General features: G+C 41.2%; 45 protein-coding genes (1 of these 45 running past the window's edge). 26 read left to right on the top strand and 19 right to left on the bottom strand.

The window, feature by feature from the left end; genetic code table 11:
• The 3 genes from JMN32_RS16625 to JMN32_RS16615 form a co-directional block, all read left to right on the top strand.
• Positions 1 to 162 carry the 3' end of a GNAT family N-acetyltransferase gene (locus tag JMN32_RS16625; RefSeq protein ID WP_238354515.1) on the top strand. Its footprint begins 378 nt before the window's first position, so only the last 162 of its 540 coding nucleotides appear in the window; its start codon lies off the left edge, out of view; the stop codon is at positions 160 to 162.
• 112 nt (positions 163 to 274) lie between these two features.
• Entirely contained in the window at positions 275 to 727 is a 453-nt protein-coding gene (locus tag JMN32_RS16620) for a VOC family protein (RefSeq protein ID WP_202857487.1), read from the top strand.
• 72 nt (positions 728 to 799) lie between these two features.
• Positions 800 to 1,177 (top strand): nuclear transport factor 2-like protein, encoded by a 378-nt coding sequence (locus JMN32_RS16615; RefSeq protein WP_202857486.1) that lies wholly within the window; start codon positions 800 to 802, stop codon positions 1,175 to 1,177.
• Between the two features lie 68 nt (positions 1,178 to 1,245).
• Here JMN32_RS16615 and JMN32_RS16610 read toward each other — a convergent pair whose 3' ends face one another.
• The 7 genes from JMN32_RS16610 to JMN32_RS16580 all read right to left on the bottom strand — a co-directional run bounded on the left by JMN32_RS16610 (position 1,246) and on the right by JMN32_RS16580 (position 11,438).
• Positions 1,246 to 2,064 carry a VanW family protein gene (locus JMN32_RS16610; protein WP_202857485.1) on the bottom strand — a complete coding sequence of 273 codons (819 nt, stop codon included), beginning with the start codon at positions 2,062 to 2,064 and terminating at the stop codon, positions 1,246 to 1,248.
• A gap of 236 nt (positions 2,065 to 2,300) precedes the next feature.
• Positions 2,301 to 4,502: a glycoside hydrolase family 9 protein gene (locus JMN32_RS16605; RefSeq protein ID WP_202857484.1), complete on the bottom strand. Its 2,202-nt coding sequence runs from the start codon at positions 4,500 to 4,502 to the stop codon at positions 2,301 to 2,303.
• A 146-nt stretch (positions 4,503 to 4,648) separates the two neighbouring features.
• Positions 4,649 to 5,974 carry a glycoside hydrolase 5 family protein gene (locus JMN32_RS16600; RefSeq protein WP_202857483.1) on the bottom strand — a complete coding sequence of 442 codons (1,326 nt, stop codon included), beginning with the start codon at positions 5,972 to 5,974 and terminating at the stop codon, positions 4,649 to 4,651.
• Positions 5,975 to 6,078: 104 nt separating this feature from the next.
• Positions 6,079 to 7,266: an AGE family epimerase/isomerase gene (locus tag JMN32_RS16595; RefSeq protein WP_202857482.1), complete on the bottom strand. Its 1,188-nt coding sequence runs from the start codon at positions 7,264 to 7,266 to the stop codon at positions 6,079 to 6,081.
• Positions 7,266 to 8,447: a glycoside hydrolase family 130 protein gene (locus JMN32_RS16590; protein ID WP_202857481.1), complete on the bottom strand. Its 1,182-nt coding sequence runs from the start codon at positions 8,445 to 8,447 to the stop codon at positions 7,266 to 7,268. Before JMN32_RS16590 ends, JMN32_RS16595 begins: the two co-directional genes overlap by 1 nt.
• A 6-nt stretch (positions 8,448 to 8,453) precedes the next feature.
• Complete coding sequence (locus JMN32_RS16585; RefSeq protein ID WP_202857480.1) at positions 8,454 to 10,286, bottom strand: sodium:solute symporter family protein; 1,833 nt, start codon at positions 10,284 to 10,286, stop codon at positions 8,454 to 8,456.
• Positions 10,287 to 10,289: 3 nt separating this feature from the next.
• The gene (locus tag JMN32_RS16580) at positions 10,290 to 11,438 is read right to left on the bottom strand and encodes a glycoside hydrolase family 26 protein (RefSeq protein WP_202857479.1); all 1,149 of its coding nucleotides are present in this window, start codon (positions 11,436 to 11,438) and stop codon (positions 10,290 to 10,292) included.
• Positions 11,439 to 11,831: 393 nt separating this feature from the next.
• Here JMN32_RS16580 and JMN32_RS16575 point away from each other — a divergent pair, with 393 nt between their 5' ends.
• The 4 genes from JMN32_RS16575 (at position 11,832) to JMN32_RS16560 (ending at position 19,243) form a co-directional block, all read left to right on the top strand.
• Positions 11,832 to 15,011: a SusC/RagA family TonB-linked outer membrane protein gene (locus JMN32_RS16575; RefSeq protein WP_202857478.1), complete on the top strand. Its 3,180-nt coding sequence runs from the start codon at positions 11,832 to 11,834 to the stop codon at positions 15,009 to 15,011.
• A gap of 12 nt (positions 15,012 to 15,023) precedes the next feature.
• The gene (locus tag JMN32_RS16570) at positions 15,024 to 16,631 is read left to right on the top strand and encodes a RagB/SusD family nutrient uptake outer membrane protein (RefSeq protein ID WP_202857477.1); all 1,608 of its coding nucleotides are present in this window, start codon (positions 15,024 to 15,026) and stop codon (positions 16,629 to 16,631) included.
• Positions 16,632 to 16,658: 27 nt separating this feature from the next.
• A complete protein-coding gene (locus JMN32_RS16565) occupies positions 16,659 to 17,714 on the top strand; it encodes an IPT/TIG domain-containing protein (RefSeq protein ID WP_202857476.1) in 1,056 nt (351 codons plus the stop codon).
• A 329-nt stretch (positions 17,715 to 18,043) separates the two neighbouring features.
• The gene (locus tag JMN32_RS16560; protein ID WP_202857475.1) at positions 18,044 to 19,243 is read left to right on the top strand and encodes a glycoside hydrolase family 27 protein; all 1,200 of its coding nucleotides are present in this window, start codon (positions 18,044 to 18,046) and stop codon (positions 19,241 to 19,243) included.
• 96 nt (positions 19,244 to 19,339) lie between these two features.
• Here the strand turns inward: JMN32_RS16560 and JMN32_RS16555 are convergent, their stop codons facing one another.
• The gene (locus JMN32_RS16555) at positions 19,340 to 20,968 is read right to left on the bottom strand and encodes a hypothetical protein (protein WP_202857474.1); all 1,629 of its coding nucleotides are present in this window, start codon (positions 20,966 to 20,968) and stop codon (positions 19,340 to 19,342) included.
• A 220-nt stretch (positions 20,969 to 21,188) separates the two neighbouring features.
• Between JMN32_RS16555 and JMN32_RS16550 the strand changes: the two genes are divergently transcribed.
• The 4 genes from JMN32_RS16550 (at position 21,189) to JMN32_RS16535 (ending at position 23,776) form a co-directional block, all read left to right on the top strand.
• Positions 21,189 to 21,680, top strand: a complete 492-nt coding sequence (locus JMN32_RS16550) for a hypothetical protein (RefSeq protein WP_202857473.1) — start codon at positions 21,189 to 21,191, stop codon at positions 21,678 to 21,680.
• A gap of 110 nt (positions 21,681 to 21,790) precedes the next feature.
• A complete protein-coding gene (locus JMN32_RS16545; protein WP_202857472.1) occupies positions 21,791 to 22,342 on the top strand; it encodes a hypothetical protein in 552 nt (183 codons plus the stop codon).
• Positions 22,339 to 23,142, top strand: a complete 804-nt coding sequence (locus JMN32_RS16540) for a sensor histidine kinase (RefSeq protein WP_202857471.1) — start codon at positions 22,339 to 22,341, stop codon at positions 23,140 to 23,142. The genes JMN32_RS16545 and JMN32_RS16540 overlap by 4 nt, the downstream gene beginning before the upstream one ends.
• Complete coding sequence (locus JMN32_RS16535) at positions 23,126 to 23,776, top strand: response regulator transcription factor (RefSeq protein WP_202857470.1); 651 nt, start codon at positions 23,126 to 23,128, stop codon at positions 23,774 to 23,776. The genes JMN32_RS16540 and JMN32_RS16535 overlap by 17 nt, the downstream gene beginning before the upstream one ends.
• 175 nt (positions 23,777 to 23,951) lie before the next feature.
• On the opposite strand, the gene JMN32_RS16530 is transcribed toward JMN32_RS16535, so the two are convergent.
• From JMN32_RS16530 to JMN32_RS16495, 8 genes are all read right to left on the bottom strand, one after another.
• Entirely contained in the window at positions 23,952 to 24,953 is a 1,002-nt protein-coding gene (locus JMN32_RS16530; RefSeq protein WP_202857469.1) for a glycoside hydrolase family 5 protein, read from the bottom strand.
• 11 nt (positions 24,954 to 24,964) lie between these two features.
• Positions 24,965 to 27,181 (bottom strand): beta-glucosidase BglX, encoded by a 2,217-nt coding sequence (gene bglX, locus JMN32_RS16525; protein ID WP_202857468.1) that lies wholly within the window; start codon positions 27,179 to 27,181, stop codon positions 24,965 to 24,967.
• A 61-nt stretch (positions 27,182 to 27,242) separates the two neighbouring features.
• The gene (locus JMN32_RS16520) at positions 27,243 to 28,625 is read right to left on the bottom strand and encodes a sialate O-acetylesterase (protein ID WP_202857467.1); all 1,383 of its coding nucleotides are present in this window, start codon (positions 28,623 to 28,625) and stop codon (positions 27,243 to 27,245) included.
• Between the two features lie 98 nt (positions 28,626 to 28,723).
• A complete protein-coding gene (locus tag JMN32_RS16515) occupies positions 28,724 to 29,806 on the bottom strand; it encodes an SGNH/GDSL hydrolase family protein (RefSeq protein WP_202857466.1) in 1,083 nt (360 codons plus the stop codon).
• Between the two features lie 113 nt (positions 29,807 to 29,919).
• Positions 29,920 to 30,801 carry a helix-turn-helix domain-containing protein gene (locus tag JMN32_RS16510; protein ID WP_202857465.1) on the bottom strand — a complete coding sequence of 294 codons (882 nt, stop codon included), beginning with the start codon at positions 30,799 to 30,801 and terminating at the stop codon, positions 29,920 to 29,922.
• Between the two features lie 864 nt (positions 30,802 to 31,665).
• Entirely contained in the window at positions 31,666 to 31,929 is a 264-nt protein-coding gene (locus JMN32_RS16505; protein ID WP_202857464.1) for a hypothetical protein, read from the bottom strand.
• Positions 31,930 to 32,420: 491 nt separating this feature from the next.
• Entirely contained in the window at positions 32,421 to 32,684 is a 264-nt protein-coding gene (locus JMN32_RS16500; protein WP_202857463.1) for a hypothetical protein, read from the bottom strand.
• Positions 32,685 to 33,333: 649 nt separating this feature from the next.
• Positions 33,334 to 33,981, bottom strand: coding sequence for a hypothetical protein (locus tag JMN32_RS16495; RefSeq protein ID WP_202857462.1), 648 nt, complete (start codon positions 33,979 to 33,981; stop codon positions 33,334 to 33,336).
• 384 nt (positions 33,982 to 34,365) lie between these two features.
• Here JMN32_RS16495 and JMN32_RS16490 point away from each other — a divergent pair, with 384 nt between their 5' ends.
• The 4 genes from JMN32_RS16490 (at position 34,366) to JMN32_RS16475 (ending at position 38,066) form a co-directional block, all read left to right on the top strand.
• Positions 34,366 to 35,775, top strand: a complete 1,410-nt coding sequence (locus tag JMN32_RS16490) for a neutral/alkaline non-lysosomal ceramidase N-terminal domain-containing protein (protein ID WP_202857461.1) — start codon at positions 34,366 to 34,368, stop codon at positions 35,773 to 35,775.
• Between the two features lie 434 nt (positions 35,776 to 36,209).
• Entirely contained in the window at positions 36,210 to 36,746 is a 537-nt protein-coding gene (locus JMN32_RS16485) for a pyridoxamine 5'-phosphate oxidase family protein (protein WP_202857460.1), read from the top strand.
• Between the two features lie 109 nt (positions 36,747 to 36,855).
• On the top strand, positions 36,856 to 37,302 hold the full coding sequence (locus JMN32_RS16480) for a KTSC domain-containing protein (RefSeq protein WP_202857459.1): 447 nt from the start codon (positions 36,856 to 36,858) through the stop codon (positions 37,300 to 37,302).
• 104 nt (positions 37,303 to 37,406) lie between these two features.
• Positions 37,407 to 38,066, top strand: coding sequence for a hypothetical protein (locus tag JMN32_RS16475; RefSeq protein WP_202857458.1), 660 nt, complete (start codon positions 37,407 to 37,409; stop codon positions 38,064 to 38,066).
• Between the two features lie 110 nt (positions 38,067 to 38,176).
• On the opposite strand, the gene JMN32_RS16470 is transcribed toward JMN32_RS16475, so the two are convergent.
• Together JMN32_RS16470 and JMN32_RS16465 are read right to left on the bottom strand one after the other, a co-directional pair.
• Positions 38,177 to 40,405, bottom strand: coding sequence for a M20/M25/M40 family metallo-hydrolase (locus JMN32_RS16470; protein WP_202857457.1), 2,229 nt, complete (start codon positions 40,403 to 40,405; stop codon positions 38,177 to 38,179).
• Between the two features lie 227 nt (positions 40,406 to 40,632).
• Positions 40,633 to 42,003 (bottom strand): sigma-54-dependent transcriptional regulator, encoded by a 1,371-nt coding sequence (locus JMN32_RS16465; protein ID WP_202857456.1) that lies wholly within the window; start codon positions 42,001 to 42,003, stop codon positions 40,633 to 40,635.
• A 275-nt stretch (positions 42,004 to 42,278) separates the two neighbouring features.
• Here JMN32_RS16465 and JMN32_RS16460 point away from each other — a divergent pair, with 275 nt between their 5' ends.
• The 9 genes from JMN32_RS16460 to JMN32_RS16420 all read left to right on the top strand — a co-directional run bounded on the left by JMN32_RS16460 (position 42,279) and on the right by JMN32_RS16420 (position 54,112).
• On the top strand, positions 42,279 to 44,705 hold the full coding sequence (locus JMN32_RS16460) for an ABC transporter permease (protein WP_202857455.1): 2,427 nt from the start codon (positions 42,279 to 42,281) through the stop codon (positions 44,703 to 44,705).
• 112 nt (positions 44,706 to 44,817) lie between these two features.
• Positions 44,818 to 47,256 carry an ABC transporter permease gene (locus tag JMN32_RS16455; protein WP_202857454.1) on the top strand — a complete coding sequence of 813 codons (2,439 nt, stop codon included), beginning with the start codon at positions 44,818 to 44,820 and terminating at the stop codon, positions 47,254 to 47,256.
• A gap of 94 nt (positions 47,257 to 47,350) precedes the next feature.
• Positions 47,351 to 49,741, top strand: a complete 2,391-nt coding sequence (locus JMN32_RS16450; RefSeq protein WP_202857453.1) for an ABC transporter permease — start codon at positions 47,351 to 47,353, stop codon at positions 49,739 to 49,741.
• A 235-nt stretch (positions 49,742 to 49,976) separates the two neighbouring features.
• Positions 49,977 to 50,558, top strand: coding sequence for a Crp/Fnr family transcriptional regulator (locus tag JMN32_RS16445; protein ID WP_202857452.1), 582 nt, complete (start codon positions 49,977 to 49,979; stop codon positions 50,556 to 50,558).
• 57 nt (positions 50,559 to 50,615) lie between these two features.
• Positions 50,616 to 51,335, top strand: coding sequence for an MBL fold metallo-hydrolase (locus JMN32_RS16440; protein WP_202857451.1), 720 nt, complete (start codon positions 50,616 to 50,618; stop codon positions 51,333 to 51,335).
• Between the two features lie 18 nt (positions 51,336 to 51,353).
• Positions 51,354 to 51,596, top strand: coding sequence for a VF530 family protein (locus tag JMN32_RS16435; RefSeq protein ID WP_202857450.1), 243 nt, complete (start codon positions 51,354 to 51,356; stop codon positions 51,594 to 51,596).
• Positions 51,597 to 51,726: 130 nt separating this feature from the next.
• The gene (locus JMN32_RS16430) at positions 51,727 to 52,869 is read left to right on the top strand and encodes a DEAD/DEAH box helicase (RefSeq protein ID WP_202857449.1); all 1,143 of its coding nucleotides are present in this window, start codon (positions 51,727 to 51,729) and stop codon (positions 52,867 to 52,869) included.
• A 15-nt stretch (positions 52,870 to 52,884) separates the two neighbouring features.
• The gene (locus JMN32_RS16425) at positions 52,885 to 53,316 is read left to right on the top strand and encodes a GNAT family N-acetyltransferase (RefSeq protein ID WP_202857448.1); all 432 of its coding nucleotides are present in this window, start codon (positions 52,885 to 52,887) and stop codon (positions 53,314 to 53,316) included.
• 22 nt (positions 53,317 to 53,338) lie between these two features.
• Positions 53,339 to 54,112: an energy transducer TonB gene (locus JMN32_RS16420; protein WP_202857447.1), complete on the top strand. Its 774-nt coding sequence runs from the start codon at positions 53,339 to 53,341 to the stop codon at positions 54,110 to 54,112.
• Positions 54,113 to 54,152: 40 nt separating this feature from the next.
• Here JMN32_RS16420 and JMN32_RS16415 read toward each other — a convergent pair whose 3' ends face one another.
• Entirely contained in the window at positions 54,153 to 54,917 is a 765-nt protein-coding gene (locus JMN32_RS16415) for a sterol desaturase family protein (protein ID WP_202857446.1), read from the bottom strand.
• 206 nt (positions 54,918 to 55,123) lie between these two features.
• Between JMN32_RS16415 and JMN32_RS16410 the strand changes: the two genes are divergently transcribed.
• Together JMN32_RS16410 and JMN32_RS16405 are read left to right on the top strand one after the other, a co-directional pair.
• Positions 55,124 to 56,773 (top strand): glycoside hydrolase family 13 protein, encoded by a 1,650-nt coding sequence (locus JMN32_RS16410; RefSeq protein WP_202857445.1) that lies wholly within the window; start codon positions 55,124 to 55,126, stop codon positions 56,771 to 56,773.
• Between the two features lie 181 nt (positions 56,774 to 56,954).
• Positions 56,955 to 57,512, top strand: a complete 558-nt coding sequence (locus JMN32_RS16405) for an RNA 2'-phosphotransferase (RefSeq protein WP_202857444.1) — start codon at positions 56,955 to 56,957, stop codon at positions 57,510 to 57,512.
• Positions 57,513 to 57,671: the final 159 nt, after the last annotated feature.

The raw sequence follows: 57,671 nt of genomic DNA, 5'->3' as shown, positions 1-57,671 counted from the left end.
AAAGCCAGGGAAACCAAACGGGAACAAGTGGTGATCCATACCACAAAAGCAATGCAAACGGCTTGGAAGATGTATGAAAAGCTAGGCTTTGAAAGGTCTGATGATTTGGATTTTGAACAGGAAGGTCTGGAGGTTTTTGGCTTTCGGCTGGAGCTTTCTTAACGAGGTGCAGGCTGTACATGAAACTTCGCTATGACGCAATCAGCCCGCTAAATGGTCGCAAAAGCACTTTATATAAGAGGGAATATTTGATCTATTTTGTTATAAAAAACAAATGGCACAATTAAGCACCCAAAAAATCACCCCTTTCCTATGGTTTGAAGCCAATGGTCAGGAAGGAGCGGAATACTATACCAGTATCTTCCCCAACTCAAGAATTATCTCCAAAGCACCGATGGTCACAACCTTTGAATTGTGCGGTCAACGCTTCTCTATTCTGGAGGCTGGTCCGCACGATACTTTCAATGATTCGGTTTCCTTCTATATAGACTGTAAGGATCAGGAAGAGGTAGATTATTACTGGAATACCCTGGTTAATGACGGAGGAAAAGAGTCAATGTGCGGCTGGCTTCAGGATAAGTATGGCGTACGTTGGCAGATAGTGCCGGAAGCCCTGATCACACTGTCAAATGATTCTGATGCTGAAAAAGCGAGGAAGGTGTTCGGAGCTATGATGAAAATGAAAAAGATCATCTTCTCCGAATTGGAAGAGGCCTATAACAGTTAGTTGAAGAGCTAATCAGAGAACACATTTTTTAATGAATAGGCTCGGCATTTATGCAGCCTCGAAAAGTATATTATGACAAAAATTACAATAAAACCCGATTGTGGTAACGCGCCTAAGAAAACATTCATTCGTGATTTTAACGTTGCGTTTGCAGAAGGTAATGCTGCATTTATCCTGGACCATGTTGATGAAAATATCAGATGGTGTATCTATGGAGACTTTGATGTGAGCGGAAAGCAGTCCTTTAAAAAAGGAATTGATAAAATGCTGGCGTATCCATCTCCCAAAGAATTGATAATTGACTCAATTGTTACCCACGGCAGCGAAGCTGCGGCAAATGGATTGATGGTGATGGAGGATACCACATTTGCGTTTTGCGATATTTACAAATTTCGAAGCGCAGGCTCACGAGTATTGCTTGACTTGAAGTCTTTTGTGGTTAAAGTATAAGTGTGAATTTCAAACTAAATGACGGATTAAAGGGGGTATGTATAAATCGGCCATGTAGAAAATTAGCATTAGCGCTTTAACTGATCTTCTGTTGGTGTATACAGCACCTTGCCATAGTTTTCATACATTAATTCAGTTTCCAGAACTTTACCACTTTTAAATTTTGCAATCTTGTTTCGCCAAATTTTATTAGTCCTGAAGTATTGATTTCCCTTTTCTAGGAACTGATGATCTGTTTCGAAAACATGATAGGCAAAATCCAGTTCTTCATTAACCCTTATTTCTCCGTCGATCGTTTTTTCAGTTAGCCACAGGTTCATTTGAAAAGTCCACTCTGTGTTGTTGGTTAATTGAAAATCTAAGTAATTATAAAATATCGCGGAGCCACTTGCCCAAGGCAATACTCTCCCGTCATCAGGAAATGGGTCAATGCTGTGATGATGTCGTTCTGTTATGGTTAATGGTGAGTGTAAAGCTAACCAATGAAGCAGGTTGGTGCTTTGGCAAATGCCACCTCCAATTCCAGCTCTTGCTTTCCCAAATGAAAGCTCAATCCCCTCTTTAAATCCTTTACGTTTAGTTGGACGACCAATAATCTTATAAAAGGAAAATGTCTCTCCGGGTTTTATGATTAAGCCGTTCAAACCTTTTACTACAAGTTTAAGATTGTCCACCTTATTGTATTGCAGTTTCATGTCGGCATCGCCAAGTTTTCGTATAAGCTTGGATTGATGCTTTTTGACCCTGTAAGGAAGCTTTTCTGTTTGTTTGTATTTAGCGTAAATGTTACCGTCAATTTTCCAGATTACCATTCGATATATACGTTTTGTCCAGATGGACAAAAAATAGAGAATGGGATGTCTTTGGGATAAGAGTTTTCTGCTCATTTAACTAAATGTCAATAACAAATATAAAGAAAGCGAGATATACAATTTTAATTCCTTGGTATGAGCGTTAATTGTTCGCACCTCTTGTACTACACTCTTTAATTATCAGGCCAAGTATGGGTACTCACAGCTTAAATAAGCAATGACCATTTTAGAGCTGCGTCAGGAATTACACGTATGGGGGTGTACTTAATACCTTGCTTACCTCCTGTGGCTTATAATATTATCTCGTCTAGCTACCTCTTCACCACTTTGTCACGGTAGATAATTTGCCCATTCTTAAACAGGCATATCTGATAAATGCCATCAGGGAGAGTTCGTATATCTATCTGCTCCTCTGCCATCGCTTTCTGATCAATAACAAGTTCGCCTTGCATATTATATACTTTTACAACTGAGCTTCCCTTGTGCCCGATGATCAGTGTACCGGAGGAAGGGTTGGGGTATATAGCTATATCTTCATAGTTTTTAGGAGCCTGGGCACCAGTGGTAACATTAATCTCACAGCCAGACTGTTCGCTTGTGGAAACAAACTTTGAAAGTAACTGAATATATCCGACCTGATAGCCACAACTGTTTTCCGTAACGGACCATGAGTTCATGGGCCAGCTTGTATTGAAATCGTCGTATGCCTTCTGGCTGGGCTGTCCCACAATTCTAGAACGTTGAGCGGCGTCACACGAGGCTCCCCCACAGCCGGAGGGGCAACAACTATCCCAATCATAGGACGGATTTGCTCCACCTACCAGGTATCCCGGTGCAGGTCCGTACGGGTCTGTACCAACTCTGTCCCAATCTGTACCATCCCCAAACCAGGTATGATAAAATTCGTTAACGCCATTATCAGCACCATAAGCATACATATTTGACAGGTAGCAGAAGCTAAGCGGGTTTACACCGTGTATGTAGTGAAGGTACCTTTCGGCAGCTTTGGCAGCATCATCATATTTTGTGCTGCCATCGGTATAAGTGATATAATCCATAAACATCAGACCTTTCCTGGCTTTAATATGGTTGCTGCCCCAAACATATGTGGCAAGGTGAGCGGTATATGGGTCGACCTCACTGTAAAAGGCACTGAAGTTGTCAGTACCTTCCATGGCGGCCTTATAAGTGTCTTTGATAGATGAGGCTACTTCTGAGGAAACGCCTTGCAGCGATGCATAATGCAATAACATTTGCTGGTTCTCCTCTTCAAATGGAAACGCATAGTTCCACTGCATAAGGTGAATATCCTGATAATTACTTTCAATAAAAGTTTTGTATTTAGAGTCTCCGGTTGTCTGATACAGATGGATTGCAGCGCGCATTTTGTAAGCAAACCTTCCATAATCATCGGTTTCCTGCTGTCCTGCCCCAATACCCACTGAGTTATACTCTGAGCTGTTGTTTTTCCAGATCACATTGGGGTTGGCATCAGCCCAGTTCCACGCCTTTTTTGCACTTTCCAACAGTGTGCTACTGTAGGAGCCCATTCCCAGGTCACTGAAAATCCGGGCGGCATAGGCGTATGCTGCTGCACCGGCCAGTGCTGAAGTGGTATTTACTCCTCCGTAAAGGCTTTGGCCTGTGGCTGAAGAAGGAGGCGAGCCGCCTGCAAGGCTAACAATACTAATCAGAGAACCGTCAGAATCCTGAAGCCTGAGCAGATGGTCAAGACCCCACTTTATTTCATCTATCAGGTCAGGTGTGCCGTTTCCTGAATAGGGTAGGCAATAATTATCCCCCCATATATCAGGGTTACTTTCATAAGCGTTAAGCATTCCTACAATGTAATTAGCTGTCCAGGGAGTGTACTTGTTGTAGTCGCCGGCATCATACCAACCTCCCCTCAGGTCGCGTTCAGTTGATGCGTTGGATTTATCGTCGTAGCGTCTGCAAAACGCATCTTGAAGTGTACCCAAATGACTTGCATTGTCTGCCCAATTTGATCCGGCATATTGAGCAGGCTTGTTGTAGCCGGCTCGCTGATAAAAGAATGTACGAACCGCATGTTTTAATACTTCGGCATAAACATGCTCGTCGATGGTGAATTCATAGGATCGCACGTTGTTGTCAACATCTAGCACGTAGTAATTCCCCGGAGTATCATAGGTTGAAAAATCAAACCACCAGGCCTGATCACCGGATGAGGCATCTTCTTTGCCTCCGTTCCATATCTCTGGTGTGGCGCTGAAAACCTTACTATTGTCACTTGCATTGACCAGTGCGTAGTTATCTCCCGGGCTGAAAGATTCTGCCGCATCAAAACCGGTAATTGGGTTTCTTATTACAGCAATTTTTTCTGAGCTCGGCCTGTACCCAAATTGATCTACTACAATGTATTTGGAAACCGTTTGAGATTCTGCAATACCGGGCAGGCCAGCCATTAAAAATAGGAGGTGCCATGCTACTTGATTACATTTTGATAAGGTACTTCTAAACAAGGAAATCATCATAATAGAATTTAACGGTTTAGTACTCACTGATTAAGGCATTGAGCATGTGTGGTCACTTTAAGGGGATTATTGCCTTATGAATATTTTTACTTATTGAAATTTAGCAATATGCTTGGCTGGTTAAGGGATAATTAACCAGCCTCATTTCACTTCTTTCCTGACAATACGCCGTTAGCTTTTAGGATCAATTCCAGCGTGGTAGAATCAGATGCAAATACAGAGTTAAGACCTTGAGGCTCCTGAGGAGGATCTGCCAGGAAATCGTCACCATGTTGCCATTTGCCTTTATTGGCCTCATCGGCTTTGCCATATCCGGCAAAGCCCCAGAAATTTAATCCGCTCAGTTTGTCTTGTTTATTTTTACTTTCAAGTACACGTTTTATAATAGCACCATAAAATATATTTCTGTTTTCTATGGAAGCTTCGGGGGAGAGGCTCTCTTTTTCTCTCGGGAACCCAAACTCTGACATAACGATAGGTTTATGCAGTTTTTGTGCGATGGCAATATGTTCGTCCAGATAAGCATTCGCTTTTTCGATCGATATCTTAGTGGTCTCTTCTTCATTATTTGTATCATACCATCCCCAGTTTTTGGGCCACATATGCATGGTTAAGTAATCTATGTCGGGATTGGTATGCAAACGTTCATACATGTCGATATCATCAAGATAACTTGCCTTGCCCTCAGCGCCAGTGGATATAAGGTGCATCGAATCCAGTGACTGAATTTGAGCTACAGTGGCTTTCAGCCATTTAGCAAACGCTTTTTCATGGTCTGGACTGAATACTCTGGGTTCATTAGCTACCTGCCATGACATGATCGTGTTGTCTTGTGTATATGGAATCTTGGTATACGAGTTGGTACGTCCTATAATGAAGGCAACATGCTTTGAAAAGGCCTCCATGCAAGGTTCGCAGGTATGAAATTGCTTAGTGTAATTCATGTATTGAGGCCATGTGTAATCCTCTAAAAAAGGATTAGGTACTTCGCCATATCCATTCCATTCCAAGTATTGCGACATCCCGCCAGACCATATCCAGTTGTTATTCATGTATAGGATGGCATACATATTTCTCTTGCGCATTTGCATCAATAAAAAGTCCAACCCATCCAGTAAGTCCTCATTATATACCCCTTGCTTATATTGCAATGCCGGATGAACTCTGGAGTCTTTTCCATCTCCTTCTGCTCCAACCAGAATACGCAGGTTGTCGATCCCTAATTCCTTCATCAGGTCAAGCTCCTTAACAAGCCGGTCACGATTACCAATGTTATTGGCTGCGATTAGAGGTCCATACCAGTAATTAGCTCCTACAAAATAATAAGGGCTGCTTCCCTTATAAAAAATACCGTCTTTAACAGTGATGAGTTCTATTGGTATCTTTCTGGCTACGCGTGAATCATGAGCAACTTTACAAGCGAGCAGGAGTTGTGAGCTGATGAGAATGAGTATAAGTTTGAGTGTCTTCATGATACGATCAAATTAGGGTAAAGAATACATGTCAGGTAAATGCTCAACGAGCCAGGAAGCAGGCTTGTCAGCAAAGTCAATGAAATAATCAGTACAAAAACTTCTCATGTTGCTGATGCTAAAATGATACATGCGCGGGTAGTATGGTAAGGGGCCTTCCACATGCTTACTTTGTATTCCTCGGTATAGGCGTTCCCATTTCGGTCTACTCTAAAGTGCCACTCCCCATTTTGACAATCAATCAAATGTTTTTTTGTGAATTTCCAGATACCGATAGATTTTTCCAGATACCTGTTGTTCCCCGTAAGCATGTGGGCATACTTCATTCCGACCATGGCCTCTACCTGAGGCCACCAATGCCGGTCATCATCCAAAGACCCTGTATCCATGTTCTTTTCATTCATCACAGCGCCTTCAGCGTCAATAGCCTCATTCAAAAATGTATCCGCCACTTTTATGACGGATGTTTCACATGCAGTTTGTAGGTCTTTATCAGGTATGCACTTTGCAGCTTCAAGTACCAGCCAGGCCGATTCTATATCATGGCCATAAGACACTGTGTTACTGAGCAGGTTCCAGTCTCTGTCGAAAAAGAGTTCGTAATGGTTTTTCTTATTGAGAAAATTATTTTGGAAAATATTGACCAAGTGATGCAGGGAGTCCCTCACTTTTTTGCTTTTATGAATTTTAAGCAGGGTGGTATAAGCTTCCAGTATATGAAGGTGCGTATTCATGGTTTTATCTGCATTCATATCCTTGGTGCTTAGGCGTACATCATCCAGTGTGCTCCAGTCCTCACCAAAGGCCTCCATGTAGCCTCCTTTTTCGTCATCTTTGGAATACTTTTCTATACAGTCGAAGATTTCTATGGCCAGGCGTTTGGCTTCCTCATTTTGTGAGTGGATGTAGTATTCTGAAAAGGCATAGATGCAGAATGCCTGTGCATAGACTTGCTTCCTTTTATTAATTGGGTTGCCCTTATGATCTACTTCCCAAAATACACCTTTATGCCGGGTGTCATAAAAGTGATTCTTGATATAGTCAAAAGCTCTGTGGCATATAGAAGTATACTTCTGCGTTTTTAAATGATTGGAAGCCGCAGAGAAAGCCCATAATATTCTGCTGTTTAATATGATGCCTTTGGAGGCATTTGGAATTATCTGATTATAGTGATCGATCATTCCGGAAAATCCGCCATTAGCCTCATCTAATGTGTTTAGTACCCAATAGTTTAAAATACGAAGTAACTCAGCATCAAGCTCTGATCTTAATTCTATGTATGGCTCACACATCAATATAGTCCCTGATTTTTTTCAATAAGGTCCAAAATTGTTTCTACTGATTTGGCCGATGAATACCTGTCTTTTGGTGTGTTCATTACATATTCAAGCAATTTGTCTATAGATGAGACTGCTACATGCATGCGTGTATCAGAAGAAGCGTAGTAAATAAATACAGTGCCATCCTCATCTGCAACCCACCCATTGCAAAACAATACATTAGAAACATCCCCAACTCTTTCCCCGTTGATAGGAGCCATGAAATGTCCTCCCGGCTGATAGGTTACTTTGGAGATGTCATTTAAGTCAGTCATGAACATATACAAAGTATAGCGTAGGCCGGCCGCGGTGTTGCGAACACCATGGGCCAGGTGTAGCCAACCCTTGCTTGTTTTTATAGGGGCTGGCCCCAATCCATTTTTAAGTTCATAGACCGTATGGTATACCTTGTTGTTGATGACCCTTTCATCTTCCAAAATTGGATTGCATATGTCGGTAATGAAGCCTAAACCTATTCCCCCTCCGCTTCCTACTTCAATAAATCCATCCTGTGGACGTGTGTAAATAGCATATTTGCCATTGATAAATTCGGGGTGAAGCACCACATTACGCTGCTGTGATGACTTGGAGATAAGGTCTGGCAACCTTTCCCAGTTGATTAGGTCTTTAGTTCTTACAATGCCAGCATTTGCCGTTGCAGTACTGGTATCCCCTGCCGGGGCATTGGGGTCTTTTCGTTCTGTGCAAAACACCCCATAGATCCATCCGTCTTCATGGGCTGTCAATCGCATGTCGTATACATTGGTGTCCGGATTCTCCGGTATTTCAGGTATAACACACGGTTTATCCCAAAAAGTAAAGTTGTCAACGCCATTAGGGCTTTCAGCCATGGCAAAGAAAGACTTTCTGTCATTGCCTTCTACCCGAAGGCATAGCACATATTTATCTTCCCACTTAATGGCGCCGGCATTAAATGTACCATTGATACCTATTCGCTCTAAGGCATGAGGATTTGTTTCGGGATTCAAATCATACCTCCAGTGAAGTGGTGTATGATTAGCAGTTACGATTGGGTATTCATACCGGTTAAAAATACCATTAGATTCCTTTACGGGTTTGTTTTCACGGGTAATTAAACAGGCATGTTGTTTTTTGATTTCTCTGAATTGATTTTCTGTATCAGTGTTTTTCATAAGTTTTTAGTCAAGGTCAATTTTTAATTTATTCCACCAGAATTTTTTCAATAGGATTATACTAAGAGCTAGTATGGCAACAAGAATATAGATAGGGAATAGCTGCCGGAAAACGATGTACATGGGTAATAGCACCAAGGTGGTTTGAGCTATAATACCTACCGCAACATTGAACATATCTAAACCAAAATCAGCATTCTTTTTGAAGTTGCCTTTTTCCTGAACCAGCTTGCTATAAACGGGTTTCCAAAATCCCCATGGCCTTACATTAGTGTAAAAAGATTTTAAAACTGCTTCTTCTGTTGGCGGAGCAGTGTAGGTACCTCCCACACAACCAATGATCGATGTTACTAATAAGATAGGGAAGTAGTAAAGGTCGAGTGTGGCAGAGAATACGAGTGGTAAAATAAGCGCGGGGATCATACCTGCAACCATGCCCCAGAAAAAACCCTCTCCATTAAATCTCCACCAGTGCCATTTTAGTACATTGGCTACCACGTAGCTACCAAAAAGTGCGGAGACTAACCATTGTAGTACCGAGTTTACATCTTGAACGAAAAAGCCCAGAATAATACTTACACTTACCACAATGATCCCCGAACCATAATTCATCCATTTGATCTGACGATGTGTGACTTTTCCTTTTTTATGTTTCAGGTAAATATCATTGATAAGATAAGCCTGGGCGGCATTGAGCGTACCAGCAAACGTTGACATAAATGCTGCCAAAAGCCCTGCTAGTAAAAGTCCCAGCAGGCCAACTGGAGCAAATTCTTTTATGGCAGCTGGCAGGATCAATTCGAAATCTATTGTGCCTGAAGCTGTAAGCAGGTCCAATTTATCGTAAAATATCAGAGCCAGCGCAGCAAACCCTGCAATCATCAGGTAGCGGATGGGCATTAAGACCACCGAGACAAACCCACTCATTTTAGAAGCTTCCTGAGGAGATTTGGTAGAAAGAATTTTCTGCATGTCATAGTTGGGTGCTGGCCCTGCCAAACTGACCAAAACACCTTTAAATACCATCATCATGAAAAAGGCCGTGAACAGCCCATAACCATCTGATGTGATTTTTTCATTCACTGCTGGAATAATAGCGCTCCAGTCCAAATCCAGTTCCCAACCGAAAAATGGGCTCATCCACCCATCTGGAATATTGACCAAGTGGTCACCAACAGCGACGAAACCTAAATATCCGATTACCAGCGCAGCAATGGTCATTATCGAGAACTGAACGACGTCGGCCCATACAATGCCGGACATGCCCCCAAGGAGAGAATAGAACACAGCAAACAGTGTAAAAATAATACCATAAAAATGGGGTACGTAGGCAGGAGGGACATGGAAAGGCAGGTAGCCGGATACCATCTCCCAGGGTATAAAAATTTCAACAAATTTTCCCAGGCCAATAAATCCATAGGCCAAAAAGCCTAAACAACTTAACAGCGCAAATACAACAATAATGGTTTGTGAGAGTTTGCCTCCTTTCCCGGCACCGAATCGTGTATGTATCCACTCAGCACCTGTGGTTACGTTTGATCTCCTTAGCCATTTGGAAAGATAGACCATTAAAAATATCTGGTTAAAGACCGGCCATAACCAGGGTATCCAAGCGCTTTTTATTCCATAGACAAACATCAGCGTTACCAGCCAGATGGTACCTGAAATATCAAACATGCCTGATGCGTTGGAAAGCCCCAACAGATACCACGGGATGGACTTCCCACCCATTAAATAGTCTCCGGTACTTTTTTGGGCTTTCTTTCTGGCGGCCAGACCAATAATAATTGTAATAAGCAGGTAGGCTCCTATGATACCTACATCTAACAGATGAAGCATAGATCAGTAGTTGAGTTTAGAGATGTCTTTTAAGAACATGGTTTTGGGCATTGCTTCGAATCTTTTGAAATCAGTTTCGTTCATGTGTCCCTTGTAGGGCAGGTAATGGTGAGACTTTTTACTATTTCTCCAAAACAATACCCAGGCAATACCTGAATTTTCCACCACGGGGTACAAAACACTTGTAAACCAATCGGGCGTTTGTACTTTTTCAAGCCCGGTTTCTGTAAAAGCAAATAGTTTGTTTTTTTCTTCAGCGATACTCTTTACCAGTGCCAGGTCTTTGGCAACGGCAGTTTTATAATCTTCGGCATTATTAAAATCATAGATGTCTACACCAAGGATGTCCACATAATCATCTCCCGGATAGTATTTCAGGTAGTCATCACTTGGGGCAAGCTTGTTGGGAGAGTATGCATAAAGGATATTATGTAACTTGTATTTATCTCTAAGCAAGACGACCGTCTTTCTCCATAACTTAATATAATCTGAAGTAGAACAGTTGGTTTCTCCCCACCAAAACCACGAGCCATTCATTTCGTGATATGGTCTGAATATAATGGGTATGGGCCTACCTCTGTAACGTAAGGTTTTTATGAATCCTGCCAAACGCTCTACCCACAGTTCAAACTTTTCAGTGGTTTTACCTCCAGCAAGTATTTCTGCAACTGCCGGAGTTTTATCCCACGAGTCACCATCCGAAACAGGGTTGTCTGTATGCCAGCTTATGGTAATGATACCGCCTTTTTTATAAGCATCGATAATGAGCTCTCGCATAATATTAAAAGGTACGCCATCCAGGTTATGCTCAGCATTATGTTCAATGTCTCCCAGGTCAAACCCGCTAACGGCCGTAAAATCTCCAGTGATCTCGTTTGCATCGCTTCTGATCCTATCTGGATTTTCCCAATGCTTCCAGCCTATGCCATAGCTGGTGGCATCTTGTTGTCCAACAGCAAACCCTTCTTTTGAGACATAAAAAAGGGCTTTGTGTAACTTCTGTATGCTTCTGGCAGGTTTTGTGTCTACTAAATCAGGTTTTGGATACTCAGTATTGTAAAGCGATTTGCATGAACTTGATATAGCAGCCATTAAAAAGAACCATCCTATCCATGGCTTTATATAAAAATTATTAGGCTTGAGCTTCCGCATTATAATTGTATTTGAAACACTTATGTCAAAGCTAAGCATCCAGAAGGCTGACTATTAATATGATTTTATCAAAGTATTGACAAATAACTGCAAGTTTCAAAATATGGTAACGTTTTCTGTCTTTTTGTAGGGAGTGACCTCGGAAGAAAGGCTCCTGATTATCTATTATTAAAAATGTTTCGGGTTTGTTCGATAAAATCCGGTAATCTTCATTTTATCGATATTGAAGCGGGGTATACCTCTGTAAATATGCGCTGGTTAGATTAAATATATTATTGGCAATTGACAAAATAGCATTAACTAAAGGCTGATCTTTCCATTACCTTTGATAGCACTAAATAATCATTTTGCGGGCAAATAACTAAATAACCTTACCTTATAAACCGGAAGAATATGTTGAATCATTATTTAAGAAAACTAAGCAAAAGACGCATTATGCTGGTAGCGTTGTTTTGCTTTTATGGTCAGATAGTCCTGGCACAAAACCAGGTCTCGGGTACTGTGCTGGACAATAATAAGGAGCCTATGCCAGGGGTTACGGTCCTTGAAAAAGGAACCACCAATGGTACAGCCTCTGATACAGACGGGAAATTCCAGTTAACCGTTTCAGACAATGCTACATTGCTTTTTAGCTTCATTGGGTTTAGCCCTCAGGAAGTGCCTGTTAATGGACAGTCAACAATCGATATTGTGCTGGAAGAAGACATCAGCATGTTGGGGGAAGTTGTTGTTATAGGTTATGGATCAATTGAGAAATCAAATGTAACAACATCAATATCATCTCTCGACCAGAAAAAAATTGAGAACCTTCCTCTGGCGGGGGTAGATCAGGCTATTCAGGGGCGCTTGGCCGGTGTATCCGTTAGCTCCAATGGTGGGCAGCCAGGAGGAGGTGTCTCGGTTCGTATAAGGGGATTGACCTCAGTGAATGGTAATGAGCCTCTTTATGTAATTGATGGGGTTCCAATTGCAGCAGAAAGCAATTCGCTCAACCAGAACTTCCTTGGAGGAGGAGAAGGGCAAACTACTCAGAGCGTGTTGGCCACACTTAATCCTTCCGATATTGAGTCCATTGATGTGCTAAAGGATGCATCGGCACAAGCTATTTACGGTTCTAGGGCAGCAAACGGTGTAGTTTTAATTACAACTAAAAAAGGAAAAATAGGTGAGGGGAAACTTACTTTTAATACTTTTTACGGTGTTCAGACGATTCCTAAAAAGCTTGACGTACTGGATTTGCAGGAATACGCAAGGTATCAAAGTGCAGTTACAGCAGAAATCAATGAGGTGACCGGAGGGAATACACCTGTTAATCCTGAGTATGCCGACCCTTCAATTTTAGGGCACGGTACTGACTGGCAGGATGAAATATACCAAAAAGGGAGTGTACAGAGCAATGTGCTGGCACTATCAGGAGGTCAAAACAAGACCAATTATTACTTTTCACTAGGGCAGTTCAACCAAAAAGGAATACTTATAGGGACCGACTTTGAAAGATACTCTTTAAGAGCCAATGTTGACAGTGATTTAAAAGAGTGGTTAACAGCTGGTTTTAGTATAAATGCAAGTCGAAGCAATCAGCGTATAGGGCTTACTGATGCGTTTGATGCAGTTACGAGTGTTGTACTTTATAACAGCCCTTCTGCTCCGGTAAGGGATGTGCATGGTGATTACGTAGGACAGATCAGAGTAGGGAATTCTTTGGTGGGTAACCCGTCAAATCCTGTAGCGCAGGCCAATTTAAGAGATGTCCGATCTATTAACTCACGACTCATAGGTTCAGTTTATGGAGAGATTAAGTTCATTGAGGGGCTTTCTCTAAGAAATGAGTTGAATTATGATTACACGCTGGCCGATGGCAAGGCGTACCAGCCCTTTGTTGAGAACGAAGAACTCAACGTCAGCATAATTAGCCCGAGTAAGCTTATGGAGCAAAGAAATCAAAGCTTGTATTATGTAATTAAGAACTACTTAACCTACAGTAAGACATTTGGTAGTGTTCATAATGTATATGTAACGCTGGGGCATGAGGCTCAACATAATAAATATGACTATCTGCAAGCCAGTAGAGTAAACCTTACATTGAATTTGCCTTCGCTGAATGCTGGAGAGGGTGGTAATGACTCAGGAGAAATGATTGGAGGAGGAGCAGGTGAATGGGCGATGGAATCCTATTTCGGTAGGTTAAACTACGCCTACAAAGATAAATATGCTTTAAGTGCCACGTTGAGAGCAGATGGCTCTTCAAGCTTTGGTTCAAACAACAGATGGGGGTACTTTCCTGCTGTGTCTGCGGCATGGACTATCACCAATGAACCTTTTGCAAGTGATCTCCCTGTGGTAAACAGCTTAAAATTAAGGGCTGGTTATGGTGTCGTAGGAAATCAAAATACAGGCGCTAATCTGTATACGGCCAATGTTAACCTCGTAAATATTTCAGCCTTTGGTAATGGAAGCGTACCCGCCAATGTGCCTAACCCAGACTTGGGTTGGGAGTCTGTAGTAACTTATAATACAGGCATTGATGCATCACTATTGGAGAGCAAAATCGAGCTATCTGTGGATTTGTATAAGAAAGTATCCACTGATATGTTGTTGAATACGCAATTAGGAGCTTTTTCAGGTTTGGGAACAGAATGGGATGATATAAAAACCCCGGTAACTAACGATGGTCAAATTACAAATAGAGGGATAGATATTAGTTTGACCTCTAATAATATTAGTAAAGAAAACCTCACTTGGTCTACCACTGCCGTATTTAGTCATTATAAAAATGAGCTGGACTTCTTAAATACTTCTGATGCCGCCGTAAAGGGGGAATTTGATGAGTATGGTACGAAATCACTAGTAGCATATACCCAGGCAGGTTACCCGGTGGGAGTGTTCTACGGTTATGTGACCGATGGCTTATATACCACAGAAGAAGAATTGAATAGCCTTGAAACAGGGTTGGATGTAAAACCTGATGGCTTATGGTATGGGGATATTAAGTATAAGGACCTTGATGGGAATGGTATTATTGATGACCAGGATGTAGAGGTCATCGGGGATCCTAACCCTGATTTTACCCTTGGGTTGACCAATACGGTAAGTTATAAAGGTATTGATTTGAGTGTATTCGTTTACGGAAGTTTTGGTGGTGACATTTTCAACTATACCCGAAGACAGACCGAAGCGATGAATAGTTTATATAACAACCAATCGGCTAGTGTTTTAGATCGATATACAGCTGACAATACAGGTGCAGACATTCCACGATATAACCAGTGGCATGACAACAACCGTAGAATTTCAGACAGATATATCGAGGATGGAACATATGTGAGACTTCAAAACGTACAGTTGGGGTATAATTTCCCAAAAGCGCTTTTAAGCAAAGCTAAAATCTCGGCGCTGAAGTTATACATATCAGGTCAAAACTTACTGACCTTCACCGACTACAGCGGATATGATCCTGAATTGGGTAAAATCAGTGACCAGGCAACTAGCAGTAAAGGAATACTGATTAATGTTGACAATGGTCGTTATCCCGTTCCTCGCGCATATACAGTTGGATTAAATATTGAATTTTAAAACACTAGAAAGATGAAGACTAAATTCACATTAATAATAAGCTTTATCCTTAGTTTAACAATATCATCATGCGAAAAGGAGTATCTGGAATACCCTTCTACTACTCAGCCTACTGTTGATAACTACTACAATACGGCAGGGGAGGTTTACGGCGCTACTGGTTTATTGTATGGTCGTGTGTGGAGCAGATGGTTTGACAAGGCATTCACCTCTGTTGGTGATGTGTTGGGAGGTACAGTAACCGGTGTTGCTGGGAATAGCCAATATAACTCGTTCTACAATTTCAACATACAAAGTACCGATGGGTTAGTCGGTGATACATGGACATCTTGCTATAAGGCAGCAGGTAATGCTTCCGTATTGATTGAAACCTTTGAGTTGAAAAAGGAGCAAATTGGAGAACAACCCTTTTTAACAATAGGAATCGCTGAAGCTCGCTTTATCAGGGCATTTGCTTATTTCTACATAGCACGTACATTCGGTGATGCTCCGATTGTTGAGAGCCCATTGGCGTTGACGAAATCTGGTAATAGTCTTGTGCCCAGGTATTTTCAGGCTGATGTGCTGCGATTTGCTATAGAAGATCTGAAGTTTGCTGAAGAAAATCTGCCAGAGGCGGCTTATCAGTTAGGTAGAGTTACCTCATATTCAGCCAAGGGACTGATGGCTAAGGTTTATCTGTACATGAAAGATTATGATAATGCCAAAGCAAAAGCAAAAGAAGTAATTGACTATGCAAATGCTACAGGGCTTATTGGCCTGTATCCGGATTATAATGAATTGTTTACTTCTTCAGTAGTAGGAAGGGGAAATGTTGAATCTCTGTTCGCTTTACAATGGACAACAGATGCCAGCTGGAATGGTGGCAACCGTTTTATGACGTATGCAGCCCCTAAACCGTTGGTGGCGCCCGCCCCTACCAATTCTACAGCTGGATGGTCTGCGGTAATTCCATCAATTGATATGCTGGATCCTGCTACCGGCTATGCTAATGGAGACATGAGGCGTCAATGGTCTGTGATGGAGCATGGCTTTCATAGAGATGACTGGGTGAATGACAGCTACCCGGGAGGTTTTACTTATGATACTACCGGAATGGCAACAGATAATACTTATATCTTTACGGCTACAAGGTCGAATATTCAAAAATATATGGTAGGCCCTAACAGGTCAGGGGAGCCTGTAAATACTAACGCACATAGCAGTATGCCTACCTACATTTTACGTTATGCCGATGTGCTTTTGATCTACGCAGAGGCTGCCATGGGTGGAGGCGGAGCTACAGCAGATGCACAAGCACTGGAAGCTTTTAATGCAGTTCACACAAGAGCTGGGCTAGATCCTGTAACAAACCTTACTATTGATGAATTACTGCATGAGCGTAAGGTGGAATTTGCTTTCGAGGGTGATTACTGGTTTGATATACAACGTCAGGGATTGGCCAAGGCAAGTGAAATGGTGGCTAACCAGGAAAGAGGAACATACGATAATAACAAGGTTTTAAATAGCTTCAAAGCTACCATACCATCAGGATTTAATCTTTACCTGCCTGTACCTCAGAGTGAAACAGTTATTAATCCCTTGTTATTGGATGACCCTGTTTCTTATTATGACAACTAATCATTCTTTGAATAATAAAATACTGATATGAAAAGATATATAAATACATCCTTATCCATCGTACTGCTTTTGTCGGTGCTACTATATGCGTGTGACTTGGAGGAGCCAGCTCCTGCCGGACCATCAGATAACCCTCAGATAAGTGAGGTTTTACCTGCTGAGGGTGTGGCTAATGAAACACTTACTTTGAAAGGAAGTGGACTGGGAAACATTACCTCAGTGGTATTTTCAAGTGATAGTGTGCCTGTTTATATAAACCCTACACTTAATACCGATCAAGCTTTTATTTTTAGGGTGCCTCTAGATGCATTGACCGGTGAACAGAATATTATCTTCACCAATGGAAAGGGTGTTGAGTTTACTGTTCCATTTAAAGTGCTGGGATTCCCTACAGTAACTGAAGTTTCTAACTATAATTTCAGTGCTGATGAAGAGATTACTTTAACAGGTAAAAATCTCATTGACGTTACGCAGGTTCTGATTACGGGTACTTCAACTGAGATTACTATTGTGTCTCAAACGGCCACTTCTCTAACCGTTAAAATGCCTGCCAGTGAATTAAATGAGTTTACGCTTTCTATCGAAAATTCAACAGGGGTAACTGAGACGGAGCAGGTATTTGTCAATAGAGATAAAGCATTTTTGATTTTTACCGATGACTACGCACCAGGTTATATGGATGCCACTTGGGGTGCGCCGGGTGCCATTAGTACAGAGGTGTTCAAATCAGGAACAGCTTCAGTAGGTAAAAAGTATGAGACAGGTACCTGGAGTGTTTTTGGGTTTGGATGGACTAATACTGCCAATGACAGTTTTAAATACTTGTCTTTTTGGGTAAAAGGAGGATCAATTGATCTGGATCTATACATCTTCTCACAGCAAAGTCCGAGTTATTTTGATACTTTTTCGGATTTCAATAAAATCAGTGTTCCTGCCAATGAATGGACCTATTTTAAGATTCCGGTTGATCAGTTGAAATTATGGGAGAATGGTCCTGAATGGAACCACTTGGGATGGAGAATCCAGGGACCTGATAATGGTGATGAAACTATTTATCTTGACGATGTGATGTTTGTTCGTTAAGGCAGTATCAAAAACTATCTAGTAGTATGCTTCATATAGTAGTTGTTGCATAAGAAAAGACCGCGTTTCGCGGTCTTTTCTTATGTTATATACCTGCAGAATTTATAGAAACCATGAAATGGGCCTAAACTTTAGGAGCCTTAAATTATAATGACAAAGGGGTAAGTGTATTCGGGGCTCACGTGGCCATCAGAAATAACTTATATATGAAATGACCATGAGGTAATGCCATAACCAACTGAAGGGGAATGTTAAGAACCTTCTGACAGCAAAGCGGCATTAGTCATTTTGGTTATTCCCTATAACTGTCGACAAACTAACATATACACATGAAATATTTATTTTTTATTACTTCAGTTCTAATATCATTTAACCTTCAGGCGCAAAAGTTCGAAGGGCTTGCCCCAACACCTCCCTTGGGTTGGAACAGTTGGAATACATTTGCTACTGACATCAACGAGCAATTGGTAAAAGACATTGCGGATAAGTTTGTAGAGTTGGGTCTCAAAGATGCCGGGTACGAGTACATTGTTTTGGATGACGGGTGGATGGCCAGAGAAAGGGATGCTGACGGAAATTTGGTGGCTGACCCTGAAAAATTCCCCAGTGGAATGAAAGCACTCGCGGCATATATTCATTCCAAAGGGTTAAAATTTGGCTTGTATAATTGTGCGGGTTCCGAAACCTGCGCCGGATACCCGGGTAGCCGAGGTTATGAGTATCAGGATGCTCGTTTGTATGCTTCATGGGATGTAGATTTTCTGAAATATGACTGGTGCAATACCGAAAAACTGAATGCAGAAGGAGCCTATATAACCATGAGAGATGCGCTGGCTAAAGCCGGAAGACCTGTTGTTTTTAGTATTTGTGAGTGGGGTGATAATGAGCCTTGGAATTGGGGTAAGGACATTGGTCATATGTGGCGTGTTTCTGGGGATATTTCAAATTGCTGGGACTGTGAGGATAACCACGGAACCTGGTCATCATGGGGTGTTTGGAAAATTATCAATATGCATGAGAATATCAGATCAGCAACAGGCCCGGACCATTGGAATGACTTTGATATGATGGAGGTAGGGAATGGAATGACAGCTGCAGAGGACAGAAGTCATTTTGCCATGTGGAGCATGCTGGCATCACCACTGATTATGGGTAATGATTTGCGTTCGGCAACGAAAGAGACCATAAAAACGCTTACGAACAAAGAAGTAATTCAGGTGAATCAGGACTCTCTCGGTATTCAGGGGTTTAGGGTTTCTAATGATAATAACATTGAAATATGGGCTAAGCCGTTAGCCAATGGTTCTTGGGCGATGACCTTTGTCAATATGAACGAAGAACCTGCTCAGTTGAGCTTTGACTGGAGTAAGCATAAAATTATTGATGAAGAAAATGCTAAGAAACTGGATTTGCAACAAAAGACTTATCAGGTAAGAGACCTGTTCAATCACAAAAAATTGAAAGATACAAAGCACAAGCTTAAAGCCACTATTGGCGTGCACGATGTGCTGATGATCAGGCTGGATTAATTCCTCTAAACCTAACCCTCCAAGGATTCGAAATCCTTGGAGGGTTAATAAGCAGCCCTTTAATGAATGCCAATCTAGTGTCCATCAAAACATTATTCAATAGGAAGCGCAAGCTTCTTTAATCCTCTGCTCAATCCTTCTGTTGAAAATTGCAGTTATTGTTATAAACCCGGGAACCTGAGTCTTAAAAGTCGCTAAAGCAGCTTCAATTTGTTCACTAAGTTGAAGCATTTCGAGGCACTGGGCATCTGTCTTAAACCTAGTTAGCTTGCCTTGTTTTTGAGTGAATTCGGAACTCAGTTTTTGGTATTGACTGATAGCCTGTTGAAGCTCATGAGCTTTTGCCTTAACCTGATCTGCTCTATTGGATCCCATTTTGTCAAGAGCACCAATCAACAGACCTACACCCCCATATATACCGGCAGCTACAGGGTTTGAAGAGGCAGTTATAGCATACAATCCATCGGCACCGGTATATATATCTTGTATGTTTGATATCTGCTCTTGGTTTCTGGCCACTTTTTGAGAGGCGTATTGCAGGTAACATAAAGGTTTGCGAACAGCCTCAAGAAATTCCTTTTCCGACTTTTCAAATTTTTCAAGAGCAGCATTATATCTGTACATTCCTTCTTTAGATGTTGAATTAGTTACTTTAACTACCAGAGTACAGGTACTAGAAAGACCTGATGGGGCTATAGCTTTAAGTCTTATATTTGTCTCAACAAGCTCTTCTCCTCTGGTGTCAGGTAAAACATCTTCATTAGGAGTCCATGAGAAAACATTTGCATCCTGATTGATACTATAATTGGAAATTTTGTTGTCATCAACTTCTACCAGGCATAACTCATTGGTTGCAGGGTTTATAGCTTTTATCATTTCCACTTTTAGCGTCTGTCCCTCATAGGCTACTTGATGGTTGGGTAATACTCTTTGGTTATTACCGTCACACATGCTAAAAGATGGCGTGGTACTTTCTGCAACAATTACAAAATTAATGGTTGCTATATCGGAACGTTGGCCTAGACGGTCTTTAGCTCTCAATTTTATTGAGAACTTATCGGCAGGAGGAGCAGGTGTAGGCCCAAAATGCGTGAATTTAATGATACCCTTATCTAAATCATCTGTATTAATTCTAACATTATCTTGGATAACCATTAGTTGGAGTGTTGATATATCTTCATCCTCAAAGAGTAAGAGATTTTCACCATCGTCACCTCCAAATAAATTATATTTCACCTCAATGAGTGCACCATTAACAGCAATTTGCTGAATAAATTCATCCTTTACAGATAATTTCGGAGGCAGGTCCCGTTCAATTGGAAGTTGAATTAAATAGGAATTGCAACCTGCCTCTCGTTGTAATGAGTCAGAGGCATATATTGGTCTGACCTTAATGGAAACCTGGGCGTCTGCCTTAAAATCTGTAAGTGGAGTCCAAACTAATGTTTTGCCATTTACCCTGGATTCAGATACCACATCCATCGTTGCAGGTTTGTTGATTATTTCAAATGAGATAATATTCGTGTTATAGGGTATCAGACTAATCCTGGTGTAAACTTCACGCTTTATGATACTACTCATACTTACTCGAAATATGGGCTTGCTACTACACATAACATCTCCTATCATTTGTCCCCCTTCGGGAACAAAGTGAGATTCCGGTAGATCTTCTCCGTACATAAGTGATGGTAAGATCAGAGTTAGAATAATGATTAACTTTTTCATGATAATGTTGATTTGGTTAATAAATTGATGGTTTAAACTCCTTCGTAGAGGGTAATATAAAGGTAGTTTGATGGCTAGTTGCCTTCCAGAGGAGAATGCCTGAAAGTGAAGCAGGGAAAAACCTGATAATAGTTATAATTATCCTGTTTCTGCTATGGCTACTGGTTAAAAGTTAATTTGTCCCTTAACTTGACAATATGTTAAACCAAACACTTTAATCATGAACATAAAAGACAATAACACCGCAATGAAAATTGATAGCCATCTTATCAACAGAAAAGAAGCTAATGAAATTATAGGCACCTATTTTTTGATGAACAAGCATATTAACCGAAAGTATGCAGGGACGGAGCCTGAACCTCTGAAAAGGACAGAAGCGATGTATAACAAGCTTATGAAGGACAAGGAGAACTTCAATGCTTTTATATTTAAAAAAGAAGACATTGAAGATTTTTTCGCTAAAGGAGCTACTCATCTAATGATTGTTTTAGGAGCGCATCTGAACGAACATATAGAATTTCCGAATTTTAAGAAGGGATCATTCACTGTTGTGGCTGCTGGTTGTACTAAGGAAGAAACTAATGGTAATGAAACTATATACCGCTCTCTGAACGTAGACTATCCGGCAACAGAATATCCGCCTAAGGTTCTTAAAGAAACATTAAATGCATTGGAGGAAGAAAAAAGTTTGGTCTTTGTCATTCAAGAATAATATATTCATGCATCCAAGACATCATAAATAAAATATCTATTTGGAGCATTTTGTTACCAGCTGTAGCAGGATGCTTCTTTTACACCAGGCTTTCAAACAAGTCCAGGCTGATGTTGCTTTTGGTTTTAATAGCCTGTATTCCTCAGTTGGCAAGAGCATTTTTGGGTAGGGTCTCCATCTTAAATGTCTTTTATAATATTAATGTAGGAGCAGAATTTGTGATATTGTACTTCTTTTTTAATGATGGTTATAGCTCTAGAAGACAGAAAATCTTTAAAATATTAGGTGTACTTTGCCTGCTGTTCGGAGTTTTCTCTATTAGCTATTGGGGAGTTAAAACAAAGTTTCTGACTGAATGGCTTTGCCTTAATAACCTTGTTTATACCTCCTGGATATTGCTTAGCGTACTTGATATTTATGAAGATGACAATCGCCTGCTCCATACCAGGAGATCATATCTACTATTCCTGTTGGGATTGTTTCTTTATACCTCATGTACGATCCTGATCTTTGGTTTGTGGCACTACATCATGGCTACTAGTGATAGTCTTCTTAAGAATCTGTGGATTATACATGACATATTCAATACCATCATGTATATAGTTTTTTTTATAGGCTTTTACAGTGATTATAGAGGGTGGGAAAAATCCATATCACTATGAAAGAATATCCTATATCAGATATAGTTATAGCCATTACAGCTGGATCATTGTTACTTTTTCTTCTATGTACTTTTATTGTTGCATTTACACTTGTATTCGTAAGAAAGCGCCAGCAGCATAAAATAGAAAAGCAGCAGATCAAAGAGCAATTCTCAAAGAACCTGCTTGAAGCACAGCTTGAAATTCGTGAAGAAACATTGAGACATATTGGTTACGAGTTACACGATAACCTAGGCCAGATAGCGAGTCTGATAAAGATTAATTTGAATATAATTGACCTAGATGCAAGAGAAAAAGCGGAAGAAAAGTTGGGTGAAACAAGAAACCTAATAAGAAAACTGATAGCAGATATTAAAGAACTTAGTATTTCATTGAATAGTGACAGGGTAGTTAGTACCGGTTTGTTTAAGGGGTTGAAAGGCGAGGTTGAACGCATCAAAAAGCTTGGACTACATGAAGTGACCTTTGACTGTGATGTAAAAAATATTGAGCCTAATCCCCATAAAACAATTATACTTTTTCGTATGTCACAGGAAATTCTGAATAACGCTCTTAAACATAGTAATGCAACCAGTATATCTGTTTGGGCCGAAGTGTCGGATGATTTTCTTACATTGATCTTTAAAGACAACGGTGTGGGCTTTAATGTTGATAAAGCAGTCAATCATGGAGGTTCCGGGCTCCTGAATCTTAAAACCCGGGCAAAATTGATACATGCAACGCTTAAAGTAAACAGCACGGCTCATACAGGAACTGAAATTATAATTAACGTACCAATTTCCAATGAATCCAACTATTAAACTAGCCCTGGTAGACGATCATAAACTATTCCGGGGTGGACTTCGCAGTTTGATTGAATCCATTTCAGATAAGTATATTGTTGAGTTTGAAGCCGATAATGGACTGGATCTTCAGGATAAACTCAATTCACAGAGTACACCTGATATTATATTGATGGATGTAAACATGCCTGAAATGAATGGGTTTGAGACCGTTGAATGGCTTTCCCAACATTTTCCTGGCATCCGTATTCTGGTTTTGAGCATGATCGAAAAAGAAGAAACCATTGTCAAAATGTTGAAACTTGGTGTTAAGGGCTATTTATGTAAAGATGCTGAGCCGGGGGAATTTAAAGAGGCTCTATCTTCAATTTATAATAAGGGCTATTATTATACAGATTTTGTTACAGGAAAATTGATTCACTCATTGCAAAATGAAGATACTAAGGATTCATTTTATGATATTAATGAAAGAGAAAGAGAGTTCCTCAGGCTGGCCTGTTCAGAGATGACCTACAATCAGATTGCGGATCAAATGTGTCTTAGTCCTAAAACAATTGACGGTTATCGGATGGCACTTTTTGAAAGATTTAATATCAAAAGCAGGGTTGGGCTTGTCTTATGGTCGATTAAAAATGACTTGGTTGAATATTGAAATACTCAATGAGTTGCTAAACTGGATATGTCGGTTTAAAAAGCAAAATCCTTACTGGTCACAAGCTTAACGCCACTATTGGTGTGCACGATGTGCTGATGATCAGGCTGGATTAATTTTTACTACCAACCAACCCTCCAAGGGTTTCAAACCTTTGGAGGGTTAAATTGTTAATCTAATAACTATTTAACTTCTTCTTGAAAAACTTCCCGTGTCGGGAAGGTGTGTAGTTATCGTCAGTATAAAGTCTCGGAGCCCATTGTTGGTCGAATACCCAAACAACATAAGATATATTCCTTTGGTCGCAATAGTTGGTGATGGCTTCACCGTAGGTTTCATCGCTGATTACTGGTCTGTGGGCGCCGGGGTCCTCAGGGCCGCAGAATCCTATTTCCGTTAATATTACAGGGTATTTTTCTTTTACAAAACCCCAGTCGGCAGTCCACTTATCCTCCCAGGGAGCTTCTCTTTTTTGAGGGTACGGGTGACAAACATAACCAATACCTTCTGCCTCAATTGGATTATCTTTTACAGGAGTCAGGTCATAGGCCCAGTTAAACCCGGCGACAAGAGGTATGCCTTCTCCTCCGTTAGCCCGTACAATAGTAATCATTTCCTCATTCAAGACCTTCCATTGTTCCCATGTGGCCGTTCCCAGGGTATTATCATAGGTCGTAGGTTCATTATAAAGCTCATAAAAAGCTACTACAGGATTCTTTCCATACCTGACACCAATGGTTCGCCAAAAATCATAAGTCTGCTTGAGGTTCGTGTCGTAAATATCAGACTGGTACATTGCTGTTCTTAGGTTACCTATGCTGTGCCAGTCAATGATCACGTACATACCCAGATCTCCAGCCCATTTGATCCCTTGATCCAGTAACTTGAGATAATTTTCTTTGCCTCGTTTGCTCCATGCAGGAGGGTGGATTGGAAACCGCACGATGTTGGCTCCCCATTTCTTTATTTCTTCGAAATATGCCTTATTCCAATACCCCTGGCTTTCCAGCTTGTCGGGATCACTGGTACTATAACCCCTGAAAACTATGAGCTGGCCATCTGCCTTTACAAAGTTGTTGTTAACAACCTTTATCCTGTCCATCTCCTGAGCAAATGCAGAAGACATTCCCAAAATAAAAATAAACGTCACTAATGCTTTAAAACCTGATAATCTCATCAAATTGTATTTTAATGTAAACTAAAATCAGCCGTGAGTGAAGCATTCGAATCACCCCCGACAAATACTTTAAAATCTCCTGGCTCAACTATATAACGGCCATCGTTATTGTAAAAACCAAGTGTAGAATGATCCAGGGTAAACCGGATTGTTTTCGTTTCGCCGACTTTTAATTCAACCAATTCAAAACCTTTAAGCTCTTTAATGGGGCGTGTTACACTGCCCACAAGGTCCCGAATATAAAGTTGGACTACTTCCTTTCCTTCCCTGTCACCGGTATTGGTTACATCTACACTTACTTCGATACTATCACCTACCTCGGCTGTATCTTTATCCAGCCGTAAATTTTTGTGTGAGAATTGCGTATAGCTCAACCCATACCCAAAAGGGTATAAGGGGGTGTTGTCTACATCGCTGTAATGTGTCCAAAATACGTTTTGCGGGTCATCGATGTTGGGGAAAGGCCTGCCTGTATTTTTCCTGTTATAATAGATGGGTACCTGACCTACGTTCCTGGGAAAAGTCATGGGCAGCTTTCCGCTGGGGTTATAATCACCATATAATACCTGAGCAATGGCCCGCCCTGATTCCGTACCCAACTGCCAGGCTTCTACAATAGCAGGGATATGTTTATCTGCCCATGTAATGGCCAATGGCCTACCGTTGTTTAATACCAAAACTATGTTCGGATTCACTTTAGAAACTGCTTCTAACAGCACTTGCTGGAGCCCGGGTAATTGAAGATCTGTTCTGCTTCTTCCCTCACCGGTTTGAAAGCCATGCTCACCCAAGACCATAACGACTACATCGACCTGTCGGGCTGCTTCTATGGCTTCATCGAAACCTGATCGGTCTGTCTTATTGATGGTTGTTTCCTGGGTAAATGCAGTTTCTCCTACTGTAAGGTCTACTCCTTTTTTGTAAATAAGGGAATTGCCGGCATATTCCTGCATCCCTTCCAATATAGAAACGGCTGTATGGTCCTCTGATGCAATTCTCCAACTTCCCAAAGGGCTGTTTTTATCAGCGACCAAAGGGCCGATTAAAGCTATTTTTTGGCCATCTTTTTTTAGTGGGAGTAAATGCCCTTCATTCTTCAGAAGCACAATGGACTTTTTGGCCATATCCAGCACCGCTTGCCTGTGCTCTTCACAGCCGATAGTTTCTTTTTCTCGGGCTTCATTACAGTATTTGTAGGGATCATCAAAAAGGCCTAATTCAAATTTTAAGTATAAGATTCTTCTTACCGCATCGTCAATTAAGGCTTCTTCTACAACTCCATCCCTAACCAGCTGTGCCAGTTCCTCAACGTATATATATCCCTCCATGTCCATATCAGAGCCGGCGGTTGCTGCTATTTTTGCTGCTTCTCTTTTGTCTTTTGCATGGCCCCAGGGGATCATTTCAGCAATGGATGCCCAATCAGACACCACAAATCCGTTAAAGCCCCATTCGCCTTTCAGGATATCTCTCTGCAAGGAGGAGTGGCCGGTAAGAGGAATGCCATTAAGTTCATTGAAGGAATTCATCAAGGTTCGCACACCCGCATTCACGGCAGCTTTAAAGGGAGGTAAAACCACGTTGTGTAAGGTAGAGGGGCCTATGTCGGCTGTGTTATATTCTTTGCCAGCTTCTACAAAACCATAAGCAGCAAAATGCTTGGCGCAGGCTGCAATAGTGTTTACGGCTGACAGATCTTCTCCCTGAAATCCCTTCACTCGTGCTACGGCTACTTTGCAGCCCAAAAACGGATCTTCCCCGGCGCCTTCCATCACCCGCCCCCAGCGTGCATCCCTGGAAATGTCAACCATAGGTCCGAATGTCCAGTTGATACCGGAAGCAGATGCCTCTGCGGCTGCCACAGATGCAGACTTTTTAATAGCCTCCAAATCCCAGCTTGCGGCTTCAGCCAGTGGGATTGGGCTTAAGGTTTTGTAGCCATGGATTACATCAAATCCAATAATAAGCGGGATGCCCAACCGGGTTTCCTCGACGGCAATTTTCTGAACAGCACGAACTTCTTTTGCGCCCCGTACTGATAACATGGATCCCACCCAGCCTTTTCTTAGGTGCTCATATTTCCAGGCCATATCTTCCCTTTGGGATGGGCCTGTTACATCCCAAAAACCATTGTATTGATTCATTTGTCCAACCTTCTCCTCAAGGGTCATCATGGCTAGAAGTGAATCTACTTTTTGATCTATGGTAGTGTTTTTCTGAAATTCCATAGTAAGGATGATTTTTGTTACTTCATTGTTTTAAAGAACTAGTCCTTCAAATCCTGGATACTCATTCGGACGTTTCTGTGGTAAAACTGGAAGCTGGCAGGTTGGCTTTATTGAATATATTGGATATACTCGTGTTGCCCCATGCATACCGGACATATTTTGGCTCGCTTACCCTATCAGAAGTAACGATGAACATACTTTTCTTTAAAGTACCTTTGGCGGCATAGAAGACCTTATCCACCCCGGCTACTTCAAAAAGATGGTCTTTATTTTTTAAGTAAAGTCCCTCTGCATGTTTAAAATACACGTAAGCCTTTTTCCCCTTAAAGGATACAGAATCCAGCAAAGGCCCTTCTACAATGCCCTGAACAGTATGGTAATGATTTTTCAGGGCAATATTGGCAAACCTTAACCCAACATCCAGTTTATTTCTGGGGTGGATATCATCTGTGGTACAAATGTCGCTGGTCATGACCATTCCGGTATTAGGCACTACTAATGTGCGTCTTTGGGCCTCCCGTACTTTTACACCAGACTCTGGTGAGCCATATTCATAGGGCGCTATTTGAGCATAATAAAATGGAAGTTGTTGGGTCCAATTATCCCTCCATGACCGGATTAATGCAGTGAATGTATGCTGATAGGTGTCGGGGTTGGCGGTGTTGGTTTCGCCCTGATACCAGATGATGCCAGCCAATTTAAAACCAACCAGAGGAGCGATCATCGCATTGTAAGTTCTGCCTGGTTCGCTGGGACACCATGTTTCTGCCTTTAATTTTTGAGAGGCTTTCTTTAGTGTTTGGTCGGCATTGATCACATTCTGTGGTATCCATGTTTCTGCGGGGGTTCCTCCCCAGCTGGAGTTGACCAGCCCGATCGGGACATCTAAGTTTTCGTGAAGTTTCTTTCCAAAAAAATAGGCAACAGCACTGGAATATTGCATCGTATTAGGTGTGCAGACTTGCCATTCACCCTTGAGATCTAGTTGAGGGCTGTCAGCGCTGTTTTTAACGACATTAAAAAAGCGTATTTCAGGAAAGTTAGCATTTTTGATGGCTTCTTCACCATTTGTTATCCCCGCTGAGGGAGTCCACTCCATATTGGACTGGCCTGAGCAGAGCCAGACTTCTCCAATTAAAACATCGTTAAGGGTTACCTGATTATACCCCTTAATAGTGATCGAATAAGGACCTCCTGCTAGGGGTGTTTTGAGTAATACCTGCCAATTGGCATGTCTGTCCGCTTTTGTTTTAACTTCAACGGAATCCCAGCTTGTGGTGACTGTAATTTCCTCCATAGGATTGCCCCATCCCCAAAGTTTCACTTCGGCATTTTGTTGCAGCACCATGTGGTCTGCAAAAACAGAGGGCAGGCTTACGTTAGAAAAAGAAGTGCCGGTTGCCACGAATAATAGAATTAAGGTGTAATATATAATCTTATTCATCTCTTAAATATTTCATATTGCTTTTTTAGAGAGGGAGGGCATTGAAAATACAATTTTCATTAAAAGAATCTCATGCCCCGAAACTCAAAATAACTTCATTATTCATTATTGAGTATATCTCTAAAAAAGGGTTCAAGTTGTTCCGCCATTTGCTTATGTTCTGATATGGAAGGGTGCCAAGAGCACCCTGTCGGTGGCACTTCATCAAATTCAAAAATTGATACAGTCTCGGTACCTATGTTTTCTTTGACTTTTTTCAGGCAGGCAATCAATGTGTCGCCTTTTGTGCCAGAAACCATAGGACTGGTTAATAAAGCTACTTTGGTATTGGGGTAATGACTAAAGATATTCTTTACAAATTTGGTGTAATTATCAACAAACTTTTCCTGATTGAAAGGCAGCCGGGGTTTTACACCATCGCCAACTGACAGGTCGTTGGTGCCCAGGCATATACTTACAATGTCAGGGTGCATAGAGAAGTCCGCTTTTTTGGAGCTGTCGGTGTTTAGGTATAAGTTCTCATAGACCTGTGGCATGATGGGTTCATCAATATTTTCATCATTCCAGTTTCTGTACATGCCGATGCCTGAAACAGAACTTAACTTAAATGAGGTGTTCAGCGCCCTGGCTACGCGCGGGCCATATGCCAAATATGCATTGTGCTGATCAAACCACTCTTTTGATCCACATGGAGCATCCGTGGTGTCTGCACCCATGCCGCAGGTAATGGAGTTGCCAATGAATTCTATTAACGCTACGCTGTTTTTTTTGAGAGGTGATATTTTTTGTGCTTCAGCTCCAAGAAATATAACGGTGCCATTAGCAGCCTCTGTAGCCTTATAAATCCCAACTTTTGATTGTTTTTTATCTAACTTCAGCGGAATAATTTCTTTACCCTGTTCAATTTTAAATCGACCCAGATACTGGTCGTTAACTTCCAGCAAGATATAGTTGTATGATGGCCCACCTGACCTTAAATGTATATTCAAAGAATCACCTTCAACCATAAATTCCACTGAAGAACCTGAGCCGATTAAAACAATAGTACTATCTGCAAGAGGCTCTACCCGTCCATTGCTTATAAAAGGGGTCCCCCCATTATTTTTGTAAAAATTTAGTGTTTCTTGCTCTTTGCATGCAAGGAGAGATACCATTAAAAAGAATAGAATATTATAACGCATATTATCACAATTTTTAAGTGAATAAAGTTATGCCATTGCGTACTATCCTATTTGCCTTAATTCATCAAATATTGATACAATTTAATAGGCTTTTGATAAAACCTGACAGTAAATTACAAGACCCTTCTTATGCCTTGAAATTCAGCCCTAAACTCACTTGGAGTGCAGTTTTTGGCTTTTTTGAATACGCGGTTAAAATTAGCAATGTTGTTAAACCCACATTTAAAACCAATCTCGCCAATACTCAGATCTGTTTCAATTAGCCAACGGGTAGCGTAGCTTATACGCGTGTCGTTGGTGTACTCAATAAAGGTTTTACCAGTACGCTTTTTTATAAAGCGGTTGAATGAGACCGGACTCATATTTACCAGGTCGGATATTTCTGTCAATGTTATTTTTCTGTCAAAATTTTCTTGTATATAGGTATACACCTTTTCAATCAGTTTGCTGTTCTCAAACTTGGAGTTACGCGAACTATAGGTGGAGAGTAACCTTTGATTTCTGGAATTGGCCAGGTCCTGAAGGATGGAAATAAGCTCCAAAAAGTAATCGATACTATCAATCTTGGATAGGGAAACTATCCTTGGCATAAGCTCTTTGGCTATTTTGTTAGAGAACAGTATACCGTGATTTGATCGATTAAACAGGTCCCTGATAGGCTTAAATATTTGCCTCGAGAGCATTCTGTCATCAAACAGATCATTGTGGAACTGGATGGTAACCTCGTGTATTCTTGCACTTTGGCATTTATAGGTTTCCCAGCCATGTTCCAAATTGGGGCCGACCATGACCAGCTCAATATCATCGATCTCTTCCATACTATCACCAACCACTCTGCGGCAGCCCTTTCCATTATGAATGAAGTTTAATTCAAATTCAGGATGAAAATGGATGGGGAAATCAAAATGTTGCTTAACCCTCTCGAATACCAGAAAGCTGTCCTGGGGTGCTAGTGGAGTTATTTCTCGATGTACATTTTTCCTGATCGTTGACATATGTTGAAAATTGAGTTACAAAACAAGTTATGAGAACAGATGAGTAGGCCTTGTGAGTAGTGTTAAGATGAGCTGTAAATTGTTGATAAGCAGTGATTTGAATTTATGTTTTTAATGTAAAGAAAAGTAAAACTACAGACATATGCATATTTTTGATAATTTTCGTATCAATTTTGGTAAAAAAATACCAGTATTAAGGTCGTATACCTTGTGAAATTTGGTGAATTAAGGTAGGATATACATGGCAGTGTTGAATTAGCTTGTACTTTATGAGTATAGAGCCGACAAAATATATAACACTGTCATTCTGGAATTTTCGTAGAGCAACAGAGAAAATATCTGGAATCCCGAACTTAAAAGCACTAGCCAAACCCGACCTGTTGCATGACTGATATCTACTCACTAATTTCTCCCTTGAGGGAGATGTCCGTAGGACAGAGGGTGTTTAGCTTCAAAAGCAAGGGGGGGTCTTGTGGCGGGCATCATTTTTTGTCTTTTTTATCTTGCTCTATTCTTATTTCAAGGCAGATTTCCTAAAAAATACCCAAGGTTGGGTATTGACAGAGATATCAGGTTAAGCTAGATTTAGATTTGTTGCAATTGGATTAGCAGTATTGGGAAAATAGAAGGAGATGTTGGGAAAGTTCAGGCTGTAGTATTTGGCAAGCGTGCATATGTTCGTTTTAAAATAAAGCGTTTTGTAAGAATACTTAAAAGCAAACGATTTTTCACATTTCTATTTGGATCATACTCCTGACCATTTACCCATAAAGTGTATATCAAAACAAGCGTTTTTCTAGAAAACTGCTTGTGTCCTATACAGATAAGCAAAAGGGCCATCCCCAAAGAACAGCCCCATAAAAATTAAAGCTTTTGCAACTCCTCCCAAAGAACCTTTAGATTAAAAAGAGCATTCTTTTCCTCCTGATCAATAACTAGTTCGGTATGATACAAGGCTAAATTGTGAATCATTTTTAAGGAAAAGATCAATTCGTCAACCCCAAGAAGTTTAATGCAGCTAATAAATTCGTGCTCGGCAGGGGTTAGGGTGTTGAGAATTTCAGAGCCATCAATAGGCTCTGCATAATTGCCTTTGAGACGGGTGGTCGGACCATTTGTGTTTCGCATAATGTAAATGGGTTAATAAGTGAATAAAATAGGATAGGTCACTGCGAAACACATCAAAGCAACGCCTTGAACGGTCTGCGGGACTTTCACCCGTATGCCTATCCAGTATCTTTGGTTTGAGCCGATTTTTGATCTTTGGCGTCATGATAAAATAATAATGTGTTTCGCGTTTCAAAGATACGGATTTAAATAAAAAGACCGAGGATTAAATTGCAGAGTCCTGACAGGGAATGCCTTATTCGAATGGTTAATGTCAGTAAAAGTCGAGCCATATCCCCCGAGTCGGGGAGATTCCTGATATTTTCATTACATACCTGCATAAAACACGCTCGTACTCGAAAATTCAGGAATGACGGTTTTTTTTGGGTCGGGCGCTATTATTTTGGAGTGATGTAAAAATAGAAGGGTATTCCCCCTCTCTGGCGTAAGCATCCATTGGACCCTTTAGCAAATTAAACAAAGGGCCATCCCCAAGAACAGCCCCATAAAAATCAAAGCTTTTGCAACTCCTCCCAAAGAATCTTTAAATTAAAAAGAGCATTCTTTTCCTCCTGATCAATAACTAGTTCGGTATGATACAAGGCCAAATTGTGAATCATTTTTAATGAAAAGATCAATTCGTCAACCCCAAGAAGTTTAATGCAGCTAATAAATTCCTGCTCGGCAGGGATTAGGGTGTTGAGAATTTCAGAGCCATCAATAGGTTCTGCATAATTGCTTTTGATAAAGGCTTTCGGACCATTCGAGTTTCGCATAATGAAATGGATTAATAGGTGAATAAAAATAGGATAGGTCACTGCGAAACTCGTCAAAGCGGTGCTTTGATTGGTCTTCGGGACTTTCACCCGTATGCCTATCCAAGATTTTCTGTTTTAGCCAAGTAGATACAAATAGCACCATTGAGTTAATAATTATGACAAGTTTCGCACTTCAAAGATACGGATTTAAATAAAAAGACCGAGGATAAAATTGCTGAGTCCTTTATGATACTTGGCCCTGGAATATCGAGTATTGCATTTTGATCAGTATATTTCTTTTATTCTGCTTATTTTAAAAGAAATGAAAAATGTAAGCTACATAAAGTCCAATACAACCCTGATTCGTTTAACAGATACCAGTTTTCTCTGGATTTAAATGTAGTAACTCCGTAGAGTTGCTTATTGCTTGTGCAAATGTTGCTAGAGTGACGCAGGGTCCTCTTCGAGAAACTCTGCTGAAAGGAAGGGAGGTGTCTGTAGGACAGGTTTTAGTTATCTAACCAGATGAGGCACACTCCCTCTCTGGCACAAGCGGGGAGGCTGGTGTCCTTTACCTTTCCTATGTATCACGGAAGAAACTTCCGAGCCAGTGGGGAGTCTAAAAGCCTAAATATGATATAGGCTTTTAGACTCTATTTGAAATGGATCAATTACCTGCCACTGATAAATAAAGACCTGAAAGATCCAAGGGTTCAATATTGTCAGGGTGTGCAACAACAGCGACAGCAATACCTGACAACACCAGAGGAATATCAAAACCCGTTGTCTGTGGGTTTGTACATGTAACACTCTTGAATAACTTCCAGTCTCCTGACTGATAGATGTATAGGTCGTATCCGGATTTTGGATAGATATGATCTGGTTCGAAGACTTCATTCCAAGTGCCAATTGTAAGGTTTACCCGGTCACAAATCTTTTTATATTCAAAATTCATGGCCACAAAGCCTCCTGGTTGTATTAGAGCGGAATAATACTTTCCATATTTTCTATATACTTTGGCGTTGCTGAAATAATACGGCACGGTAGGAGCATCAACATCAAGGTACAACACTTGATTGAGCCAGGGTTTACTCACCTCATAAGTTTCAAACCAGCTACATTTAAAGTCTTCAATATACCCATCGTCTGTAAAGCTTCTATTGGTATCCCCTCTTTTAATTGTCATTGGTTTAGGAAGTTCAACTTTGGTGCCTGAGGGTGCGAAAGGTTCCACAATCTGAGTATCCTCACAGCTGAACAGTGACATTGCAACCATTAACGCAGCTAATAATTTTACTTGAATAGATTTTTTCATAATAATATTGGTTTCGTTAAATAATGCTGGCAAATTATAAGAAGCACTTTAAGCTAATAATGCCTAATGTATGTTCTGGCATTTTCAATTGACTGAGGTTGTTTTTCAATTGATTTCATTACAAGGAACCCCTCCATTGGTCAAGAGCAATCCCGATACCCAAAGCAGGGTGAGGTTGTACCCTCCACAAATTAAAATCTCCGAACACCCAATTAAAGAGGTCTTTTGAGCTTACTTATTCACTATCAGATACATACGTTAAGCCCTCCTTCAGAAGAGGTGGTTGTAGGGTAGTGCGCTTAGCTCATGTGGTAAGAATATTTCTGATTTTTAAGGTTCCTAATCAGAATTTTTGGCTGCCACTTGCTGTTTTATGAGGTAAGTATGGATAGGTTAGACAAATCCACGTGGTTCTTATGCTTCATTTTTTATCTGGCAGGCATACAGCATTGTCAGGCTCAGGAGCATGACCTGATGGGGAGTGCCGTAAGTATTGATATGGAGCCTGAAATAGGTATTCCATTAGCCGGGTATGGTTCAGAGAGCAGGCGTTTAGAAAAAAAAGACTGGAGCGGAGATATTCCACATAGTTTTATGTTCAAACCTTCCATTGGTCTGCTCGACCCCATTCGAAGTAAAGTGATCTTTCTTCAAAATGAAAAACACCAACTCCTTTTTATCAGTCTGGATATGATCGGGGTAAGTTACCGGTTTGTCAATAGCCTTTGTAAACGACTTAAACCTCTCGGCTTTGAGCGCGATCAGTTGTTTATTTCGGGCACGCACACGCATTCTGGCCCGGGTACAGTAAGCCGTAAACTACTTTTGGAGTTTGTGGCCACTGACATTTTTCAGCGGGAGAATTACGATCATATTGTGAATAAAGTATACGAAAGCGTATTAAAGGCAATTGATCAAAAAGAACCTGTAAAGTTGTATCAGACTGGTTTTAGTGTTCAGGGCCTGCAAAAGAATAAATGGCGAGAAGGAAGGAAAGACTATGTAGACCGGGAGGTCCAACTGTTAATGTTGCAAAATAGCCAGGGCCAATGGCTTGGAGGAATGGTCAATTTTGCCATTCATGGAGGCTCTTTGGGACCTGAAAACTTAAAATATAGCGCCGATGTGATAGGAGCTATAGAAAGAAATATGGAAAAACTGATTGCATCAAAAAACACTACTGATGCACGCCCTCCAACAGTTGCATTATTTCAGGGTGCCCTGGGAGATGTTGGAGTAATCAGACGGGGATATAAAAAAATGCATTGGATCGGTGAAGAATTTGCCCGTCAGGCGATGCCAGCGTTGGAAAACCTGAGCCCTGTGGCTCCGACCCTGAGCAGTACCAGCAAAAAAATCTGGCTGGGCATACCCGGCTATTCCCTTAAATATGCCAACCGCAAAACGCTGGCTAAGAAAAAATGGATTCCGCCTTTACGGGTTCCTATGCCCGGGCTAATGAATCAATATACTCGAATTTCAATTGCCAGAATAGGAGACATACTAATGTTTACATGGCCGGGGGAAGCCTCGACTACGCTGGGCTTTTGGTTAAAGGCATTGAGTAAACGAAACGGCTATGACAATGCCTGGATACTGGGATTAACCAATGACTATGTAGGGTACTTTACCACTCAGAGCGAATACTATGAAGGTCAATATGATTCCAGGAGTTCATTATTCAACTTTAGGGGAGGTCGAAGGGTAATCAGAAAACATCAAAAGCAGTTGTCAGAAATTATAGAACCGGATCGGTTAGACTTTGGCGGTGAATTGATTTCGGAGAACAGATAGGTCATTACGTCAAGTGACGAGTGACGTGGAGTCCTCTTCGAGAGACATTCGCTGAGAAGTAGAAGACGAAATACTAGCTATGTGCTTCGGCTCAAGGGGATCCCTGATATTTTTATCAAATGCAGCAGTGAAATGCTGTTTTGTGAAGAAAATTCAGGGATGACGGGTTTAGTTGCGGTTTGTACTTGTTTGTTGGGATGAATGATTAATAAATCACATTAAAAGAGATTGAAAAAATAGCAGAGCCAAAACTCCCTCTCCGTGTAGAAGAGAGTATTTTGTCCATAGCTAGTTTACTGTCCAGCGCTTTGTGAGGCCATACATCTCTCAAATCAAACTCATCCCTCACTAATTACTCGCTAGATCTTTAACCTTCGATATCCCTCAACTATTTTCAAACCAGCCTCGTTACAATTAACTAAAACCAAGATATCATGGGTAAACAACTTGAAAGCATAACCCCCGAATTACAAGAGTTTATTATCAATCAGAAAATCTTTTTTGTAGGTACCGCAGCTGAGGAGGGCAGGGTAAATGTCTCTCCAAAAGGGATGGATACTTTTAGGGTATTGGGGCAGAATAAGGTCCTCTGGCTCAACCTTACCGGAAGTGGTAACGAAACCGCTGCTCATTTGATTAAGAACAGCAGGATGACCATTATGTTCTGTGCCTTTGAGGGTAAACCATTGATCCTAAGGTTGTATGGCACTGCAAAAATCTATCACCAGAGTGACGAAGCATACCAGCAGCATATAGACCTTTTTCCTAAAATAGCCGGAGCACGTCAGGTCATTGAAATGGAGGTCGATCTGGTACAAACCTCTTGCGGTACCGCAGTTCCCTTTATGGATTTTAAAGAAGAGAGGACTCAGTTAAAGTCATGGGCAGAGAAGCAAGGGGAAGAGCGAATACGAAATTATTGGAAAGAGAAGAATAGGGTCAGCATTGATGGCTTTGAAACGGGAATGTAAAGGCGGGATGGTGAGTATATGAAGCTAATGCGGAAAATAAAGAATACTTAGATGCACTATTTCAGATTATTTTACCAGTAGCTTTGTGGCTTAATTTTACCATACGGCAATGAAGCGCATAAATGAGTACAGGAAGCTGTTTAATGCTGATGCAAATACAGACCTTAAGCAATTAAAGACCACTTATAGAAATCTGGTGAAAGAGTGGCACCCGGATAAATTTCAGGATGAAGCAGAGAAGGCAATTGCTGAAGAAAAGAGTCTGAAGATTATCGATGGTTATCACTTCTTAGTGAGTATAGCACCGGAAACCAGGGAAGTGAACCAGGAAGATTATCGTATCACCACGAGCACAACCGGTATAGCCGACTTTAAGCATAAAGGGTTGCTGCTCGAAATTTCGTTTCTTGATGGTACTACTTATGAGTACTTTGGAGTCAATAAAAATGTAGTTTCCAAAATGGTCAATTGCGATAACCCTTATCGTTTTGCCAAGAGGAATATTTTTAATTCGTATTTGTATAGAAAGTCTAAGAAAGATCTGGAGCTGGCATAAATTCTTTGCTGAACAATGAGGTTGTGCACTATTATACTTTTGTCAATTATAACGCTATTGCAATTTAGCTGTGCTCAAAATGAAAGCTTGACAGGGCATGGCATTTGAATTCTGACAATGGTTTTTTCAATACTATTGACATTAATGATACCTCATCACTAACTAATTATTATGAATTGGAAGGGTATTACTATTATGTTTTGCCGAGAGTTGATGTCGACTCATTATATATATTCCCATTTAATGACTTGTTTTATACAAATTCATTTGAATTGAGGGGCGATCGACTTTTGTTAAGTTTGGATACTGCAGTTGTTGAATATATCAAAGCCGATTTGCCAGATTGTATTTATGATCACCGCTACATCCACTCTTCTTTGAGGATAGATTTAGAGGTGAATGATGATGCTTATGCATTTGAAGATGCACTTCCAAACAGTTGTGGAACGAGTGTGTTTGTAGGGCCATCGAAGGTTGGTAAAAGTTACTTTTACGATAGTTTGGCATCTATATACCCTGATTCAGCCTTTATTCGAGCTAATGATGTCATAATAAAGTTTATGGACTTACCACTATTGGCTACGCAAACATATGATATGTGCATAGACCAGCCGTTTGCTGGTATGAATTTTCATATAGATAAAAGTGTTCCGCGAGAATACATTGCCAGGTTGATCAGCAGCATTCCGGATTCCCTGAATTTACAATTGAATTCAGTAGTTAGAATGTCGAATGGTGACATAGGGCTAGTTAGAGTGAGATAGTAAGTTAATACAAACAAAAGCCACCCCAACCGAGGTGACTTTCATTTGTTGTGCTTAGCAGAACCTTACTTTCCCCTAAAATAAAGTTGATTCTGTCTGCACATTCAGTATTACTGCTGTTTTATAAAACTTTGAGTTTTTTTAACATCTCCTGACTCAAAAACCAGTATGTAGGTATGCCCTGCAGGCAGCCTGCTGATATCGACTTCTACACGGGGTTCCATTATGGTTTTGGTTTCAAGAGTTTTACCGTCGATGGTCATTATTCTAACCACTCCCTCGTCTTGAAATCCATCTTCAATGGTTAGCGCAATGGTTTCTGTATTGGCCGGGTTCGGGAAAATCTTCATGCCGGCAGCTTCTCTTACAGTTTTTTCTCCACCTTTTGCGGCAAGCAAGGAGCCATTGATAGTCACGGTATAATCCTCCACTTCGCCATAGTCAAAACTTCCACAACTTGAAGGAGCATTATTGTAACGCATGCTTACTCTCATACGTGTGGTCACGGATGAAGCTCCCGAAGGTACAGTGAATGACCCTGATGAGGTAGATGAACTGGTACCGCTGTATACCTGCTCGCCTGGGTCGGTAAAGTCCCCATCATGGTTGTAATCAATCCATATTCTCCATACTTCGCTGTAACTGGAGTACATGAAGCCAGGTGTAAGGCTCACACTATAGGTGTTTCCGGCAGTAAGAGAAACCGATTGACCGGTATTGTCAGCGTATCCGCCATCAGATGAACTGGTATTATTAAGGCTACCTACAGTTACATTTTCTATCCACTCATAGCTTACATCATTACCAGAAGATGCACAGTAGCTTACCGGATTGTTGCTCAAGGTGCGGAAAGTGGCGCTGCTGGAATAGGCAGACTCCTGTCCTGAGCATATGGATTTTACCTGAAATTCATAATTAGTATCAACCGTCAGGCCGCTCAATGATTTTGAGGTGCTGCTGCTGGTGGTAGATACCCATGAACCTCCGGCTATACGATATCGGATATCATAGCTGGCAGCTCCGGAAGCAGAACTCCACGATACAGTGGCTGAAGATGTAGTGATGTTTGAAGAAGACAACCCTGAAGGTACATTACAGGTAGGCGTTGTGCCACCATCAGCTTTTGCTGTTTCTATTAAAAACTCCAGAGCTAGTTTAGCAAATTTGGCAGCATGTACCGAATTTGCAAGTGGGGCCTGGTTATAGGTGTCTGAAGAAGTATGGATGTATGGGTTACTTCCACTAAAACTGGCCTCAAAAGGGAAAGTGGCATTGTAGCCCTCAGCCTCCCAACTGGCGTGGTCAGAGCAGCCATAGTTACATTGTGTGGTAGAGTAGCTCAACTGATGTGTACCCGATGCATTGTAATGGTCCATTAACTGCATCATGAAATTGTTGAGTACAGGAGTAGTATACTGGTCATTGATCAGGTACACATCGTAAGTAGACCCTTTGTAGTTGGTCATATCAAATTGAGCATACCCGATCACATTTACATTATTGATGCTGTAATCTTGTGCTATCTCTCCTGAACCTCTCAGGCCTACCTCTTCAGCAGCATAGGCCATGATCTCAATGGTCCTTTGAGGGCGGAAGTCCATCTCGATCAATACGCGGGCGGCTTCAGTGATGGTAGCTATACCAGATGCATCATCATCAGCACCCGGAGCATTGGAGTTGTTTGAAGGGTTGGTGGAGTCAATATGCCCACCAATGATAACATACTCATCCGGGTAGGTAGTACCCTGAATGGTGAGCACTGCCGAGGGCATGTTAGTAGAAGAGTGATAAACCAGCCTTGTGGAGATGTCACTTCTTCCGGCAGCCATGTTGTCCCACTTGGCTTTGATGTCCACCACCGACTGTGTGGCTGAACTGTATGTATGGTATCGCGTACCATAGCCTACCAACGTCTGAATGGTGTTTTCGATTTCCAGATTATCTACCAGGTTTAGGCTTTGGTTAACATAAGTGTCCTGGTCTATGGTGTAATTAACTGCGAGTTGTTTAGCCTGTTTGGAAGACTTGTTGGCTTGTGCTTTTTTAATAGACTGCACCGCTTTGTCGAGTGAGGACATGTAAACATACCCAGGTCCGTGAGTTAGTACATTATGGTGTAAATGGTCAGCAGCGTTTACAGTCATTTTTACTGCACTTACGCCGTCGACGCTTTCATAAATGATTACTTCATTAGGGTATTGCTTTTGCAGATCCCGAGCATCCTCGGTGGTAACCGTGGCATAAAAATAATCTTGTTTGCTGACCTCTTGCGACCACGCAGAATAGTTGAAGAGGCATAGAAATACTATCCATGCCATAATAGATTTACGATTTTTCATAATAAAATTGGTTTTGGTTTTTAGGTTGGCCTAAATGTACCGGAGAAGTGGTGGGAATACAATTGAAATATATAAGGAAACTTACATGGTAGGTGAGTTGTCGATATTTAGGATGTTTTGATGGGTTAGAAGATGCATATGAGCCGATATGAATACAAAAAGAAAGGTAACGCTAGGCTGTGAAGAGAATGCGGCGTGCCACTTTCTTTTTATATCAAATTAAATTTTTAGATTCCATGTTTGTTCATGCGTCGATACAGCGCAGTTCGTGTTATACCAAGGTTTTTTGCTGTCTGTGTTACATTGCCATTATTTTCTTCAAGTGACTGTAAAATGAAATCTCGTTCCATTTCATCTAACGTTTTTGCCTGAGATGGTACACGGTGTATGGAGGTAGTAGGGCTAATGAATGACTCTACTGAATTGATCGTGTCCCCTTCACTTAAAATGACAGCGCGTTCCACCGCATGCTGTAGTTCTCTGATGTTACCCGGCCAATGGTAATTTTTAAGTTTTTCAACCGTATGCTTGTTGATGGATAATCCTGGTTTATGGTATTTTCGGGAGTAAATGCTCAGAAAATGATCTACAAGCAAAGGAATGTCTTCAATGCGCTCACGCAATGATGGTATTCGGATCTCTACCGTGTTGATCCGGTATAGCAAATCCTGTCTGAATTTCTGTTCGTAAACCATCTCACTGAGCGGCATATTGGTAGCACACACCAGCCTGAAGTCTACATCTACCTCTCGAGTGGCACCTACCCTTCGTATTTTTCGGCTTTGCAATACAGTAAGCAACTTGGCCTGTAGGGGCATAGAAAGGTTGCCGATTTCATCCAGAAATATCGTTCCCTCGTTGGCTAACTCAAACCGACCTGGTTTGTCTTGCCGGGCATCTGTGAAAGCACCTTTTACATGTCCGAAAAGCTCGCTCTCAAAAAGTGTTTCGCTCACGGCACCTAAGTCGACGCTGATAAATATCTCATTACTTCGCAGAGAAAAGTTGTGAATAGCACGAGCCACGAGTTCTTTCCCTGTACCATTCTCACCCAGTACCAGTATATCGGCATCCGTTTTGGCTACTTTTGTGATCAGGTCCTTGACCCGTTGTATGGCGGGCGATTCCCCTATAAAATCATTGAAATTGTGAGGTTTATCCCGGTTAAGGGTATTTTGGGTTTCCTTGAGCCGGATTACTTCTTTCTTAGACTTTCTAAGTTGGAGCGCTGAGAGGATGGTTCCTAAAAGCTTTTGATTTTTCCACGGCTTTAGTACAAAGTCTGTAGCGCCCTGCTTCATAGCCTTTACGGCTACATCTACTTCGCCATAAGCAGTGATCAGTATAACTATAGCCTGCGGGTCAATTTTCAGTATCTCACCCAGCCAGTAAAAACCCTCTTCGCCGTCGTTCATTCCTTTTTTGAAATTCATGTCGAGCAGGATCACATCATAGTCTTTGATTTCAAAGTAACCCGGTATTTTAGAAGGGTCTTCTTCAATGTCTACCGATGAGAACTCTTGCTTAAGAAACATCCTGGCGGTTTCAAGCACATCACGATCGTCATCTACAATCAGTATATTGGCTGGTGTTTTCATTTTATTACGTTTAAGGTCAGGGTAATGGTTCTGGGTAAGTTTTTAACATTTTCTTAGAATTAAATATCCTGACCGTACCCCTTAAGCTCATAGTGAAAGCGATAATGTTTTATGACCAAACATAACAAAACTGTATCATAAACAAACGTATAGGTGTATCGTTTTTGATACATTTATTTTTTGGTGTAGCCTTAATTTGCTCAAAAATGAATAATTTGAGCTATGGCATTGATTTTGGCATTGTCTCGGTAAACATCAGAACGGAGGAATAAACTATGTTGCAAAATTACTTACGTATTACTATCAGGAATCTACAAAAGAATAAATGGTATTCACTGATCAACATCATTGGACTAACGATAGGGATTACTGCGAGCCTGATCATTTTTGTTTATATCAACCAAGAACTGAGTTTTGACAAATTTCATGAGCATGCAGACCGTGTCTACCGGGTTATCAAGGAGTCAGGAAGTGTTACCGATAAAGAGATAGACAGGGGAGTGCCCTACCCTATGATTGGTGCGCTGAAAAGTGATTTTACGGAGTTTGAAGCATCTACGCTTTATCATAGCGATGATGTTCCTCTTGCTGTGATCGATCATAAGAAATTTGTGGTTGATCATGTGATCTTTGCGGACTCTAACTTTTTTGATGTTTTTAGTTTTAAGGTTATATCCGGTAACCCTAAAAAAGACTTGGGAGAACCCAATAAAGCATTTCTCACCAAATCTCTGGCAGAGAAGTTTTTTGATGATGAGCAGCCTATTGGTAAAAAGATCAGGTTGCGCAACAAAATAGAGGTAGAGGTAGCCGGACTGATCGAAGATACACCACCCACCTCGCACCTGAGGTTTGACATGATGGTGTCATACCCGACATTCACTTCCGACTATATGGGGTTTGATATGTTTGATCTTACCTCGTGGGAAATGACAGCGGAGGGATATGCATATGTGAAGCTGAAGCCTACGGCTACTGTTGAGCAGGCGCATGCTCAGTTTGAAAAGGTGGTTGACAAAAATTACGAGAGCAGGGAGAATCACTCCAGGCGTTTTCTGCTACAGCCATTGTTAGATATTCATTTTAACCAGGAAGCCGGAAGCCCGTCTTCCATCAACCCCACATCACTCTGGGCGTTAGGTACTATTGGCTTGTTTATATTGCTTATCGCATGTGTGAACTTCATCAATTTATCAACGGCTTTGGCGGTTAGGAAGTCAAAAGAAGTAGGGGTGAGAAAGGCATTGGGCGCAGGACGCCCTCAGCTTATCAGGCAGTATCTTGCGGATACTTTTATTGTTACATTGCTATCAGGACTGCTGGCAGTGGGTATAGCTGAACGTATGATCATTCTGTTTAATCAGTTTTTCGAAAAGGAGCTGACCATGAATCTGTTTGATACTCCGGAGGTTATCGCTTTTGTAGTAGTAGTAGTGGTGGTGGTTGCTTTGCTATCAGGGCTTTATCCTGCATTGATACTTTCTGGCTACAACCCGGTAAAAGCGCTGAAAAATAACATCCATTCACAAAGTAAGACGTCTCTTTTTCTTAGAAAAGGACTTATCACGGTTCAGTTCTTCATTTCTCAGGTTCTGATCATTTCTACCATCATTATATCCAGTCAGATGGATTACTTTACCTCTAAGCCTCTGGGTTTTGATAAAGATGCCATCATCACCATAAATGTAGAAAAGAACGACCCGAATACCCTGGAGGCATTACGAAGCAGGTTGATGTCTAATGCATATATTGAAAATGTATCTTTTGCTCTGGGACCTCCTATATCCAATAATGTTTTTAGCACACATTATTATCAGACCAGTAAGGGGAGAGACCAGGAGTATAGAGTACAGATTAAGCCTGTGGACTATCATTATTTGGAAACATATGGGATAAAGCTAAAATATGGGCGGTGGTTTCTACCTGGGGAAGAGGAAAGGTTTCGTGATGTGCTTGAAAACCGTAATGCAGACATTTCATACATCCTGAATGAAACGGCAGTAAGGAAACTCGGTTTCAACGATCCGCAGGAGGCCATTGGCGTCCGGATATCAACAGGCGTAAATGATATCTCTGCTCCTATAGTGGGTATTGTGGAAGACTACCATCTGGGGTCGTTTCATGAGGAGATTATGCCTGCTGTTATGATGCACCTGCCCATGTTTTACTACAATGCAGGTATCAAAATAGCCTCCACAAACATGAAAGAAGCCATCAGCCATGTGGAGGATGTACACACGAGTATGTTTCCTGACAATATCTTTGAATATGATTTTCTGGATGATGATGTAAGAGACTTTTATGTAGAAGAGCAACGTACTTTCACGCTTTTTAAGATTTTTTCATCGGTATCGATATTCATCTCCTGTTTGGGACTGTTAGGGCTGATCTCTTTCATCGTCAATCAGAGGACCAAAGAAGTAGGGGTGAGAAAAGTTCTGGGAGCAGGTGTGGGCAGTATCATAATGTTGTTCTCAAAAGACTTCATGCTTCTGGTACTGATGGCCTTTTTGCTAGCAACACCTGCTGCTTGGTATGCTATGAATATCTGGTTGGCCGATTTTGTATACCAGATCGATATGCAGGTGTGGTTCTTTGCTCTGGCGATTGTAATCTCAGGTGTAATCACCTTTGTTACCATTGGCTATCAATCGTATCAGGCTGCTGTGTCAAACCCTGTAAATGCTTTAAGAGATGAGTAGGCTTTGGTATTCGGTGTTCGGTAAATGGTGATCGGTGATATAGTGAATAGTAATGAGTCAATGGTAAAAGGCAATAGGAAAGCCAGTAACTAAAATCAAAAGAATTAACAACATGGTCAAAAACTACATCAATATAGCAATAAGAAATTTCTCAAAGGATAGCTTTTACTCGCTGATCAACGTGCTGGGACTGGCTATCGGTATAGCATGCAGCCTGATCATATCACTTTATATGTTGCATGAATTGAGTTATGATGACTTTCACCCCAATTTAGCGCAGAAGTATCGCGTAAACCAGACCAATATTTGGGACCCTCAGGGTGGGGTAATGAGCTCATCGGTGTTGCCACTGGCGGGTACATTACTTGCCGAATATCCGGAGGTAAAGTCTGCACTCAGGGTAAACACTATGGGCACTCATACGGTTCGACTGATTGAAAACAGCCATACAGAGAAGATTTTCAATGAGCCAAATATACTGGCTGCTGACTCTAACTTCTTTGATTTTTTTGGTTTTCAGCTGGTAGAGGGAGATTCAAAAACTGCCCTGAAGGGAATCAACAAGGTGGTATTATCAGAAGAGGCCGCCGTGAAGTACTTTGGAGACAGGAATGCACTGGGCAGAACACTTTATTGGGGAGAAAGTAAAACTGCGTTGGAAGTGACAGGGGTTGCTGCTCAGCCGGAAAACAGCCACTTCAACTTCGATTTTCTGGTTTCTATGGATACCAATCCTGCTGTTGAACATTTTGAGTGGAGCTGGATATGGACACAGGTAGTTACTTATGTTGAGTTAGAAGAGGGGACAGACCCTGCTCAGCTTGAAGGGAAGTTCGAACGCCTGAGGAGGACTCATGTAGCCGCTACCTTGCAGCGTTTTAAGATGGATTATGATGAGTTTATGGCAGGTAAAGGTGATTGGAACTTCTACCTGCAACCGGTGAAAGATATTAACCTTTACTCGGCTCAAATAGGCAACCGCTTAGGCAGAGTGGGAGACATTAAATACATCTACATCTTTGCCTGTGTAGCCGTGTTTGTGCTGGTATTAGCAGCGATCAATTTCATGAACCTTTCAACCGCCAGGTCATCGTTAAGAGCCAAGGAAATAGGTGTGCGGAAGGCTATCGGATCTTCAAGAAAACAGCTGGTGATCCAGCTTTTAGTAGAGTCTATCCTTGTATCTCTTGTTGCCACAATAGTGGGACTGGGGCTGATGGAGATCATCAGGATATCCATGGGGCAGCTTTTGGATGTGAAACTGGAGTCATTCTGGTCAAACCCTGCAATTTTTGTGTTTGTTATCTCCATTCCTTTAGTGTTGGGCTTTGTGGCAGGGATTTATCCTGCCTTTTACTTAACCTCTTTTAAACCGGCCAATGTGTTGAAAGGAAGGCTGAGTATGGGGATGAAGAATGGTGGTTTTAGGAATACGCTTGTTGTGGTGCAGTTCACCATATCCATTACACTAGGGATATGCACCGTAATTGTATTTCAACAGCTCGACTATTTTAGTGAGAAGCACCTGGGCTTTGATAAGGACAACGTATTGGTAATTAATAATGCCCATAAGCTGGGAGATCAGTTAGAGTCTTTCAGGAATGAACTGGCTGCTCAGGATAATGTGCTTAACGCATCTCTGGCCATGGATATGCTTGGAAGAGGCACCTACGAGGAGATCTTTACCAAAGAAAGTGATGATACCCGTATGGCTATAGCTCAACTCAAGGTTGATGATCACTTTTTCGAAACTATGGGGTTGAAACTGGCTGTAGGAAGGACTTTTTCTGAGGATCGCCCTTCGGATATGCTTGCCGTTCTTATTAATGAAACCGCGATGCAACTCTATGGGTGGAATGAAGACGATGTACTTGGACAGCGCATCAAGTATATGGGCGATGATATTGGACCGGTAGAAGTTATAGGTGTGGTAAAAGATTTTAACTTTCAGTCGTTGAGAACAGGTATCAATCCCTTTATATTTTTTCATACTAAGTCAACCATGTGGGGGAAAAGCAGAGTGCTGGCTTTAAAAACCAAGAATCAGCATGTAAGTGACCTGCTTCAGGTTGCCGGGCAGAAATGGAAAAAATATGCTGGGGACAATCCGTTTGAGTACTCTTTCCTGAACGAGGAGTTTGAAAATATGTATAGATCAGAGGAACGACTGGGAAGCCTGTTCTCCGTATTCTCAGGGTTTGCTTTGTTCATAGCATCCATCGGCTTGTTCGGGCTTGCTGCCTATACCGTTCATCAGCGAAGCAAGGAGATCGGTATCAGGAAAGTGCTTGGGGCATCTATGGGGCAACTGGTGCTGATGCTCAACGGTAATTTCTCAAAACTCATACTTTTTTCATGTATTCTGGCACTGCCATTAGCCTGGTATGCCATGGATCAATGGCTGGAGCAGTTTGCTTATAAAGTAACCATTGGCTGGCCGGTATTTGTACTTACAGGGGTGATGGCGCTTATCATCTCCTGGCTTACCGTAAGTTATCAATCCATTAAAGCGGCATTGGTAAACCCCATAGAAACACTTAAGGATGAGTAAAATAAGATAATCAGTAAACAGTAAAGTCCAAACTGATCATTCACTGCAATGACAGTGATTATTAACAACAATCAGAAATACAAGAAAAACCAGTATGCTAAGAAACTATTTAAAAACAACAATAAGAAGCTTGTTCAGGAACCCTTCCAATACATTTATTAATATTTTTGGATTATCGCTGGGTATAACCTGTAGCCTGATATTGTTCCTGTTGGCGACCTTCTTGCTTAGCTTTGATCGGTACCACGAGAACTTTGAACGTATTTATAGAATTGTGCATTCAGCCAATGACCAACAAGGGAGTCGGGTCTTTGGTAATGGTGTGCCTTCACCTATGACGGATGCAGTAAGAGAAGAGGTTCCAGGTATTGAGACGATTGCCTTTGTTTCAAACAAATATTCGAATACACTGGTCGCCATTGATGATAATAATAGCGGTGACAGACGCTACTTTGAGGAGCGGGAAGGTGTCGCATATATAGAAACAGCATTTTTCGATGTGTTTTCCAGAGCCATAGTTAAAGGTAGTCTGGCAGGGTTTGGTCAGCCAGGTAAAGTGATTTTGTCAGAAAAGCTGGCGGATAAATATTTTGACTCAACCAACATCATTGGCAGGGAAATTTTGCTCAACAAAGAGCAGACACTTGAAGTGGTAGGTGTAATGGAGGACTATCCGCGTAACAGTGATTTTCCCTTTGAGCTATTCATCTCCTATAGCACTATTAAAAAAGAATATGAACAAAATGGCTGGGGTAGTGTAAGTAGCGATGATCAAATTTATTTGCTTCTCGGTAAATCAACCAAAGTTGAAAATGTCAATGAAAGACTTGCGGCTTTTAAAGAGAAGCAGTTTCCTAATGATGATCAGGATCTGTCTTATTTCCTGCAGCCACTCAAAGAACTTCATTTTGATACAAGGTTTAATAACTACCGGTATACCACGGTCAGTGATGGCAACATACTGACTATGGTATTGGTGGCCTTCTTTATTTTGGTTACAGCCTGTATCAATTTCATTAATTTATCCACCGCCATTGCAGTAAAGCGTTCTAAAGAGGTTGGGGTCAGAAAAGTTTTGGGAAGTACCCGAAAGCAGCTGGTGAGGCAGTTTATGGGAGAAACCTTCTTCATCGTTTTCCTTTCCATCATGTTTTCTCTTGGGTTGGCGGAGCTATTGCTGATTTACATCAATCCGTTTTTGGAGATCGATTTAAGCATCAACTGGTTTACGGATGGTAAAGTTGAGCTGTTCCTGTTGAGCACACTGGTTCTTGTAACCTTCATCGCAGGGCTTTATCCTTCTTTTGTGATGGCCAGAATGAAACCGGCAGTGGTCATGAAAAATCAGTTTGCCAACGCCAGGACTTCCGCTGTTTCACTTCGCAAGGTGCTGGTAGTCTTTCAGTTTGTAATTACCCCATTCTTTATCATTGGCACGTTGGTACTGGTGGGCCAAATGAAATTCCTCAAAGAGTCGGATCTGGGCTTTAAAATGGATGCAGTTATTGCTATTGATGTACCTGAGAGTGAAAGCCAACAAAAGAAAACGCTAAAAAACGGCATAGAAAGAATATCAGGAATACAGCAAGTGAGTCTTGCCAGCAGAACCCCGCTTTCAAGTTCCATTTCAGTGACAGACATACAGTTGGACAATGATCCTCAAGACTACTATTGCGACATCAAGTGGGTCGATGAGAATTACCTTTCTGTTTATGGCATTGAGCTGACAGCTGGGGAGGGTTTAAATGCAGTGGACACCCTGACCCGGGTGGTGGTGAATGAAGAGTTTCTTAAAGTAGCGCGGATCAATAGCCCTGAGGAGGCTTTGGGCAGGATGGTGCATATATGGAACAGAGATGTGCCTATTACCGGAGTAGTTAAGAATTTTTACTCCAGGAACCTGCGCATGAAAATGGAGCCTGTAATGCTTGTCAATGGCATGGGTAATGCCAGAACGCTTTCTGTAAAGCTAAGCGGGAAAGACTTTAACAATCAACTCAACGCCGTAAAGCGGACCTGGCAGCAGGTGTATCCCGAATATACTTTTGAATATGAATTTGTAGACGAAGCAGTAGCTTCTATGTACGAGTCGGAAGAAAGAATGGCTACTATCTTTACCTTCTTTTCATCGGTAGCCATTTTTATTGGTTGTCTGGGACTGTTTGGTTTGGTGTCGTATACCACCAATCAGAAGGTGAAAGAAATTGGTATCCGTAAGGCGCTTGGAGCTTCCGTAAGTAATATATTAAGCCTGGTTTCTAAAGATTTTATGATGCCGGTAGTCATCGGCTTTGTAATAGCCGCCCCGTTAGGGTGGTACCTGATGAGTCAGTGGTTACAAAACTATCAAAACAGGATTGATCTTGATGCCGGCGTATTTGTGGTAGCGCTGGTGGCAACCATTACTATTGCCTTGGTCACAACGGGCTATAAATCACTACAAGCGGCAAGAGCTAACCCGGTAGATAGTTTAAAGGACGACTGATCTTGTTGCTATATGGTAATTAAAAAAATCGATATAGTCTGGTCTGCGTAATTGGTTTTGGGTTTATTTACTTTTAAAACCCAAGTCATGCTTTTTGTTATGTTCAATGTCGATGAAGAAGGAAAAGGATAATCCATCAAAATGAAGGACATTTCTCCTGACATTGATTTTAGCTTCGGCTTTCAGGATTTAGATTGGCGTAGGGTGGAGTAGCTATCTTAGTTAATAAGTTTGTATGGGACGGCATCAGGAAATATTAATAAATGCAGTAGAAAACAGGGTTTCTATTTCGCCTCAAGAAAAGGAGCTTTTAAGCTCCTCATTCCACCCATTAAACTGCAAGAAAAATGAGTGCCTGCTTAAAGCGGGTCAAAAGCCTCAAAAATTATATTTTATTGTCTCGGGGTTCGTGAGGTGTTTTTATATAGACCATGACGGAAACGAGGTGACCACCGATATATTATCTGCGGGAGAGTTGGTTACTTCCTTCGAGAGCTTCCTGAAAGACACATCTTCTTCCTATAGTATTCAGTGTATTTCCGATTGCAAGTTGCTATTCATAACAAAACCAGATTATAAAGCGCTTTATGCCGAAATTTCAGAGTGGGCGGTGTTTTGTCAGGGTGTTTATGAGAATTATATCCTGAAAATGACAGAGCGGGTCAATGCTCTTCAGACGCTGTCAGCTTCGGACCGTTACGAAAAACTGCTCAAAAAAAAGGCTGAAATTGCACTTCACACACCTGTTAAGCACCTGGCCTCATATCTGGGCATCAAGCCTCAATCCCTTAGTCGGATCAGAAAAGAGATTAAGTAACATATGTGATTTTTTACCGGCCGAACGGCCTATAGTTTTGAAGTAAAATTTAAAACTATGAGCAAAATAATTCCAATAGCTATCTGGCCGGGAGGCCTTATCAATTGTTTTTTAATCAAAGGGGATCAAAAACATATACTGGTAGATACAGGCATTCCAAATTGTGAGGGCAGAATACTCCGTCAACTAAAAAGGCATAAAATCAACCCAGATGACATAGATCTGATCGTGGTCACTCATGGGCATATTGATCACTTTGGAAGTGCAGCAAGCCTGAAGAAAATATTCGGAGCGTCCATATTGGCTCATAAAGCTGATGAACCTGCCTACCGGGCCGGACGTGCCGATGTGTCTACCATGAAAGTAAATAAGCCTCAATGGAAGCTTTTCAGAGCCTTGGTAAAAGACCAAAGAGCAAAGCGTTTTACCCCGGATATCATGCTGGAGGAGGGAGAAGAGTATGACCTGAGTTCCTGGGGAACTAACGGGAAAGTAATCCATACGCCAGGCCATACCCCCGGTTCTTTATCGGTCATACTGGCCAATGGTGAAGCCATAATTATGGATATGATGGCCTCGGGAATATTGCTGGGAGGGGTCATGTTCCGTTCAAGGATCAAACATCCTCCTTTTCATGATAATTTAATTGAATTAAAAGCTAGCTTTGGCAAAGTATTGGCTGAAAAATGTGAACAGTTCTATCTTGGGCACGGTGGCCCGGTCAATAGAGGGCAGGTTGTTAACTATTACAACAAATTTCTGAATGACTCAGCTTAAGCGAATAAGACATAATCTATGACAAAAACAGGTAAACCTGAAGAACAGCCCAATAACCCTCTGCACGGAGTGAAACTGGCAGATATACTGGAATTCCTTGTGGAGAGATTGGGCTGGGATGAAATGGGAGCCAGAGTGAATATACGTTGCTTCAATAGCAATCCATCCATTAAGTCCAGTCTTAACTTTTTAAGAAAGACCCCCTGGGCAAGGGATAAGGTAGAGCAGTTGTATTTGCGCCAAATACGAAAGAAGAATTAGAAAGCCTCCCTGATACCATCACTTTTCCGTAGTAACCAGCCCAAACCTTAGGGCTAATTATGCTTTCTGAAATTAATTCTCAATATATTTGTGCCTGAAATATATCCTTCATCTTAATAAGCACTCTTTCATGTCATTTGATGCTCTGGGGCTGGCTCCATCTTTACTACAGGCACTTGCCAGTCAAAAATATTTAAAACCTTATCCTATCCAGGAGAAAGCCATACCTGCAGTATTGCGCAGAAAGGACGTGCTCGGCATCGCCAAGACAGGTTCGGGTAAAACAGCCAGTTATGTGCTGCCGATCCTGACTAACCTGGAAGGCAGGATAATGGATAAAAGCAGGTTCATCAGCGTGCTGGTACTGGTACCAACCCGCGAACTGGCGATTCAGGTCAATGAAGTGTTTCATGATTTTGGCTCTGAACTGCCTGATATGGTCAGGTCCATGGCGGTCTATGGAGGGGTGTCGATTAACCCTCAGATGAAAGCACTTTATGGGGTTAATGTACTGGTGGCTACACCAGGCAGGCTTTTGGAGTTGGTGGAATCCAAGGCAGTACAACTTTCAGCGGTTGAGGTCTTGGTGCTGGATGAGGCAGATAAAATGCTTAATCTGGGTTTCAAGGAAGAGATGAATCGAATTTTTGAACTTCTGCCTGCCAGAAGACAGAACCTTTTGTTCTCCGCCACCCTGAGCAATGACGTTAAGGAGATCAATCAGTTTCTATTAAATGATCCTGAAGTGATCGAGGTGAAAGCCGTGGAGGAGAATATAGATCAGATTAGCCAACTGGCTTACTTCGTGCCTCAGGAGAAGAAGGGACCTTTGTTGAGGTATTTGATCAAAGAAAATAACATCAGGCACGTACTGGTTTTTACCTCCACGGTTCAGAAAGCCGACAATGTGACTAATAAACTCCGCAAAAACGGTATAGACGCTGAAGCGATCCATAGTAAAAAAGGACAAAACACCAGGATAGAGGCGTTGTCTGATTTTAAGAGAGGCAGGCTGCGGGTATTAGTAGCGACAGACCTGCTGGCCAGAGGTATAGATATAGAGTTTTTGCCTTATGTGATCAACTATGATCTGCCCCGGTCACCTAAAGACTATGTCCATCGAATCGGTAGAACAGGGCGTGCCGATGCTAAAGGAGATGCGATTTCATTCATAACTCCGGAAGATCAGCACCACTTTAAGGTGATTCAAAAGAAGATGGGTAAACCCGTGACCATGATAGATAGTGAAAACATTGATCTGAAAGGGTACTAAGATACTGAAGAGAGGTTGGAATTTACTTTTAAAAAAGCACTGGCTTCGGATATTGAGTACTTGCTCTGGTTAAGAGAGGAAACTATGACTCCTCACCTGTTGAAAGCAGGGTTTAAGGTAGATAGGGAAAACCACTATAAAGCGCTCAATTATAAATTTGAGGGAGCCAGGATCATTTTTCATGGAGATGAGCGGGTTGGTTTGATCAAGACGTCATCAGAAGAAAATTTTATAGAGATCATCCAATTCCAGATTGCCCCTGAGTTTCAGAGAAGAGGGTTTGGTCGCAAGATCATTCGTGAGCTTATAGCTGAAGCCCCCGATTCTATTGATTCTCTGTTTTTAAGTGTACTGAAAGAGAATAATGCCAGGAAGCTGTATGAGAAATGCGGCTTTGTAATTGTCGGGGAAAATGAACACTCTTTCGAGATGAGGTTGGATATTTAGTTTGAATTATTGTATCTGTTTTATGAAATTATTGATTACACTCTTGTTACTTGCTAGTGTGTCTGGTGGAGCATTAAGTCAGTACACAATTTACTACAATGGAAAAGGGAAAATTACTCTGCCTGAACTCGCTACACATTATCGTATTGCCAATATAAATGTTGATGGTAAACACTTTGTTGGAAATGTTGTGGAGTATAGAATGGATAGCTCTTTGATAATGGAGATTAATTATGATAGCAGTGGCCTTAAACAAGGGGCGTTTCGCTATGTAATGCGTGCGGAAGGCGCTATTGATGCCACATTTGCTGACAATAAATTATTGGGTAGTGATAAACTGCCAGATTCACTTTTGCTCATTATTTCTAAAAAGGAAGAGTTTGCAAAGGGGATGTACATAAGAAAAAATGATTACCCAGGGTTAAAGCCATTATTAATAGATAATTATGATGCCGAAAAGGCTGAATCAACAGCAGATGAAGAAAAGGAACTCTTTATTATTGTGGAAGACCCTCCAAAATTCCCGGGAGGAATAAGCAGGCTTTATGAAATGCTGGGAAATTACTTAGTATATCCACCTGAGGCCTTGGAAAAGAAAGTTACAGGTAAGGTATTCGTTCAATTTGTTATTAACCCTGATGGAACAACTTCAGAAGTCACTGTAGTAAGAGGTATTGGAGGTGGCTGTGATGAGGCAGCACAGTATGCGGTCAGTAAAATGCCTGACTGGAGTCCTGGCTATCAATGGGGTAAACCTGTGCCCGTAAGAATGATACTTCCAATTACATTTAACTAAGAGCAGGAAGTTGTCAATTGAGAAAAGGTTTAGGGGGCAGTTATTGGTTTTTGTTGGTGATTCTGTTTTTCACTTCATCAAACCGAGCCTCATAGCCCATGTGTATTGTCCCCATAAGCCTGTCCCAAAAGGTGAAATACAGGCCATAATTTCCTTTTACATATTCATGATGCATGTTGTGATTCACGGAAGTGTTTAGCCATTTTCCCAGCCAATGCTTGTAAAACCCTTTAGGGTATAGTTCATAACCGAGATGCCCATATACATTATAAATGATCATGAAAATGAGGAATAGTGCTATAGCCAGTTTGTGAACGGGAAAGAGAAATACAGTCAATATGATTATCCCGGCTTCAATAAAAGCCTCAATAGGATGAAAAGCGAACGCAGCCCATGGACTTGGGTTTGTTGATTTATGATGAACCAAATGAGTTATTCGATATAACTTTTTATGGTGCATCAACCGGTGCATCCAGTAGAAATAAGTATCATGTACAAAGATGATCATTACTATGCTTAATATGAAGTAAGCAATTCCTAGGGTAGGTATATTGTCATAGATTAATGTGTGAGGTTTTACCCACGGGCTAAAAAGTGTCATTGCTACTGTGGTAAAGATAATTATCGTGACCAATGAATATGTAATTTCTCTAAGGTAGTCCTTATTCTGAGGAAATTTGACCTGGATCTTTTTGTATGACCAGGCCCGGCGCTTTAAAACATACCAGGTAAGATAAGCTATGCCGGCTACGATCACATACCTTAACAGAATTATAAGCACTATAAATTGCCAATTATCTTGCATAATGTAATGTTTAAAACTTAACCCTAAAGGGCTTCTTACGGTTCCTGCTCATTAGCCATTTGATATAAAGGTGATGAAAGTGTTATATTGGGTTAACAGAAGATACTAAGAATGCTTTTATGAATAAATTCTCCCTAACCCTTTTAATCCTGTTGATCCTCAGTGGCTGTAGTAAGAAACAGGACGTAGAACAAACAACCTCCAGTATGAATAAAAAATGGTGGAAAGAAGCGGTAATCTATCAGATTTACCCCAGAAGCTTTAAAGATACCAATGGTGATGGAGTGGGGGATTTAAGAGGTATTATTGAAAAGCTGGATTACATCAAAAGCCTGGGAGTAGATGTGATATGGCTAAACCCAATTTATGCATCTCCAAATGATGATAATGGCTATGACATCAGTGACTATAAGGCCATTATGGATGAGTTTGGGACCATGGACGATTTTGATGAGATGCTTCGGGAGATGCACAAAAGGAATATAAGGCTGGTTATGGACCTGGTAGTAAATCATAGTAGCGATGAGCACCGGTGGTTTCAGGAGTCGCGAAGCTCAAGAGACAATCCATATCGGGATTACTATCATTGGTGGCCGGCAGAAAAGGGTAAGCCGGCACCCCGGTTTAGCTTTTTTGATGTCAATAGTGATGCATGGATGTACGATTCGACAACCAACGCATATTATTTACATTACTTTTCAAGGAAACAGCCGGACTTGAAATGGGAAAACCCAAAAGTGAGGCAAGAAGTGTACGATATCATGAGGTTCTGGCTGGCCAAGGGGATTGATGGCTTTAGAATGGATGCCTTTCAATACGTTTCAAAAGATACCACATTTAAGCCTCTGCCAGAGGGTTATGAAAAGGATATTATTAAGTATTATGGCATGGGACCTAACCTGCACGAATACCTTCAGGAAATGAACAGGGAGGTAATCAGTCAGTATGATATCATGACGGTGGCCGAGGGGGCAGGAAGTACTTTTGAAGATGCAATTTCATTGGTTGATCCCGAGCGAAAAGAACTTGATATGGTCTATCATTTCGAAGGTATGGATATCGGTAATGGTCTCGGGGGGTATAGCTTAAAGGAATTCAAAGAAGTGTATAGCCGCTGGGATAACGCCCTTGCAGACAAAGGGTGGCTATCTATATTTTTGGCTAACCATGATGTACCCAGGATGGTCAGTAAATTTGGAAATGACGGTGATGTCTTTAGGCAGGCATCTTCTAAAATGCTCAATACATTTATTTTAAGTATGAGAGGTACGCCTTATTGCTATTATGGAGATGAGCTAGGGATGACCAATATTGATTTTGACGATATTTCGGATTACAAGGATATTAGTGCTATAAATAGCTACCAGGCAGCGAAAGAAGCAGGTAAGGATATGGATGAATTCATGAAAAAACTCAACTTCCTTAGTCGAGATAATGCCAGAACTCCTATGCAGTGGGATACAACTTCATATGCAGGATTTACCAATGGAACACCATGGCTTGCAGTAAATCCTAATTTTAAAGCCATCAATGTGGAGGTCGAAAACAATGACCCCGCTAGCTGCCTCAATTATTTCAGAAAGATGGTGCAGCTTAGGAAGGAATACCCGGTTTTTGTTTATGGTGACTATGAGTTACTCTTTCCAGATCATGAGCAGGTGTATGCTTATACCAGAGAACTTGATGATGAGAAAGTACTGGTGCTGCTTAACTTTTCGGAAAAGCCGGTGAAAGTTACGCTTCCTGCAAATGTGAAATTAAAAGAAGTGATGATTGATAATATGGATGATGACGAGGTTGAAGGCAGTGATGTTAATTTAAAACCATATCAGGCTATTATTTATTTACTTCTTTAACGAAATAGATAAAATCATTGGTAAGTGATCGCTAAATGTGAGTCTGAAGAAGAGGTGATAAAAATTTTGGACAATGACCCTCTGATTATTAACCAATGGGCAGAATATTCGTTGTCAGAGTTTAAACCTCTCATGAGTACAGAGAGTTTAAGTCACTACATAAAGTAGATTTAAATACAAAATGATTAATGAGAAAAAACAGACCGAACTGAGTAAATTTCTCAGTTTGGTTCTTAGACACAAACCTGAGACCATAGGACTGGAGCTAGATCCCGAGGGATGGGCAGATGTTAAAGAGCTGTTTGAAAAGATGAATGCACATCGGAAGCCTATTGATATGGAGGTGCTGGAAGTTATTGTGGAAAATAATAACAAAAAACGGTTTAGGTTTAATGAAGATAAAACTAGGATCAGAGCCAGCCAGGGGCATTCAATAAGTATAGATTTAGGTTATGAGAAGATAGAGCCACCAGAAGTACTTTATCATGGTACGGCCAGTAAAAATATTGACAACATCCTTAAAACCGGTTTGACCAAAGGGAGCAGGCATCACGTGCATTTGAGTCTGGACATAGAAACCGCCATTAATGTCGGGCAAAGACATGGTAAACCGGTAGTGCTGAACATCAGAGCCCGAGCCATGCATAATGATGGTCTTCATTTTTACCGATCCGATAACGGTGTATGGTTGACTGAAAGTGTACCGGTGCAGTATATTTTGATGGAGAATAATGAATGAATTCTGCATCGGAGTGAATAAAGGGAATGTTGCCTGAAAATCAGGCTGTTAATAAGGTTAGGTTTTATGACGTGTAAGATATAGGCAACAGATGTTATTTTTTATGTTATGATTAGGAGTACACTTTTGACTTATTAGTTGAGAGTCATTTTTCAATAT

This window comes from Fulvivirga marina (genome assembly GCF_016775155.1).
GTDB lineage: Bacteria > Bacteroidota > Bacteroidia > Cytophagales > Cyclobacteriaceae > Fulvivirga > Fulvivirga marina.
The sequence above is the reverse complement of the archived record's forward strand: the minus strand, read 5'-3'. Positions and strand labels throughout refer to the sequence as shown.

Bases quoted from the DNA above. Each gene is read 5' to 3' on its own strand.
- JMN32_RS16450 (WP_202857453.1), top strand. From the start codon at position 47,351: ATGCTAAGAAACTATTTAAAAACAACAATAAGAAGCTTGTTCAGGAAC.
- JMN32_RS16465 (WP_202857456.1), bottom strand. From the start codon at position 42,003: ATGAAAACACCAGCCAATATACTGATTGTAGATGACGATCGTGATGTG.
- JMN32_RS16580 (WP_202857479.1), bottom strand. From the start codon at position 11,438: ATGCGGAAGCTCAAGCCTAATAATTTTTATATAAAGCCATGGATAGGA.
- JMN32_RS16620 (WP_202857487.1), top strand. From the start codon at position 275: ATGGCACAATTAAGCACCCAAAAAATCACCCCTTTCCTATGGTTTGAA.
- JMN32_RS16500 (WP_202857463.1), bottom strand. From the start codon at position 32,684: ATGCGAAACTCGAATGGTCCGAAAGCCTTTATCAAAAGCAATTATGCA.
- JMN32_RS16410 (WP_202857445.1), top strand. From the start codon at position 55,124: ATGAATAAAAAATGGTGGAAAGAAGCGGTAATCTATCAGATTTACCCC.
- JMN32_RS16460 (WP_202857455.1), top strand. From the start codon at position 42,279: ATGTTGCAAAATTACTTACGTATTACTATCAGGAATCTACAAAAGAAT.
- JMN32_RS16570 (WP_202857477.1), top strand. From the start codon at position 15,024: ATGAAGACTAAATTCACATTAATAATAAGCTTTATCCTTAGTTTAACA.
- JMN32_RS16550 (WP_202857473.1), top strand. From the start codon at position 21,189: ATGAACATAAAAGACAATAACACCGCAATGAAAATTGATAGCCATCTT.
- JMN32_RS16510 (WP_202857465.1), bottom strand. From the start codon at position 30,801: ATGTCAACGATCAGGAAAAATGTACATCGAGAAATAACTCCACTAGCA.
- JMN32_RS16545 (WP_202857472.1), top strand. From the start codon at position 21,791: ATGTTGCTTTTGGTTTTAATAGCCTGTATTCCTCAGTTGGCAAGAGCA.
- JMN32_RS16595 (WP_202857482.1), bottom strand. From the start codon at position 7,266: ATGTGTGAGCCATACATAGAATTAAGATCAGAGCTTGATGCTGAGTTA.
- JMN32_RS16470 (WP_202857457.1), bottom strand. From the start codon at position 40,405: ATGAAAAATCGTAAATCTATTATGGCATGGATAGTATTTCTATGCCTC.
- JMN32_RS16535 (WP_202857470.1), top strand. From the start codon at position 23,126: ATGAATCCAACTATTAAACTAGCCCTGGTAGACGATCATAAACTATTC.
- JMN32_RS16515 (WP_202857466.1), bottom strand. From the start codon at position 29,806: ATGCGTTATAATATTCTATTCTTTTTAATGGTATCTCTCCTTGCATGC.
- JMN32_RS16540 (WP_202857471.1), top strand. From the start codon at position 22,339: ATGAAAGAATATCCTATATCAGATATAGTTATAGCCATTACAGCTGGA.
- JMN32_RS16415 (WP_202857446.1), bottom strand. From the start codon at position 54,917: ATGCAAGATAATTGGCAATTTATAGTGCTTATAATTCTGTTAAGGTAT.
- JMN32_RS16430 (WP_202857449.1), top strand. From the start codon at position 51,727: ATGTCATTTGATGCTCTGGGGCTGGCTCCATCTTTACTACAGGCACTT.
- JMN32_RS16445 (WP_202857452.1), top strand. From the start codon at position 49,977: ATGGGACGGCATCAGGAAATATTAATAAATGCAGTAGAAAACAGGGTT.
- JMN32_RS16520 (WP_202857467.1), bottom strand. From the start codon at position 28,625: ATGAATAAGATTATATATTACACCTTAATTCTATTATTCGTGGCAACC.
- JMN32_RS16455 (WP_202857454.1), top strand. From the start codon at position 44,818: ATGGTCAAAAACTACATCAATATAGCAATAAGAAATTTCTCAAAGGAT.
- JMN32_RS16605 (WP_202857484.1), bottom strand. From the start codon at position 4,502: ATGATGATTTCCTTGTTTAGAAGTACCTTATCAAAATGTAATCAAGTA.
- JMN32_RS16480 (WP_202857459.1), top strand. From the start codon at position 36,856: ATGAAGCGCATAAATGAGTACAGGAAGCTGTTTAATGCTGATGCAAAT.
- JMN32_RS16530 (WP_202857469.1), bottom strand. From the start codon at position 24,953: ATGAGATTATCAGGTTTTAAAGCATTAGTGACGTTTATTTTTATTTTG.
- JMN32_RS16575 (WP_202857478.1), top strand. From the start codon at position 11,832: ATGTTGAATCATTATTTAAGAAAACTAAGCAAAAGACGCATTATGCTG.
- bglX (WP_202857468.1), bottom strand. From the start codon at position 27,181: ATGGAATTTCAGAAAAACACTACCATAGATCAAAAAGTAGATTCACTT.
- JMN32_RS16565 (WP_202857476.1), top strand. From the start codon at position 16,659: ATGAAAAGATATATAAATACATCCTTATCCATCGTACTGCTTTTGTCG.
- JMN32_RS16440 (WP_202857451.1), top strand. From the start codon at position 50,616: ATGAGCAAAATAATTCCAATAGCTATCTGGCCGGGAGGCCTTATCAAT.
- JMN32_RS16600 (WP_202857483.1), bottom strand. From the start codon at position 5,974: ATGAAGACACTCAAACTTATACTCATTCTCATCAGCTCACAACTCCTG.
- JMN32_RS16615 (WP_202857486.1), top strand. From the start codon at position 800: ATGACAAAAATTACAATAAAACCCGATTGTGGTAACGCGCCTAAGAAA.
- JMN32_RS16610 (WP_202857485.1), bottom strand. From the start codon at position 2,064: ATGAGCAGAAAACTCTTATCCCAAAGACATCCCATTCTCTATTTTTTG.
- JMN32_RS16435 (WP_202857450.1), top strand. From the start codon at position 51,354: ATGACAAAAACAGGTAAACCTGAAGAACAGCCCAATAACCCTCTGCAC.
- JMN32_RS16585 (WP_202857480.1), bottom strand. From the start codon at position 10,286: ATGCTTCATCTGTTAGATGTAGGTATCATAGGAGCCTACCTGCTTATT.
- JMN32_RS16555 (WP_202857474.1), bottom strand. From the start codon at position 20,968: ATGAAAAAGTTAATCATTATTCTAACTCTGATCTTACCATCACTTATG.
- JMN32_RS16405 (WP_202857444.1), top strand. From the start codon at position 56,955: ATGATTAATGAGAAAAAACAGACCGAACTGAGTAAATTTCTCAGTTTG.
- JMN32_RS16560 (WP_202857475.1), top strand. From the start codon at position 18,044: ATGAAATATTTATTTTTTATTACTTCAGTTCTAATATCATTTAACCTT.
- JMN32_RS16490 (WP_202857461.1), top strand. From the start codon at position 34,366: ATGGATAGGTTAGACAAATCCACGTGGTTCTTATGCTTCATTTTTTAT.
- JMN32_RS16505 (WP_202857464.1), bottom strand. From the start codon at position 31,929: ATGCGAAACACAAATGGTCCGACCACCCGTCTCAAAGGCAATTATGCA.
- JMN32_RS16495 (WP_202857462.1), bottom strand. From the start codon at position 33,981: ATGAAAAAATCTATTCAAGTAAAATTATTAGCTGCGTTAATGGTTGCA.
- JMN32_RS16420 (WP_202857447.1), top strand. From the start codon at position 53,339: ATGAAATTATTGATTACACTCTTGTTACTTGCTAGTGTGTCTGGTGGA.
- JMN32_RS16485 (WP_202857460.1), top strand. From the start codon at position 36,210: ATGGGTAAACAACTTGAAAGCATAACCCCCGAATTACAAGAGTTTATT.
- JMN32_RS16590 (WP_202857481.1), bottom strand. From the start codon at position 8,447: ATGAAAAACACTGATACAGAAAATCAATTCAGAGAAATCAAAAAACAA.